Below are 56,004 nucleotides of genomic sequence, written 5' to 3'. Positions count from 1 at the left end.
GGCTTCCTTCTGTTCTTCCGTATAGACGAACTGAATGCGCACGGAATGAACATCGTACATAGCGTAGCCCCGTTCGACCCATTCCGGGCCTGAAGGCGCAATATAAGATTTGTCATGCCATAGATTCATTTGTCTCTCTCCCTTACAATCATAATTAGAATTCTCTCCACCCGGTTGTTTTTCCGGTCTTGTTGTGCCGTGCCATGATCAGGCGGGTAGTCGGTGCTGAGGGCTGTACCACCAATTCCCCTTGCTTGTAGGCAGCTTGGGCTGTTTCCAGCGCATGAGAAAGGTCATAAGCCTTCACGGGAAACTCCTGAACAATCTGTTCTTCAATCGTTACGGTGTATTTCCTCAGCATTGGGTGAGATGGTTTTTTCTTCATATTCTACTCCTTTATAAAGAAAGGGACCGGCAGACCATAGCGGTACGGTTTGCCGATCCCTTTGTAGTAATGCCCTCTGCCCATTTGGCAGAGCATTTGGCAGGCGCAGGAAAGCTAAGACTGTGAAGCCTCCAAATCCTCGGATTTGAGCACACGGCCCTGTTTCTCCCGCAGTTGGGCAATATGTGCCTTCCATTCCTTTCGGGCCTGTTCTGCGCGCTGCAGTTCCACGACCTGTTGCTCCGGTGTGAGAGCGGAAAACTCACATTCCCGTTTGTCCGCCTCTAAATCACGGATGACCTTCCGCACAATGGAGAGCGCCATTTCAGAGATGGTGGGAGGATGGTCCTCTATCACTTCTCTGCCACGGCGGAACAGATCTAAATAGGCATGATACTGTGCCTCAGTGATGAACTCCCAGCCGTAAGCATCCTGAATTTCCGCCTCGCTGTGGTACTGCATGGCGGCTTCAAAGTCAGCTTGCCTTGCGGCGGCCTCTCTATCAATTCGCCGCTGCAGTTTGGCGGATATGTGTTCCAGGTCTTTGAGGACCAGGGAGCAGGCCTCTGCCTCCCGCAAATAGCCGTGAGCCTCGCTGCTCATGTATTTTTGTGTTCGTTTCATGCCGCTTCCTCAGACGGCGCAGGCACCTCGAAAATGATCTGCACAGGAATCAGTTCTCCGGGGCGGATATGCTCTGCGAGCTGCCATTCCCCGTTCCGCAAGACCTGTGAAGTGACATCATTATAGATCTCCGGGAGAGTGTGGTAGTCCTTCATGCACTCCGTAGGAACATACAGGCAGAAAAGCGGCAGGCTGAATACATACAGGCTCTGCAAAACTACTTCACGAAGCTGCTTTGCCAGTGCCGCGATCTCCTCCATATCCTGCCGCTCAAAGGCGGCCTCGGAGATCTTTTTCAGATACGGAGTATCTTTGATTGCCTCGTTTATATATCTTATGGCATTGTCACCGTAGTGGCTCTTGATGCGGATACCGTTGAGCGAGATGTACTTGGTGTATTCGGTGGCGGTTTTACAGATGCTGTCCTTCAGATCCTTGAAGGGCTTTGCGTATTTCGTTTTCAGATCTTCCATTGAGACGGCCTCCAGGTTGCGCCGGAGCGTATCCAGATGGAATTCCAGGTCTTCACGCAGTTTCTTTTCTTTTTCGTCCATGTAGTCAAACCTCCAATCTATTATGATTTATGTGTCACAGCGTCAGCAGGGGCTATGTCCTGCGGATTGCTGGCGCAACTCTTTCAGCAGAGTGCGTGCCACATCGGACACCGCCTGCCAGTAAGCCTCACCGTAGGCGCAGCTGTGTTCCAGCTGGTTGGCGATCCGCTGCGGCAAATTGGGGGAACGCAGTAGTGCTTCTTTCTGTGTGTCAGAGAGTTCTTGAAAATCGTCACAGTTCTCAATATGCTCCCTGAAATCATCCCGCAGGCATTCTGCGCGGTACAATTCTGCCGTGCTGCGGCAAAATGCAGGGGAAAGAGGCAGCGCCCGCTGTTCCAGCGCAATCGAAAAATGGTTCTCACAGTATTCGCCGTCCAGATAGCACTCATAGCTGTTGTCAGACTCTTCTTCGACGAATTGGCTGCTTTCTTTCCAGCGTGGAATGCTTCCAGCCAGAAATTCTTCCCGAAGATCATTGTGAAATTGATGTAGGGCATCGGTGCGCTCCGTGAAGATCGCTTCATAGGAACCATACTCCCCATCGGTAGCCCAGTGGACGGCGACTACATAGAGCGTCCCTGTGGGATATACCTGGGCAGGATGCTCAAGGGGAACAATCATTTCAGGCCCCATAATGACCATATCCAGGCCCAGATCCTCGATGTGTTTCTGCTCACGGTAAAGCTGTGAAAAGGTCTGCTCCAGCGCAAGACGGTCCGCAGAGAGCACCGGCGCTTCAAACGCGCAGTAGATGTCCGGCGTGTCGTTGTCAGTCTCCCGGTCATCCTCGGTGCGGATTTCAAGGATATTTCCGAAGAGCCCTGCGTAATCGCTCGCTTCATTGGCAACAATGCGTCCGCCGACTTTGTAGCAGACACCCTCATGCCAAAATTCTTCTCCAGGTTGATGATAAATCATCATTGCTCCCTCCTTTTTGTGGGGTGGGGCTGGGTACAATGCCCTAGCCCCGCAGATCAAAAATCGTTCAGTTATCCGCGACGAAAATGGCGGCACCGCTCATACACATGCAAATGAGTGGCAGCAAAAGAGCGGTAGGCTTGCAGCTTACCAGACTGGCGATCCCGATACCCGCTGGGGCGGGTCGTGTTGTGATCAGTCGTCACTTTCCTGTTCGTCTTCGTCCTCTTCCCAGGGAGAGTCATCAACATCAGTATCTGCCTCCTTCATCTGCTCGGCGGGTTGCTTTGTCCGCTTAAAGGCCAGAACAAGAGCATCCTCACCAAAATCATCTTCCTTCTTCTTGCGTTTCTTTTTCCTGCGGCATTTTTCCATGGCAGCGTCATAGTCATAGCCGATGCCGGCCTGAAATTTGCCTGCAATTTCCCTCATTTTTTCCGCATGATACTCATAAAGGGCACGATGAAAACCAGTCAGGTCCCATTGCTCACAGGCCATCTCCAGCAGCCGTGCATAGTCCCGTAAGGCATTGACTGCTTTGCAGATATCGCCATAGCAGGTCTTGAACACATGGGAGCCGTCCAAATCATGAAAGCAAAGGGAGAGTTCCTGCCCCAGCAGGAAGTCTAACTCCATCGGCTGCCGGAGCACAGGCTCGTATAATCCTTTTGGCAATTCTAAAGCGTTGTGCTGCTGTTCATCCATTGGCGTGGTCCTCCGGCGGAGCAGATACCAGCCCAGCAAAAAGCATTTGCATGGCAGTACGGTATCCAGACTCAAAAGCCTGTTCAATCACAGCGCTGTTGCGCTCACCGGCGGCCGTTTGGTACACCTCGAAAGCTGCCAGAGCTGCAGGAGTTTTGGAGAGTTCCCCGCGTAGGGCGGTCTCAGCCGCAGATACTGTGTGGTTAAGTACCTGCTGCTTTTTGTCCTGCTCCTTAAAAACACTCGGTTCGTACTCGCCGTAATAGAGGTCATGCAGGAAATTGGGCTCAATAGTCATGCCATGCGGCAAAGACATTTTGGGTCGGGTAAGGCCATCGGCAATGCGTTCCAGAGCCTTGATGAGATGAGGCAGCTGGGCGTCAAAAAAGCGGCGGCCGCATATCGTTTCGTGAAAATTCAAAGATTGCACCTCCTGTCAATGAAAAGCCCGCCGGCGGCATATGAGCTGCGGCGGCTGTTGATTCAGGCCCCGATGGGGCATGGTTTCTTTCTGGATCAGTCGAAACAATCGTGCTGCATAGCCTTTTCACAGGCCAGAGCCAGGCCATCCAGCAGCTGCGGAACAGCCTCCATATATTGGGCCGTAATGCCCAAAGCATCAAGCGTTTCCTGCACATCGCCGGTATAACTGTACTCATGGTTCTCCAACTCCTGGAGGAACATATCACAGATAAAACCTTGCCCGGTTTTGTCGCCAGCAATGGCATCTTCCAGCTCTTTTCGGTGTCGGGTGAACATTTCATTCAGTTTTGCGACATCGCTTTTACGGCAGTAGCCGCCTCCAAAAATGCTGCATATCTGGCGGGTGTCCGAGGAGGACAGGCCCAGCTTGCGCATTCCTTCAGCAAACTGCTGTTTATTAAAAGCGAAGAACATGGGAAACGCATTTACTTCCGCCTGCTGGCGGTTGCGCATCTCCTGGTATTGGTTGGTACTCATGCGGCACTCCTTTCTTCTGGTGCGCCTGCTGTCAGAGGAATTACCCGCCATTCCTCCGGACGGCACTGGTTTTGGCAAACTTTTTCTAAAATTTCATGTTTTCCGCAGATAGCGTACTGTACCCAGAATCGACATGGGCGGCCGCCTGTTCCCTGCGCTGAAAAGTGTTCCAGTGCATACATCATAGGCGCCGCCTCAGTCCAGAAGTGCCAGCTGACGAAGATCATGCAGAAGGCTGCGGTTATTCTGTTCATACTGGGGCAGGAACGGCTGATCCAGATCAAAGTTGTAGTAGTGATAGAACAGGACCTTGAACACAGATGCCCGGCGTAGTTCCTCTGGTATGCGGCGCATCAGCTTGCCGATTTCCGGGATGGCCCGGTACTGCTGCTTCAAGAATTCCTTGTCTTCCCGGGGAAAGTTGTGGTACAGCCAGTCTTTGACAAGCACCTTCCCGCTGTTGAAGTGATACTGCTGGTTATCATCAAAACAGAGGCAGTATTCAAAATCCCGGCCGCGCTCACCGGGTCCCGCCGAAAACGGGTAAAGGCGGCAGGTCCGTGGACGGGCGGCATAGATATTACACTGGTTGCCCTGAAGAAAAACACAGGATGCTTCTGCTCCAACTGTTTTGAGTGTGTAAATGGGATACCCTTCATCGGTGAGCGGTGTGGGCTCGCAGTATTGGAGAAGCACATCATCCGTACTACTGACACCGCAATGCTGCTCTCGAAGGTGTTTTGCCATCCGGTAGGCATCCAAGCTTTCTACCATGACGCAGCCCTCGATGCGGCGGCAGCAATGGCCGCATTGGCTGCACTGGTATGTGACAAACTCCTTGGCGCTTACGGAAACAGCAAGGGTTTTGGATTGTTCCATACATTCCTCCATAAAAAAGGCCGCGGCAGACAAGTGCGCCTGCCACGGCCGGGACCTATGGGGCATTACCCCTTATTATTTTGACTTCTCTACGCGCACGCGGCCAGAACCGTCGGGAGCGGGCTGGCGGCCGCCAGCGGGAAAGGGTCCATCGAAAGGAAGTAGTTGGAGTTGAGCGTTTCGAAATGCACCAGATCCCCGGACTGCTCGTGGATCGCCACAACAGGCGAGGTCCGGTAGTCGGAGCCGTTGGCACGCAGGAAGGCGCAGTGGCCGAGAACCAGCGGGCACAAAAGCATTCCGTGCATTACAATGGATTTTTTCGATTTCGTCATAATAATCAGCCTCCATTCATTTTTGACATTGGCCTGCCGGGGACGGCAGGCATTTACTCATAGCACAACTCCAGAAACACCGCGCGAACCTCTTCCAGAAGCTCCTTGATGCGTTTCATGGGGAGCTTTTCACGGCTGGCGATCTCGCGGATGCCGTAGCCGCAGCCCTTCATGCGGACGATGTTCATTTGCTGCCTGGAAACACGGCCAGCCAGGTCATGAAGCAGCTGCTTCATTTCCAATTCCTGCATCAGATCATCCGGCGCCGGCAGCAGTTCCTCCAGGGGCACACCGTCCGGGTACAGGCCGATGTGAATGCTGAGGATTTCAGCGTTGCGCTTGTGGCGTTCTTGACTACGGAAATAGTCATAGAGGCGAAACCTCATTTGCCTTATGGCGATAGTGCTGAAAGAATACTCTTGGGCAGATGTATTATCGCAGTAATCCCGCACTGCCTTCAGGTAAGGGAAGATGACCACATCATAAAACTCGTCTTCCGGAAGATGGTTGTCGTTCAAGAATCTATAGACCAAGCCGTGATGTTCAGCAGCAAACTCCTGTTGCTCCTTTGTTAACGGTACTTCACATAACATATATATTTCCTCCAGTCTAAAGCAAAAAAGGGATACCCCCGGCGTAGGCCGAAGGTATCCCTTGATGACATGTCATGCGGCTGAGGCCGCAACAAAACTCATTACGCGGGCAACTTCTCGTAGTTGCCGTCAATTTCACCGACCACATAGCTCCCATCGGGGCTGCCAGGCGCTGTGGCGGACTCCGGGATCACATAGTCACAGTCGTTGGTACGCTGCTCCTCGTTGATCAGAGCCCGCTGGATGTTGATGGCCTTGATCTGCTCCTTAAAGCCATTGGCATAGGCGCGGATCTGAGCCAGTTCCTCGCCCTCAAAGTCGCGTAAAAGTCGGAAGGTGGCAACGCTGTAGTCGTTGCTGCCATTGTTCTCTTTCTTGAGCCCGATCTGGATCAGGCTGCCATAGGTGGCGCGCCGGCGGTAGACAAAGGCCCGGTTCAGGAACTCCTTGAACGGCTTGATGCTGGTAGGCGGCAGAGAAATCAGCAGAGGCATATACTCGCCGCTGCGCAGCAGGTAGATGTCCCGCATATTCTTGCAGGCCTTGCCGCGGCCGCCGTCTCTGGCCGAACCGTATGCGTTCATCGGGCAGGTGGCGCAGGCGCCGCCCGGCTCCCCGATGCCGGTCTTGCCGTCCACAGAAGAGCAGAGAGGCTTGGTGTCCTCGTCATACTCGCTGCCTTCCGGCCACAGGGTATAGGCAGAATGATTGTAGAGAATGACTCCTTCCAGGGTCCGGGCATAATCCGGATTGTCGGGGTCTTCCGTGGGGATCTCAAACTGCAGGGCGCCGCCGGCGGGAATTTTCACCCGCTGGAAACTCATCATCTGCAGGCCGTCCGCATCCTCTGCGATCTCATCGCTGCTGAAATCACCCTCCACCATCGCAGGGAGCAGGAAAGTGTTCCGCTCAGGAGTGTTCATCATAGAAGTGTTCTGTTCGTACATAGTTAGTTCCTCCTTAAAATTGGATGGTTGGCAGCCACTCAGGCGGCCAGCTGGTTGATACGGCTCCACTGCCTTGCCGGCATGGAGAGAATGTTGTAACCGATGCCCTCCAGCGCAGTCGCCCGGTCATAGTCCGGGACATCCTGGCTGTGGCGGGTCACCGCGTTGGATAAACCATAGAGCGTCAGGTCGTTGCCCTCGATCAGCCGCTGCAGCACACCGGAGCTTTCCTCATCAGTTATGTGGAAGTCCTTGCTGACCAGCTTGACAATGCCGGGGACATCGGTGGTATTCATGCGGGCATCTTTGGCCTCCCGCATCATGTTGACTACACGGGTAAAGCGCACCTCGTCTACCACGGCCCGCACCGTGTCCTGGATCTTCATGGCAAAGGCTTTGTCGTCTGCTTCCAGCGTCTTTTCCGAATACAGCTGATAGTTCTCCGAAGCCTCGTTGACGCGGCCCACATGAGTGCGGCGTGTCTGAGCATCATTTACGACCATTCCGTTACTGCACACCAGCCGGTAGACCAGCGGCTGGATGTTCACCGAACCGAGTCCCACCTCGCTGTTGCTGATGATGATGCCGGACTGAACGATGTCGCCTGGCACGACCTCGGCCTCCAGGCGGGTGTTGACTACCTTGATATACATGCGGCTTTCCGTGAGCTGGCAGCTCTCAAAGTGCATTCCCTCCATATCCTGAAGGACAGGAAGGACGATGCTCGCAATATCAAGGTTGTCAATGCGCCGGTAGCGGTTGCTCAAAAATGCCCGTGCCGTACCCTCAATGGTGCGGATCATACGGACAGAGGGCTCCCGCTGGAACCAGGCGTTCACATTCTGCGCCAGCAGCTGGGGATATTTCTCCAGCATCTTGTCATAGTAGGCTGCCGGGATCTTCAGGTGTGTGCCAATCTGCCGGTGGGCAATGGAATTGACCTCCAGCGGTTCAAGCGCCGGGACACCGGATTGGTCATAGGCGTTGAGGTACAGCTTCGAGTCAAAAGGCTCCAGACGAAGGCTGCGGGTGTCCAGCATATAGTCGGCTTTCAAATCAGCCTGGCGCTGGATCTCCTTTGCCATGTCTACAAGACTGATCCCTGATTTCATTGTTATTTCACTCCCCTCTCTGGGTGATGGCGGTCACCAGGAGACCTGGATGCCCTGCGCCGTGGTTTCAGCCGACAGGCCCGTGCTTTCAAACACTTCCACCAAGCAGGGCCAGTAGACCCTCGCGGGAAAGTTCGAAAGATGTTCCTGCGGTACCAGTTCATCGTCCTGCTGGATGCAGATGTCGCCGTTTTCCCGCAGTGTGAGCTTGCTGTGCCCACGGGAATTCAGGTCGGCGATCAGCGTTTCCATGATTTCGCGCCCGCAGTTTTCATACCAAACGCGCGGATCGATGGGGCGCCTGTTGGGCGGGATATTGGCCTCATCGTCCTGTTCTGTACCTGCTTTGGACAGAGGCACGATTTTGAGCAGGTCACATTTGATGGTTGCGTCCTGGCCAAATGTGATGTCTGCATGGTCGAATCCATCTACATTGTGAAGCCGGATGCGCCCAGTGCCATTGGTGCGGATCAGCTCTGCCGGCCGCTTCTCACACCACTCAAAGCAGGCGTCAGAATACGACGAGCGCAGATAGGTCAGAATCCGGTGGTTGGCATAGCGGAGCAGCAGGTCGTCTGAAACAGGTTCCTCCAGTTCCGGGACCTGGAATGTGCTCTGGGCAATGCCTTCAGCGAGTAGCCGGCGTTCTCTCTGTTGGCGCTGCCGGCGGCGTTTGGCTTGCTGCATATACGGGAGCAGGAGGATCAAAACGACCCAAAGCCCCCAAAGGGTGAATACCCCAATCAGCAACCACGCCTGCCACGGCCCGCGCACCAGAGCCATGATGGCGATGACAGCACCGATCAAGATGGTGATGCTGCCGCTCAAAAGTCCCTTGTCATTACTCATTTTCTTACCGTCCTTCCTTTAGATTTTGCCTGAAAACAAAAAAAGAGGGACCGCACCAAGCTTCAGATCATTCTGAAAACTTGATACGGTCCCTCTGCTGCGCCGGATTTTATTCCGGCAGGGGTTCGCGGTCGCCATTCATCACCTCGGGAGGTGACGGAACAGGCGCCGCTTCGTCAGGGTCATGCTGTTCACTTTCGGATTTTGCTTTGGAGGACTGCCCGGGGAGAAATCCAAAGTCCGTCAGCCATATCTTCAGCTTCTTGACTGTGGTTCCGTCCTTTTGGCGAACATCCACCAGTTTTTGCGATCCGGTGAGCCAGATCATGCTTCCCTTTTTGACCTTGAGCCGCATGAGCCGGGTAACATCGTCACCGCGGGCCCATACCTGGTAGTAGTCCGGCGGGGTGTTGCCGGAACGCTCCATCAGGTCGAAACAGACATATTGCTGTTTTGACTGGCCCTCTTTCGGGACAAGCTCGTGCATGACTCGGCCAAATACAACGATTTGTGCCATAACACTTCCTTTCTTCGCCGTTGGCGTTCATATCTATATATAAAAAGTGCCAGCAGATACCAGCCCCGAAAGGGCGCGGCAATACCACTGACACTTGATACAGCATACAACCTTGACTGCGTGTGCAATGCAGATTTTTAATCTGCGGTACAGAAGCTTAGTCTGTATCCCACATGGGGAACGCACAAAAATCAATTACAAAGTAAGTGTAACACTATATCTTGTATTTGTCAAGTAGCATAATACTATATATAGATATTCGAGCAAGGCGAATCACAATATATGGTTCATGTAGCGGTAGTAATCATCCAGCAGATAGAATCTGAGTGTACGGGCTGCCGGTGTCCCGTAGCCGAATGTCAGGCCATAGAGATTGCCTGTCCCATCTACGCCGAGTGGACCGAGCCAGCGGGCGGCGGTGTTGCCGTTGAGATACCAGAGCTGAATATCCCGGTAATCATCTTCACTGATAAGACCGGAAGAAGCCAGACGATAAGCGTCTTCCTCTTCGATCATGGAGTGGGAAAGAAAATGGCGGTAGAGCTCGTCCGACAGCCCAAGGGCTTGCTGGTAGGTCAGAGGATTGGGGTGGTCCAGCCACCAGCGGGTAATATCTTCAAAGGTACGCAGACGCGGTTTGGGATTGAGGGCCCGGAAACGCCGGATGAAATCTTTGATTTCTTCCGGGGCGGCCGGCGGTGGGAGCGGGATCTCACGCACTTCGTCATCCAAAAAGCCGAAAGCAAGTTGCTCGCCGGTTTCATCCTCCAGCAAGAGCGAGGTGCGGGACAGCGGTGAGACCAGGAAATGCTCCATCGCAAAGGTTTCGTCCAGAAAACGCTGGATCTTGTATTGCTCAATGGTGTGGGGCTTATACATTGGGGTGGACCTCCTTTTAAGTATTCCGCCTATTAAATAGGAGAAGGATTTTTATTTTCTGCACAATTAGGTAATTTTTATGTTGTAGTATATATGTTGAATGAAAGATGGGCATATCAGTCAAAGTTTACTTGTAATGTCCCTTCGGGTACAATAGAACTATGACTTTGGTGCCGTATCCCTTTTCTTTACTCATGGGGTGTTTGCTCCCTGCTTTCCAGCTCTTCATCACAGGATGCTGCGTCCTCCAGTACCTCGTATCCAAGAAAACTATTGGTGGAGAGGGCAGCGTCCAGATAGTCGTTCCCGACGGCAGGCCGGCTCCCTTTTTGAAAATAAAAGCGGTAGCGGGCGCCAATCTGGAACTTGGCAGTTTTGCTCAACAGCAAGGTGCGCTCCGCACCCTGTTCATCAATCAGCTGGATCTTGCGGTAACGACGCAGCATAGGGGTGCTGACACTGGCGCAGATCCCTTCCACCACTTCGTACTGGCCCCGGGCAGCGGTGCGCCACAGGCTGCTGCCCAGCACCAGAGAAGCGGCAAAAATGAATCCACCCAGCACCAAAAGAATGCGGTCTGCGGCGACAGTGAAGATCACAAGGCTGACTGCTATGCTGGCGATCCCAGCCAGGAATGTCAGCAGGATCTTGCGCCGCAGGACAAAGGGAAATTGACTCCATTGGTTTTTCATGTGCTGATCCTTTCAAAAATGATTTGCTGGCGCAGATACAAGTTGGCAACGGCCAGCGTTACCGCCTGGCTGCTCCGGCTGTTCTTCATCAGGCTGGCGATATTCTGGCAGGTGGTCTCGCTGTCGCCATACACCTTCTCCATCAGGACCCGCTCACTGGGGAGGGAGAAGACATCCTGCTCCACACATTTGATGATTTCAGCAGTGGAAAGCAGGGCCTGCCGGGAAAGCCGCATGACGCGGGATTCATAGTCGGTCCGGCGGTCTTTGCGAAACAGCTTCAGCGCCTGCCCGACTGAAACCCGACGGCTGAATACCAGCTTCATAAACGATACGCCGCGCACCAGGGCAGAGCCGCTGGTAGGAATGATGCCCAGGGAACTCAATAGATCATACAGCGCATCGTATTCGGTCTCTCCGCAGCCGGAGACCAGCAGGCCGCGGGTAAGCAGACGGTTCACGCAGGCATCCCAGGGCCGGCTGACAGCGCCGCCCATAGATGAGGCCAGCCTATCACACTGAAAAGAAATGTCCTCCCACTTGGAGATCCGCCAATTCAGGGCAGTCCAGACGACCAGCTCCTGCATATCCACCATGTAGGGCTGACCGCCAAGGCGGATGACCGGGCAGGACCGGCCGCAGCCATTGGTTTCCCGCTCCAGACGGCCGATTGCAGTATATAAGGTTTTCTGTTCCATTGATCAATGCCTCCTTTTATATATCCTTTACTGCGGGAAGGCCGTGGTTTTCAACAGATTCAAAGCAGGCTTGCCAGAAAGCGGGGGTCGCTGCGCAGTTTGGCGACCGAGCGAGAGATCCATGCACCCACATGAGAGGGCGGAACCTGGTAGAGTTCCGCAATATCCGTGACCCGCATTCCCTGAAGCTTGAGTGCCAGAGCCTCTATCCCAAGCCGGGCCACACCGTCATAGTCCTGCTTGCTGGCCTCCAGAAGCGACAGCGTTTCCATCAGGGACACCTGAGCGTCAAATACGTCGGACTGCGGCTCCAGGGCTTCGCCATCGGCGGCCAGTTCCCCATGCTCCCCAATAATGAGCCGGCTGAACATCTTGCCCCTGTTACAGATCGTCCGGCAATAGGACAGAAGCCCGTTTTTTACGACCGTTTTGGCGTAGGTGGCAAACTGCGCCCGCCCATCATCCTTAAAGGTGGCCGCGGCTTTGCAGAGCCAGACGCACCCCTCCTGGAACAGATCGCTGTACTCCAGGCCGCAGATAGTCGGATTCACATGGATATAATCGCAGATCACCCAATGCACCACCGGCAGGTTTTGAGCAACGAGTTCCTGCTGCTGTTTCGTCAGACTGGTCATTTGCTCACCTCCCGTCAGGCTGCCGCCTGTCCGGCGGCTGGAGGAGCTGAGGCCTGCCTGCAGAGGCGGACGACCTCATCGCACATCCATTCGGAAAACTGGCCGATATGGGTCTGCCGTTCATCCAGCCCCAGCTTCGCCTGGAGCCAGATGTAGACCTCCCATTTTTCCATGTGCCGGCTCTGCCGCAGCTGTTCCAATGCCCGGTGCGCCAAAATGCGCTTGTGCCGGAGATCTCCATTTGCCAAAGTTCCCATAGGCCGGTGCGTCCTGTCATGGGCGCTCACATAGGCATCGCAGGCGGGCCAGCGGTCGCAGAGGTAGAGAAATTTCCCCTGGGATCGGCGGTTCAAGCCGTAAACCACGCTGGCCGGACGGAGAGAGGCATTGGCATGGCAATAAGGACACTTGATCGTTTTTTGCTTCATCATAAAATCATCACCTCCAAAGACGCACCAAAGGCGGCGCGATGGCGTCTTTCTGTGTAAAAATCAGCTGTTCTGGCTGCAGCTAGGGTCCAGACAAAGCTGCCTGAGCGTACATGCGGAAGGGTCCGGCGCATGCCATTCGATGTACTTGGAAAAAGCGGCGTCAAAAGAGCGGTGCGACAGGACGGCGCTGCACTCGGCGGGCTCTACTTCCTCGCCGGTCAGTTCATGGATGGTTTCCGCAGGCAGAAGCATGACCTGCCCGCACTCATCCACTGTCAGCAGGAATCCGGAACAGGGCTTCTCCCAGCCATACATACAGGCATCGCAGCCACAGCTGACAAAGATGGCATTGCGCCAGTTCCCACGGACGGCCCGCAGAAAGGAATAAAATTTGCAGGATGTTTTCATCCTCTACCTCCAATAGTCGTTTTTTGAGAAAATAAAAAAGCGGGGACCAGCTGTGGATGTCCACAAGCTGATCCCCGCTGACGGCATTTAAGCGAACAAGCCCTTAGTTGGCCGCGCCAAACAGGCCCTCGATCTCCTGCGTGATCCGGGGGATGACCGTATCGTTGAAGATGAGGGTCAGGGCCGCCAGCAGCAGGGCGCCCAGCACAACGGCGATGATGATTTTGACCGCATCAGAGATGTAGAAATCGCCGCGCTGGTTGGAGAGCGCCATACGGGCCCGAAGCGCGAGGCCGTTCGCTTTGCTGCGGATGCAGCTGGTAAACTTCTTCATGGAAATACCTCCTGTAAATGTGATATTGGATTTTGGTATGGTTATGGCCGGTCAGGACCGGCGGATAGGCTTGAGCAGGCTGTTTTTGTTGGAGCGGGGCCTGTCCGGATATGCTTTCGGCTTCTGGCGCAAAAGCCATCGGAACCTGCGCCGCCGCCCATCTTCGCCGTCAGGCGGAATATACTTTTTCTTCGACATGGATTTCTCCTGTTCAGACGGTAGGTTCAGGGCCGGCCTGGGAGCAGGCCGGCCCTGGGGAAATGGATGGAAGGCAGCCGGCATAGCGGCTGCTATGGGAACCCACTGCGGTACAAAACATCACCTCCATCGTAGATTCGCCCCGGGTGGGAGCGGGTATATGAAAAGCCCACACCAGAGGCGTGGGCGGATACCTGTCAGCCGAAGAAAGCGCCCAGGGAACTCATGACCTCGGTGCAGAGGACCACCAGATAGATGATCATAATGCAAATGAGCATCATCATGGAGTAACGCTGGATCTTCTTGGGGCGCTTGGCCGCTTCCTTTTTCAGATTGTTCTGCTCGATCTGCCTCATGTCAAAACAGATCATCTTGAAGTACATCCGCTGGTCATCGCCGCGAAGCACGCCGATCAGGCCGCGGATCACATCGGACAGCATGGGGCTGCCAATGCGGGTTTCAAAACGGATCAGGGCATTCTCATAGTTGCCGGTTTTCATGTCGGCAATGGTCTGGTCCAGCTCCGCGCCGAAGTCCTTGCCCGCTACCCGGCGGTAAGAGGTCAGGATCTTCAGCACATCCCGGTCGTTCTCCAGGTTCTGCCCAATGGTCAGGGCAAACCGAGGGATTTCGCTTTCAATGAGCTTGCGGCGCTTCTTAACGAAATCAAAGACGCTGTAATAGGTCGAGAACCACAGCGCCACCGCAAGTCCGATCAGCACGGGAACCATCAGCGGCACCAGAAATACCATCAGGATAGAGCAGAGGCCGACGGCACCCGCCGTGACCCAGGCCCGGGCCGTGTAGACCTCCGGCGTCAGTTCCAGACCGGCAATATCCAGCGCCCGCTGCAGCTTATTCCGCTTGAGCTTATCCAGCTTCAGGTACGGGGCGATCAGTCCGGCGATTTTGGTGATGTAGACATCCAGCAGTTTCTCGGTCTTTACGCCCTGCTGCTTGCGGGCCAGCATCATCATGCGGGAGGTCTTCTTTGTGGGAATATCCACAAAGGCGCAGGTCAGGTTGTAGGTGGCAAAACCAAAGAAGATGATCGCCACAAGTGCCAAAAGGGTCATGCGCCGTCACCTCCGTATTCAATGGGCTTGCTCAGCTTCATGATCTGCGTCAGGGCAAAGAGAATGATAGCCGCGCAGATCGCCAGGGCGATTTTGCCGGGTGTGGTGAAGATGAGCGTATGGAACCAGTCTTCGTTGAGGAAGTAGAGCAGAGGCACATTGGCGACCACAAGGAACATCATCGTGATGGCCTCACGGCGCGGGCCCTGCATCATGGCCTCCAGTTCAGACTGCACCACTCGCACATCGCTGAACTTCTGGGCGATGGTGGGCAGCGTGTTTTTCATGGAGCGGTCAGACTGGCACTGAATGAGGATGTTGCACCACTCATGAAATACCCGGTTGGGGACCTTCATCTTCAGCGAGTTGATGGCGCTGGTCAGGTTGGCGTTGATCAGTTCCGCCTCGTACACAAATGCCTCGAAGTTGGCCTTCACCGGCTCATTGATGTAGGGCAGGTTTTCCTTGACCGCCCGGATCAGGTCCTCCGTGCGGAGATATGAGGTGGTGATGATGGAGATAGCGGTCTCCAGCTCCTCATTCAGATGCTTCTTGTAGCTGGCAGCTGTGCTGCGCAGATACCAGATGGGGGCCAGTGAAAAGCCAATGCCCAGGATCGGCACCATATACACATTGTTGATGAGCAGCGCCAGCACAGCGCCCACCGCAAAGAGGATCAGCGACAGCCGCTTGACCGCCTCATAGCGGTCGGAGCGGCCGGTGCCTTTTAAAATCTGCTTCAGCTCATAGTCCTGGTTGAAGAAGCCCTTGGCGGGCGTACCCATCAGGACATTGAGTTCGTCAGACAGAGTGGCTGCCTTGCGCTGGGAGCGGAACAGGGCGTCGATGAAATCCCCCGGCCGCACGCCGAACAGGGCCAGGAGGCCCGCGCTGATCAGCGCAAAGCAAATGATGTAGATCCACTGCAACCTTTAATCCACCTCCTTCGGGGCGTCCATGAACTCCGCCAGCTCCTTATTGGAGATGCCGTTGTCAAGGAGCCGTTTTTTCAAAGTATCCGAGATCAGGCCCACCTTCCTGTGATGGCCCACCACATGGATCTCACCCTTTTCATCGGTCACATTGTCCTCTACCTCAAACTTGTAGAGCGTGTGGGAAATGAGCTGCCCGTCCCGGTAGTCCTCACCCTCCAAAATCTCCATGATCTTACGGGAACGGTCCTCCAGCTGCTTGGTAAACACCACGATGGGATAGGCCTCCACCATGATCTCCATGAGTACGGCGTCATCCATGCTGTATTTGCGCTTGGCAAGGGTCATCATCCTGCGGTAAGTGCTGTTGCAGGAGTTGGAGTGGATGGTGGTACAGACGGTATGGCCGGTGCGGGAGCTTTCGGCCGCCGACAGGCTTTCCGCGGCGGACCGCATCTCGCCGACGCCGATGACATTGGGGTGTTTACGCAGCACCCGCTCCAAAAGGAAGTCCTGATTGATGTTCAGCGCCGGATTTTCGCTGGGCCGGGTCAGCAGGTGGATGACGGAGTTCAAGATATTTCCGTTTTCATCCCGCTTGACCAGATCAAACTCGCGGCTGCCTTCCTCAATGGTGATAAGGCGCTGGTTGTTGGGAACATTGGAGAGCAGCCATGCCATGATGGTGGTCTTGCCGGAGCCGGTGGAGCCCGCGATACACACGCTGACGCCATACCGGATGCAGGCCATCAGGAAGTGGAGCATCTCGGCGGTGGCGCTGCCGGAATCCAGCAGCTTCTGTTCGGAGACTGTCTGCTGGTTGACGATACGGATGGAGGCGTTGATGCCCACATCCGGGTCTACAATGGGCGTCTTATCCACAGAGATACGGATGTTTTTGTCCAGAAAGCCCACCACACTGGGCATGGTGTCGTCAATGACCATGCCGCAGGCATTGAGCATACGGCGCACCACATCAATGGCGTGCTGCGGGGAGGAAAACTTATCCGGGATCTTGATGCTGCGCCCGCCGGCCTCGATCACTTCGATGTCGTTGTAGGCGTTGATGTTGACTTCCTCAATGCCGGGCTTGTAGATCCACTTCTTGAGGAAGGAGTACCCGGCCATATCCTCATAGAGCTTTTCGCACAGTTCCTCGGTAGTCAGCCCTTCGATGGCGTATTTCCGCTTGACAATATACTGCACCATCAGCTCTTTGAGCAGTGTGGTGGCCCGCTCGGCGTTGCCCTCGCCGGCCTCGGCAATGGTGGAGGCGTGATTTTCAGCAAAATACCGCTGCACATCCTCCAGCACCTGGTCATAGGTCAGGTCCTGGTTGGCCACCGGCGCGAAGAATATGTCGTTGAGATTATTCATCGGCGTCATCCTCCTCGAACTCGTCCTCGTCGTCCGCGTCCTCTGCCGCCTGCTCGGCCAGCTCCATCTGCTCCAAAGCGTCCAGCACCTTGTTGAGCGAGGCGGTGTACTTGGGATTGCAGTATTTGATGGCCTGGAACATCCCTCCTTCGGTGGCGCAGCGGTCAATTTCCTTGCCGTAGGGCAGCAGCCCATCCCAACCGCCGATGATATAGCCCATCTCATCCAGAGCGTGGAAGGGGCGGGCCATGCCGGCAAAAGTTATGTGCCGGTCATAATGGAACCGGCCATCTACCAGTAGGGGCTGATGGGCTTTCAGATAGTTGACGCCCTTTAAGTCGGGTGTAAGCAGGCGGATGACCAGATCGCCGGACTCAATCGCCGCCGGGGTGAACACATTGGTCATACTGGAACTGCAGTCCAGAATGACGAAATCCACCAGCCTGGCGGCGGCGTTGACCAGCTGGAGTACCATGGCGTATTTGATTTCCGGATAACTCAGCGGATTCTCACCGGCGGAATAACCCATCAGGCCGATGAAAGGATAGCTTTTGAGCACCGTGACATGGCTTGCCACCAGAGAGGTGTCGATCTCTACGCTGCTCAGGACCTGCCCCACCGAGGCATTGGTCTGAATGATCTGCTCCGGCAGCCAGACCGGGAGCATGGGGACGCTGATTTCCGCATTGATGATGATGGCTTTCCGCTTGTCGCGGGTCAGGGCTTTTGCCAGGATACAGGAAAACATGCTTTTCCCGCTCCCCGGACTGCCCCAGACGGTAATGACTTTTCCCATAGGAAGCTCCTTTCCCAAGGGCGGAATGCCCTTGACTTTTTGCAAAACAAATGTATAATATAAGATAGATTATCATAAAATGAATTATGATAAAGGAGGCGTTAACATGAAGTTTATCGGCAGACGACGAGAACTGGAGTCTCTTGAAAGGGAATACCAAAAAGACAGCAGCTTTGTTGTGATTTACGGCAGGCGGCGTGTAGGAAAAACAACGCTGATTAAAGAATTTATCAAGGGTAAGCTGGCATTCTACTTTCTCGCAACGGAGGAAGTGGAATCACAAAGCATAAAACGGCTGTCTGGTGTTGTGTCCCGGGTAACACAGAATCCGTTGCTGCAGCGTGCAGCCTTTTCCGACTGGCTGGATTTGTTCCATATCATTGCGGAATTCCGGTCGGAGGAAAAGAAAGTCCTGATTATTGATGAATTTCCTTATCTGGTTAAGTCCAATCCGGCGTTCCCGTCTATTCTGCAAAACGCTTGGGACGAGGTTCTCAAGGACAGCAATGTGATGCTGATTCTTTGCGGCTCCTTGATTGGAATGATGCAAAAACACGCGCTGTCTTATGACAGCCCCCTGTATGGCCGCCGGACTGCACAGATCCGGTTGGCGCCTTTGTCGTTCCCGGATGTGTATGCCGCTCAGCATCTTTCTTTTGAGCGTGCGGTGGAGCAATATGCGATTACCGGCGGCGTACCCAAATATCTGGAGTTTTTCAACGATCAGGAAGGACTGCTGGAACAGGTGGAGTCTGCGGTTCTCTCGAAGAACGGTTTTCTGTATGAAGAACCAAACTTTCTGCTGAAAGATGAAGTGGTATCCGCTGTCAACTATTTTTCCATTATCCGCGTGATGGCGGATGGAAACCACAAGCTGGGGAAAATTGCGGGAGCTCTGGGGACAGAAACTTCCGCGCTGACGCCATATCTTTCCACGCTCAGCGACCTTGGCTTTGTCGTGAAGGAAACGCCGGTTACGGAGAAAAATCCGGAGAAGTCCCGTAAAGGCCTTTATTTCATCTCTGATAACTTTGTGCGTTTCTGGTTCCGGTATGTCTATCCATATAAAGGGGAACTGGAACTGGACAATACGCAGATTGTTCTGGATGAAATCCGAAAAGACTTCGTACAGAAGTTTGTGGCCTTCGCCTATGAAGATATCTGCAGATCCATTTTTGCAGACCTTTGCAGGGAAGGTGTCATTGACTTTGTTCCCTCGCGGATCGGAGCTTACTGGCTGAATGATTTGGACAGCGATACGGAAATTGATGTGATGGCGGTGGACCATCAAAACAAGCGATTCTTTGCAGGCGAGTGCAAGTACCACAATAAGCCGGTGGATGCGCCTGTATTTTTTGCTCTCCGCGATAAGGTGCAGGCTTCTGGTGAAATCCAAAAGGTATGGAAAGGCTATCAGCCTATTTTTGGGATATTTTCTAAAAGCGGTTTTACCCAGCGTCTTGTTGACTTGGGCAAAGAAAATCCACAGCTTTTCCTGATTAACGAGGATCATCTTTCTAACCAGCAGTGAGGAAACGGGCGGTGAATCTGTTCACCGCCCATTTTTATTCGCCGTCTTCCGGGATGCTGTCCGCAGGAGTTGTTTCCACACCGCCTTCCGTATTCTCGGTACCCGCTTCGCCTGTGGACTCGCCATCTGCGGCGCCTTCAGCAGCTTCTGCACCATCCTGACTTTCAGGATTTTCCTCAACCAGTGTTTCGGGGAAGTAGATCTCCTGAAGCGTCTTGTCCTGCTCGGCCAGCAGTTCCTCGGCCAGCTGGTCGTTATTGCGGGAGATCAGCGCCACATGGGCCACGCCGTCATTTTCCATCTCAGTGATGATACGGGCCTGCTCCGGGCTTGCCAGCACAGTGATGGTAGCGGACTGCTGGGGCTCTTCGTCCTCGGTAGGCTCCTTGGTGTTATCCACATTGATGCCGTCAGAGTCCGTAACAGAAAGCACCTTGACAAAGCGTAGCTCCGGGACTTCCTCGGCGGTCTCCAGGAAATGATAAATACGGATGATATCGCCCGGCTGCAGCTTATCCGACAGGCCGGAGGCCAGCGTTTTCACAGTCAGCGAGATGGCGACCTTGCCGGAGGGGATGTCGTTGAGCGCCACATCCGAGGAAACAGGGACGGTACTGACCTTGCTGGTAAGGATATAGTCGCCCTCTGCCAAATCAGCGGTAACATACAGTCCCTCCACATCATCCATGCTGTGGGCCACATTGGAAGGGAGGTTGTACCCGCCCACTTCTACGACTTCGGCGTTGTCGCTGGTGATTGTTTCGCCTTTCAGCACCGGCTGGGTAATGCGGACAATCTCCGTCTTGCCGTTGGTCTGCCGGGCAATGGTGGGCAGTGCCACAAATGCGATGACCGCCGCCAGAACCAGGGACAGAATGCCGAAGATAAATCGGTTGTTGAGTTTCATAAGCATCTCTCCTGTCATAAAAATAGTTCAGCCAGCGTCGCCACAGAGCAGCCGCAGGCCAGAAAAGGTAAAAACGGGATCGCGGTGGGCTGTTTGTCCCGCAAGAGCCGCCGGTACAGCAGCACCACCGGCATGGCGAAGCCGGCGGCCACCAGGAATACCAGTGCCATGCCGGAGGGACCATAGACCAGGCCCAGCACCCCGCAGAATTTGATGTCCCCGCCGCCCATGCCGCTGCCGCCGGTCGCCATAGCAGCGGCCAGCGGGATGCAGAAGCCAAGCAACGCGCCCATCAGCGCCTCGGTCACAACAGGCCAGATGAAAATGGGCGTCCGGCCATACTCCAGAATGAAGTAGACCTGGATCAGCGGGGCCAGCGCGGCCAGGGGGATAAAAAAGACGAGCGCCCGGTCGGGCACCCGCCTGTATAGGATGTCGTAGAGGGCAAAGCCCGTCACCACCAGAAAAACAGTGAGCAGGTATGCCATCCACACATTACTCTCGATTGGTGTACCAGTCATCATAGAGGCTCCCGTCAATGGAAACATAGTCATTCAGGTTGATACTCAGCATCCCGTCCGGCGTCCAGGTATCCCAGACCTGGGTGAAGACGGTGTAGTTCGTCGCATCCGGGAACCAGATGGGGGTAAAGTGCACTTCCCGGCTGTAAGTAGAGAACTCATTGGGCTGGAAGGTGAATTGGGTGCTCCGGCCGCTGGACACTCGCTGCAGCAGGCGGAGATAGGTTTCATACTGGAACTCCGGGAACACCGAAAAGGCCGTCTGCGGATGGGTGATGTGGCTGGTGGGCGCATCAGTGGAGAGCGTGGCTGTCACATCCTGTTTGACGCCGTACCCGCTCTTCATGGACTTTCCGGAGGCCGTTGGCACAATATCGTCCGGCATCAGGGACATAACGCCGCTGATGGAGGCAGAATAGCCGGTGTACTCATATTCCCAGTAGCCTTCATCCACCCAATGCCCGCCGTCTTCCCCGTGATCACACCACACCCATACTGGTACCCAGTAGCAGCTCCAGACGCCCCAGTTGGCCGTGAGTTTCTGCGTTTCATTGGGCAGGGACGGTACCGTATAACCGGGGTTGGTATCAGTCGCCACCGGGTCGGGCGGAATATGCTCATTCAGATCCACGATTTCCGCCACAAAGGTATCCTGGGCGGTATAGGCCCCGCTGACGGATACGGTAATGGTGACTGTCTGCGGTGTGGAAGGGGTGTGCCACTTGACCCAGACCACCTGGCTGTCACCTGCGGGAATCACCACATCGTTGACTCGGTAGGTGGTGCCAAGGATGTGGAAGGTCACCGAAGCGGGATTATCCGGCGTCAGGTCGGTATCTGTCCGCAAGGTGACAGAGGTAATGACATCGGTATCTACCCGGTACTCCACATCGGGGGCCTCAATATCCCCCTCGGGCGGGGCTTCATCAAACCAGACGATGCCGACGCCCAGTGTATTGATGATGTCGGAATTGTTTTGCGTCCCGGTGGTGTTGCCGGTCCAGGCGGAAATACCAAGGTCGCTGAACTCCAGAAACATGGACAGCGGCAGGTTCTTATGGGTCAGCGAGGTCATGGTCCGGCGCAGGTTGCCGCCGGACATCTGATCGTAAAGGCCGGCCTCGGTGGCCGTCATACAGTAATATTGGCCGTTGTGGGTAAAGTAGGCGATGGGCTCGATCAGCAGCTTATATTCTCCAGCGATCATCTGCTCATAGTCCACACCCGCAGCCTGGGCGACCATCATGCAGGCATATTCCGAGCAGAAGTACCGCTTGATGGCGTCAATGTTGCTCTGGCCCTTGCTGCTGACGATGGTGGGCATGGACTGCGCGGGCTTGATGCAGGAATAGGCCACCCCGGACTGGAGGGAGAGGCCGGTGCCGCTCAGGTACTGCAGCTTATTGACCTTGCCGAAGTGGAGGATGCTGCTTTTCTGCGTCCGGTTGGAAAAGTCCAGCGGTGAGGACACGGCAGCACCGCTTGCTGCATCTACAACCGTGATACGCACGCCATCGTTGCCGGGATTCCAGAAGTTTGAGGATGTGCCTTGCCCCATCCCGCCGCCGCCACCGTCAATGTTCCCGTTGCCTCCTGATGCAAATGCCGTGGAAGGGACGAGACAGAACACCAGGGCGAGGCTGCATAAGAGGGCGAGAAGTCGTTTCAAATACATCACGCTCCGTTCTTCTTGAAAATAAGAAGGCCGCCACAATCCCGTGACGGCCCTTCAGGTCCATATTCAGTTGTAGGTGGTCAGCCGCCCATGTTGCCGACCTGCTTGTTCAGATCGCCGTCGCTGTCGCCGGTGGACTGCTGCACATCGCCGGGGACTACCCAGCCAAATACCGGATCATAGACAGCGCCGCTGCCATTGCTGGAGCCGGGGGCCGGCTCATTGCTGGAAGTGGATTCCTCTGCGGGAGGAGCAGTGACTTCCGGTACTGCCGGATCGGGATTGACCTCATGCTCTTCGCCGGGGTCTTCGATTTCCGTCTTGCCTTCCGGTACGGGGGGAGGCGTTTCTTCCGGCTTTTCCGTATCGGTAAAGTCGATTTCAACCTCGCCCTCGGATTCCGAGGTCACCTTGGGATATTCCTCTTCGGCGCTGGAAGACTGGCCGGGTGCATAGGCGTCTGCGCCCCCGCTCCCGTCGCCAGACTGCACACCGCCATCCGACCAGTCGCTGCTGGTGCTGCTGGGCGGGGATTCATTCGGCCGGAATTCTTCCGTGCGGTCCCGGCTCACGAACCAGCAGATGCCCAGAATGGCAACGCAGAGGACGGCCAGGGCCGAAACAATAAAGCCTTTGGATTGAAAAAACTTCTTCATGTGTGTCCACACTCCTTTTTGCTGTTATATAAAGCCTATACTGCGGAGCTGACTGGATTTCAACAGCGCCGCTAAAATTTGGTGTTGTGGTAGCCGGTCAGCTCCACCCGCTGGGTGATGGTGGGATAACTGTGTCCGAACATGCGTACATAGAACTCCACATCACAATAGAAGATGTACTCCACCCGGTCGCCCACCACATTGAACTCCAGGCTGATGTCGGATACCTCATAGTCCTCTGTGGAGAGCGGGATCTTCTCAGCCAGGCCGCCGGCGACAGTGGCCTCCAGCATTTCCGTATAGTCATTGCTGGAATAGAGGGTGCGCAGGTATTCCTCGAAGTTGGTTTCTCGCTGGGAGCGGTAGGTGTCCGCATAGATGGTGGCGCTCAGGTTGTTCAGCTCCATTTTGGCGCCGTTGCGGATGTTGATGCAGGTGATCCGCACCGAGGCGTACAGGAGCAGGAAAGAGATGAGCATGACGACCCCGACTACAAAAAAGCAGGCAAAGAAAGTGATCTCGCCTCGCTCGTTGCAAAGCGGCCGGCGCAGCCGTGAAAGAAAACGCTTCATAGGCCACCTCACTTCCAGTAGTGCTCGCTGACGCCGGAGCCGCGGGCAACCACCGTGATGTTGACCAGATCCAGGTTCCAGAAGCCGCCCAGCTTGGCCTCGCCCTCAATGGTGATATAGAAGGGCGTCCCCAGCTGGATGGCCCGGGACATCCCGGACGGCGTAGGCGTCTTGTATGTGGCATCGATGGAGTATGTGATATTCTCCGCGCCCTCAATCTCCGAGCACAGGAAGTCAAAGAGCGAGTCGGTCTCGCTGTTGATGCCGCCGGACAGCTGGATCTGCTTGACCATCTGATCTGCCGCATGGTCTAACTCCTGTTTTGTGGAGATGATGCCGAACAGGTCAATGATAAAGGCCAGCAGGATGACGGCGATGAAGATGAACACCACCGTAGAGAAATAGTTGGCCTCGCCCCGTTCGCTCTTCAATGTCCTGCGGACTTTTTGCAGGAAAGTATGAATGTGAACCACCACCTTTACTTACAAATGAAAAACAGCCGTCCCGACCGGAACGGCTGCATTACAAAGTTTTGACTGTACCAAGTATAGCAGATTTGGATTTACGGCGAAAGGGCAGGACTGCGCCAATGTATGGGCAATCCTGTGCCAATTTACCGGAAAGCTGCCAAGAGTATTATCACTACCAAGAGACTTCATCAAGAACAAAAGACTGCTTTTGAGTATCTGCTTGATATTATAACAACACAAGCACATTCTCTGCCTTGCAATGTCATAATAAGACAAAGTATAATGAAATATCGGTAATTGAACTCCTGAAGATGACAAAACATTTGGTCCTATTTCAAGTTGTGCGCTGCACTTTTATTGGAGGGCTTAGGAAAATCTTAATAAAATTTGATGCAATTCATTGTGATTTTCCTAAAGGATATTGGTATGCTATAAAAGAGTTATATTTTGTGAGAGGAATGGATTAGATGGCTGAAAAAGTCTTAGTTGTAGACGATGAACGCGATATTGCAGATTTATTAGAAGTCTATCTGCGAAATGAAAACTATGATGTTTATAAATATTATTCGGCAAAAGAAGCCTTAGAGTGTATTGAAAATCAAGAAATAGATTTGGCTATTCTTGACATAATGCTGCCGGACATTAACGGCTTTTCTCTTTGTCAGAAAATACGGGAGAAATATACCTATCCCATTATTATGTTGACGGCAAAGGATGAGGAAACAGATAAAATTACAGGTCTGACTTTGGGAGCGGACGATTATGTAACAAAACCTTTTCGCCCGCTTGAATTGATTGCAAGAGTGAAAGCCCAGTTGCGAAGATATAAAAAATACACACCAGTACAGATTGAGAAACATTCTACACCCAAACTCACATACAAAAAGCTAATGCTTGACACGCAAACGTATGAGTGTGAATTGAATGGGACACCTATATCTTTGACCCCGACGGAATTTTCTATTTTGCGTATTTTGCTTGAAAGACAAGGAACTGTTGTCACTCTTGAAGATTTGTTTCATTTGGTATGGAAAGACGAATATTACAGCAAAAACAGCAGCACAATCACTGTCCATGTCCGGCATTTAAGAGAAAAATTGCAGGACACGACAGAGAAACCACAATACATTAAAACGATATGGGGTGTTGGATATAAGATATAGCCCGCCCGTGATTGGAGATTGAAATGAAGAAAAAAGAAAAGATAAATTATACTGTGCCAATTCTATTTTTATTATATCTGGCACTCTTGATATGGATTATCTTATTTAAGCTGCAATTTTCTATCCTCGACTTAGATCGAGTACGGGAAATCAATCTAATTCCATTTTATTATGAGCATGAGGTTACTTTTCACGCAACAGAAGTTTTACAGAATGTGTTGATCTTTATGCCCTTTGGAATATATCTGTGTTTATTACTTCCTAAAAGTCGGTTTGGCGTGAAATTGCTTTTGATTTCCGTGGTGAGTTTGCTACTGGAAATCTGTCAGTATGTCTTAGCGATTGGCCGGTCAGATATTACAGACCTTATTACAAATATTTGTGGCGGTCTATTCGGTATTATTCTATATAAAGCGGCAATCAGACTGTTTCGGAACAAAAAACGGGTAGATCAAGTAATTATTATTTCAGCCGCGATTGTAACAGTAATAGTTGGTGGAGGACTGCTGCTCTTGCTTGCAGCAAACTGATGGAGGTGAAAAGTATTGAAGAATAACTGCTATTCCATAGAAAAACGGCTTCGGTTGCGGCTGTTCCTTCTTCTGTCCTTATATACGGTAATCGGTTTTGTCATTATGTTGCTTTCTGATTATGTTTTAGCATTATTTCCGTCGCCCATTAGCACATGGATTTTAGAGCGGCTGGATGTAATCTTTGCCCTTTATCTTATCTTTGGCTTTGTAGGCATTTTTTATTTCTATTGGAAAAAGCCGTGGGAATACTTGAACGAGGTTATCGGCGCAACGGAGATTGTTTATGAGCAGAACGACCATGCGATTGAACTGTCTGAACCACTACGGGAAGTTGAAAGCCAGATGAACCAGATTAAAATGTCTGTCCTTTTGAGCCAGCAGGCCGCAAAGGAGGCGGAAACAAAGAAGAATGAGTTGGTGATGTATTTGGCCCACGATATTCGCACACCTTTAACAACTGTAATCGGATATTTGAGTCTGCTTAATGAAGCGCCCGATATGCCGGAGGAACAGAAAGAAAAATATATCGGGATTGCACTGGATAAATCAGAGCGATTGGAAACTTTAATCAATGAACTCTTTGAAATCACACGTTATCATACAAATACCGTTCAAGTGAAAAAGCTGCCGGTTGATCTGTATGCCTTACTATCCCAAGTCATTGATGACTTTTACCCCGCACTCTCTGAAAAAGGAAATACAACCCAAATATCTATGCAGGATGGTTTAACCGTCACGGGTGATCCAGAAAAACTTGCCAGAGTGTTCAACAATTTATTGAGAAATGCAGCATCTTACTGCTATCCAAACACTGAAATTGACATAATTGCGATTAAGAAAGGTAATCATGCTGTCGTGATCTTCAAAAATCATGGGCCAACTATTCCGGCAGACCAATTAAGCACAATCTTTGATAAATTCAGCCGTTTGGATGAAGCCAGAACATCCGATACAGGCGGCGCTGGCTTAGGTCTTTCGATTGCAAAGGAAATTGTAAACCTACATGGCGGAGAAATCACGGCACAGAGCCAAGCGGAAGAAATTACATTTACGGTAACGCTGCCTCTTTCAAACAAATCTTAGGAATTTCTTAGGAGTATTCCACATTAAAATTAGAGATTGCAAAGCCCCTGTTCGGTAGAATAGATACTGAACAGGGGCTTTGCTTTTGAGGAAGAAAAGGAGTGATGATTATGGAACTGAAAATTGAGCATTTAAGTAAGCGGTTCAAAGATAAAACCGCTGTCAATGATGTAAGCCTGACACTGACAAGTGGAGTTTGGGGCCTGCTCGGTGCAAACGGAGCAGGGAAAACAACTCTCATGCGGATGATTGCTGATATTATGGTGCCAACCAATGGGGCTATTTATTATGATGGCCAAGACATTCACGAAATGGGGAAAGCCTATCGAGAGTTGTTTGGCTTTTTGCCGCAGGATTTTGGATATTCTCGTGATTTCACGGTCAAAGACTATCTCGAATATATGGCAGCATTAAAGGATGTTCCGGCAAGAGAAACATCAAGGAAAATCAATCATCTGCTGGATATTCTTACGCTTTCGGATGTGAAGCGGAAAAAGATAGCAAAACTATCTGGCGGTATGAAACGGCGTGTAGGCATTGCCCAAGCCATGTTGAACGATCCGAAAATTTTAGTAATGGATGAACCGACCGCAGGACTTGACCCCGGAGAACGGGTACGCTTTCGTAATTTTATTTCCGAGTTTTCCCATGACCGTATTGTGTTGATCTCCACGCACATTGTTTCTGACGTAGAGTATATTGCAACACGAAATGCGATTATGAAAGATGGAAAAATTGTTGATGTAGGTACAACAGACGAACTGGTGAAGCAGATCGAGGGAAAGGTCTGGACTTGCACTATTCCGGCCAGAGATTTAGACAAGTATGAAATGCGCTTGCGAATAATCAACCAGCGCGGGGAAGATAACAACCAAGTATCTATACGGTATCTGTCTGATAAATCCGAAATTGAGGGTTCGATCACCATATCACCGCGCCTTGAGGATTTATACCTCTGGCTATTCCCTCAAGCCGATCTTTCAAAGGAGGGAAATTGATATGCGCTTATTTTGTTTAGAAGTAAAAAGGATTTTGAAATCACGCCGCACCTTGATATTGCTTGCAGTAGCATTATTTCTGGCTGTCATTATGGCTTATCTGCCCATCAGCTTTGAGTCTATCAACCGTCCCGGCGAAAACGGTACTGTAATAGAACTGAATGGCTTAGATGCTATTCAATTTAAGCGGGAATACAGGCAGCAAATTTATGGAGAAGTTACACCGGAGAAAGTCGCAGATGCCTTACGCACATATCAGAAATATGTGCAGGAATATGGTACAGTAGATGATATTCCGTTAGATGTTTATACGGAAAATATCACGGCTATCCGGCCACTTCTTGACCGCTTACCAGAAGCCTTTGCCGATCCCGATACAGGCATAGGTGCTGATCTAATGGAGATTGACCCAGATGTAGTAGAGCAAAGCCTTTATGAACAGTTTGCGTCCCACCTAAACGATATAATGAACCTTGAACAAGAAGATTATCCATCAGCAAAAGAATTTGCAACAGAAAAATATTCCGAAGTTGATAAACCATTCCAGCTTTATCCGGGTTTGAGCCGGGACGCCTTTGACTATATTGAGCTGTATATTTTCATTCTTTCCATTTTGTGCGTTGCGATTGCGGCACCTACATTTGCTAATGAGTATCAAACTGGAAGCGACAGCATTATGCGCTGCACAAAAAATGGACGTGTGAAATTTGCTGTTACCAGAATACTTGCTGCTGGCTGTATTTTTGTGGTAGTGTTCATTTTGGGTATGGTGATCCATTTGTCCATTATCAACCTTGCTTTTGGGACAGAGTGTTTGAAAACATCTTTCCAAATGCTATTTTCCATCATAAATCTTCCCAATATCAATTTGGGGCAATTACAAGTGATTTTGGTATTGGCCGGGCTTTTATCTATATTGGCAAGTATTAGTTGCACACTATTTTTATCTGCAAAGTGCAGGGACTCGTTAAGTTCGTTATTGATTTCACTTGCCGTTATGCTCTTACCGACCATCATTTATACCGCATTGGGCAGTTCCGTATGGCTTTCCACGATTTTACCATCTTCTGGTATTGGCCTGCAAAATAACTTCCTCTATCAGCTTTACGGTTTTAATTTCTTGTATGTTGGAGATATGAGCTTTTGGACACCCTACATTATTCTTATTTCAGCAGCGATTGAAATTCCTGTATTCGTCTTTTTGGCGATACGGTCTTATTGTAAGCATCGAGTGGCGTAAGGGCTTTTATCAAGTATTTGATAAATTCAAACGATATTTGTGATACCGCTAAAACTGTTCATCAAACCGATTCATTATAACGGATGCTACACTTTTGCGCCCAAATTGCTCCTTGCCGTTTGGGCGCTTTTTATTGTGAATCGTGTATTCCAATTCTGTAATTTGATTTTAGCATTTATCTCGGGAGGGACATTGAGGAGTCTAAAGGCTAATCCACCCCTTTAAAATCGAATACTTGTCGCCCACTGGCGGAGCTAATGAGTAGAGATCTTGAAGCAGGTTTCCAAAATTTCTTTGCTTCGTATGCCAAGGGTCAAAAAAAGCACGGAGAAACGGCAATCACCATTTCTCCGTGCTATTTTTCGTCTGGTTGGAATTTTACGATGTCATCCAGTTCGCAGTTAAAAAACTTGCAGAGCGTATCCAGGGTATTGGTGGAGACGGATTCGTTCGCCTGCATCCGGCGGATGGTCGAACTGCTGATACCGGCCTTGGCCTGCAAGGTATATGTGGTTGCACCGTGCCGCTTCATGGTTTGCCACAAGGGCTCGTATGAGATCATTCCTGGTCGTTTCCTCCACTTCCTTCTTTACATATCTCTATTATTGCCTATAATGGAGGAGTAGCGTTATAGGCAATATTGCCTATACAAGAATGGCATAAAGTGAAGAGCATGGGAGGAAACAGGATGGAAGTCGTAACGAAAACCTGCTGTATAACGGGCCACAGAGATATTCCAGCGGAGAAGAAGAAATTTGTGGAAGAAGAATTGCGGAAGGAGGTAGCAGCGGCGATTGAGGATGGCTACACTCGATTTATTTCCGGATTTGCCGAAGGTGCCGATCTTATGTTTGCGGCAGTCGTTGCCGAAGCAAAAAAAGAAAATGACGGATTGTTTTTAGAAGCGGCGATTCCCTATGCCGGCCGGCTGAAGACGAAGAACAAAGACTTTCATAGACTGCTGGCTGCCTGCGCTGGTGTGAAAGTGATCTCCGACCACTATGTTCCCTCGTGCTACATGAACCGCAATCGCTATATGGTTGCCCAGTCGCAGCGTGTGATTGCGGTGTATGATGGACGGGACAAAGGGGGGACGCTGTTCACGCTGCGCGATGCCCATGTTCAAGGGCGAGAGATCAGACTCATAGAGATTTGATTTCAAGGGCAAAACATAAAGGCCGCGTGGGGCTTTTGCATCCCATGCGGCCTTTAATTCAAATCCTGAGTACCGTTACAGTAGTGATTCTATCAGTTGATAGATGTCGGTGAATGGATTAACGGCAATCCCAAACGGTTTATTGCAGTCATTTTGAATATGGTATTGTTCTACACGCTTGGCGTTCTGAATCGCATCAGTTGTATGTTCAGATAACTGCGCATACACATCGCCGGCTTTTTCATAATCCGGGAGGTAGGCGGTCAAGGCTGTCATCACTGCAGGGTAATCTTTGAAAAATTTTGTTGTGTACTGGAAATGCAGCAGATACCAAAACTCAAAGCAAGGATTCGAGATCGCAATGTGAATTCCCTTTGCATCTGCCAGTTTCCTTGCTCTGGAGAGTAAGTTGTCTTTGGCGGCGATAGGATCAGGATTATTATAGTTTACATCACCGTCAGCAACGACCCACACCGCATCCCCATTTGATGCAGAAATCTGATTTTTACTTTGATATTCCACGGCTTTCCGAATCAGGCCAAGGTAATCGGTTTCACCTCCTTTGGTGCGGCTGCCGACTACACGAATGTCAATATTGGTCTGGCGGCTGCGATAATGTTCAAAATATTTCGGTTCAGTTTGAGAACCCTCCGTCACAATCAGAATGACAGGTTTTAGTTTTCTGCGCCGCTGCCCACGCTTTTCAATTTGTCCGCGTGCCATTTTACAGCCCTCCCTTGATAAAGGGAATCGCACCAAAACGGCCGATCAAATAACCCTTTTCTACTTTAGTGTCTTTGCGAACAGAAAAATCGTAAAGGGAGAACAGATCGGTGGCTGCTGTCTGCTCGTCTTTTTCTGTGAACCAAATTTGATCTCTTCTCAACAAATCCAAATCAAGAAGATTGGTGCTGTGAGATGTGAAGATCAACTGAGCACCCTTTGGATTGAATTCTGTGCTGTCAAACAAGGATACCAGATGCCTGGTCAATAGAGGATGCAGATGTGCGTCCATCTCATCAGCCACAAGAAGCGTTCCCTGGTCTAAAGCCTTTTTCACAACGCCGATCAGTTTGAAATAACTGTTGGTGCCGTCAGATTCCTCTGCCATATTTAACGCATAGGATAATGCATTTCCATTGGTATCCTGTACCGTGTGAATGGCCTCAATATTTGCAAAGCTGTCACCGTGCTGCGAAGGAGCAGGCTCTGCATCGCGCATTTGCAAAGCCTGTATTCCCAAATCTGCAACACGCAGCATAGATGCGATCACACGCCGGTAATCATCATCTTTCAGCTGCTCTGCCTCAAGCCCATAAGCGTCCGCCACGGAATTCTTCGTGATAATCTGACAAGAAGCGAACCACTCCAAAACCGGAATCACTTTAGAGTAACTCCAGTTTGATGCAACTGACAAGTAGAGTTTGTTCGCAGAAGTGCGCTCCTTGAGCGTGTTTTGTTCATCTATATCCACCGTAAAACGAAAATCTTTGGTATTTTTCCTCTCAAAAATAAGCGCCTGTCTGCCGTTGGGATAGTAATATAGGTATTCTTCTGTAACAGCCTTATCTGTCACAGAAAAACCATACGCATATCGGATACCTTCAGTGGTAAAGATGACCTCAAAGCTGCTGGGGCGCGTTGGCGTTTCCGGATCAAACTTGAAAGGCGAACGGCCAATGGTCTTATGAAGCTGCTGGTTATGTGAGGTCAGCACATAGTTTACCATGAACCAGAACGCGTTTAGGACATTGGACTTCCCCGAAGCATTGGCTCCGTAAATGACAGCAGACTTCAAATAGCTTTTATTTCCATCCATGATAAGATGCTCTGGATGCTCATTATCCTTGCTGGCCAGCAGGGATAATACAACCTTATCTTTGATGGATAGAAAATTCTCCACACTAAATTGAATCAGCATAAGCGACCTCCTAAACCTTTTCATTTATATATTATAGCCCGTATTTTGTGAAAAATCAACGCAAACGCAAAATAAATTCTTTGAAATGGGAATTTGGAAGGAAGCCTATGTGATAAAGATATACAGCGGTAGATCTGATAATGACAAAAAAGAAACCTGGAGAGCAGTTCGTTACTACTCTCCAGGCACTTTTGCTTTTACAGGTTCTGCCGGATGATCCGCGTGATGATGCCCACGGCCACGCCCCGCTCCATATCCAGACGGGTGACGGCAAAGGAAACGTCATCCTTCTTTCCGGGCATCCGGTAGTCGTAGCAGGAGTGGGCTACCGCATTGACGCCATTGGCGAGCCGGACATAGACCACGCCTTTATGAACATCTGTGACCTTTCCGGCGTACTTGCCCTGGATGCGGCACTTCTGCAGGTTGTCCCGGTCAGTGTTTTCCGAAGTGCTCTTGATGTCGGCCCGGATGCCCAGGTCCTCCAGACTGTTGCGCCGTACACTGAGGATACGGACCAGCACTTCATCGCCCACAGCAAACCGCTCATGGGCGTCGCCGATCCAGTCCCAGGCAAGGTCGCGGGCCAGAATGGAGCATTCCACGCCGAACACCTCCACACGGACGACCTTTTCCGCCACAGCGATGACCCTGGCCTGGACAATGCGGCCCTCGTAGACGCGGTACATCCCATCGGGGTCAAGGTCGAAATAGAAGGTCTGGCGCTTGCGCATCATGGCCTCCCGGCGGCTGGCTACCACGCTGCGGGTCTTGGAGTCGATGCCCCGCACCACAAAGTCAATGTCGGCGCCCAGCATATTCCCCAGGATCTTGTTTTGGCGCAGCATCAGGTCAGTGTATTCCTGGCCGGAGGGGCTGCGGCCCAGATTGATCATCATTTCTTTCAGGGGGATGATGATGCGGAATCCCTTGTAGTCCACCACAGCCACCGTCTTTCGGTTGTCCAGCTGCTCAATGCCGCCCAGCTTGCCGGTGAGGATGCGGCGGGTGCGGTAGGCGTTGTGGATCTCATGCCAGATGATGTCCTCACGGTCTTCCTGCGTCTCCACATCTTCCCGGCTGCGGATGGTCAGGATCGAGGGCTCACTGCGGCGGGGAGCGGCGGTGCGCCTGGGAGTAGAAGTGGGAGCAGGGGCGGCCTCTGCCAGCGGTTCGGCCAGCGAGGCAGGAACTTCTGCCGCAGCCGCCTCACCGTCATCAGACGGCGCATCTTCCCCAGTAGGAGCCATCGGCGCAGGAGGCTCTGCTTCTGCGGGAACTCCTTCCGCCGGCTCCGTACTCTCAGCCGGTGCGGTCTTTTTCCTGCGGGTGGCCCGCTTGGGCTTGGGCGGTTCCGGTTCCTCAGCCGCTCCAGAAACAGGCTCACTGGGGACATCGGCTGCACCATCATCAGCGGGAACAGCAGAGGCACCTTCGCCATCATCACTGTCAGAGCCCTCTGTCAGAGCGGCGTCATCATCGCCGGGAAGGGCGTCTGCCACCGTAGCATCGGTGTCCATCTCACCAAACATCTCGCTTTCGGTGAGTTCCGGGAGGCTGCCGTCATCCTCAATGGTGGGTGCTTCTTCATCCGGCTGGTCCATAGAGGCCAGCAGCTCATTCAAATCGCCGCCATCAGCGGGTGCCGCCATATCAGCCTGCGCTTCATCAGGGGGCGGAGCGTTCTCCACGGTAACCGTGGTCTCAGGTGCGGTATTTTCCTGCTCAAGCAATTCTTTTTTCTTGGTTGCCATAAGTAAAAACCTCCTTATGTTGTGAATTTAAGAAAGGATCGAGTCCTTGTCTGTGGTGATGATCCCGTCCGGGGCCTCGGAAGCAGGCGGTGACGGGGGCGATTTCGGGGCAGCCGGCGTACCGGAAGATTTCGGTTTTCTCTTTGCCGCCGGCTTCTTGGGGGCGCTTTCCTTCGGCTTGGGGGCCGGGGGCGGCGCGGCGGCAGGTTTCGGCTGCGCTTGTTCCTCCAACTCGCGCCATTCAGGAATGTGCGCGGAGGCTTTGCAGTCGCGGAGCTTGGAGGATTCCGGATGCTTGGAGTAGTCCATCTTCTCTACCTTCAGGGCCTTTTGGCCGCGGATAATAACCAGCGCCTGTGTAATCGGGAGACGAAGCACTTCATCCGGGGTGAGGACAGGCCGCTTGCCGACGCCGGAGGTCTCCCGGTATTCCGGCGTATAATTGGAGATGCGCCAGGTGCCCAGCTGCTTGGATTTACTGGACACTGACACAGAGGCCAGACCGGTGCGCTCGGAGATGAATTCCGCCGTCAGGCTGTCTGTGCAGCCCAAAAACAGCTGCGCATCACAGTTTCCCAAAATTTCCTGCCAGAGATTGAGCGGGTATCTGTTTTGGAGACCCGCAAGGTTTTGGAAGACGCAGCTCATGGATATGTTTCTGGATCGAATCACACTGAGACGGCGGGAGAGGTCCGGAATGGTCCCGCAGGCAGTGAGCTCTTCCCCCAGGATATGGACGGGAACCGGCAGCTTGCCGCCCTCACAGTTCTTGTCTGCATACCGCACCAGCTTAATAAAGCAAAAGGACAGGAACAGGCTTGCCAGAAAATCAAAGGTGCTGTCCTGGTCGCTGGTAACGAGGAAGTAGGCGCACCGCTCCTGGCCGGGCAGTTCCAGGTCAATCTCATCCCGGGCGGTGATCTTCTTGATAAGCTCCGACTGGAACACCTGCAGCCGGGAGCCAAGGCCGATGATGACGCCGCTGCGCACTGTGTCGCTGGCTTGCTTGAACAGGCTGTAGGGCGCTTTGGCCGGATGGGTGGGCGGCAGAACATCAAACAGGTTGTCCAGGTCGGATTCCCCGTTCAGCGTCAGCAACCGGTACACCTCGCCGATATTCCGGTTTTCTTTTGCATAGCTCTGGTCCACATAGAGGACAAGGGCTTTCAGCAGGTTCATCTCACAGGAGTCCCAGAAGTGGTCGCCCTTGCCGGTGCTGTTGGTGTTCTTGATAATGACATCCACAAAAAGCTGAGCCATCAGTTCCTGCCCTTCCACTTCGGAAAGGCAGTTCCAGCTGTCTGAATTTTCCGGCAACACCAGGTTGAAAACCTTGACACAATAGCCCTGTTCCCGCAGGTATTCGCTGGATTTTTCATAGAGTTCACTTTTCGGATCTGAAATGATCAGCGATTCCCCACGGATCACCGCCTGAAGGATGCGGTTCATACAAAATGAGCGGGTCTTCATGCTGCCTGACGAGCCGTACACGGCGAGGTTGCCGTTGATGCGGGGATTTTCAGGAATACAGACGGCTTTCCCGTCCAGCATCCCCAGCACAATGCCCTTATGCTTGCGCAGATCCGGCACCAGATCCAGCACACCCTTCATTTCCTTGCGGCCCATCCAGCCGGAGGTGCCATAGGTGCCCTTGGCCGAATAGACAAAGTTCCGGTCTGTGTCATACTCGCCGGTATCACTGTAGCCCATCCGCATGACCATGAGCAGCAGAACCGCCAGCAGGCCAATGCAGATCAGCACTCCGTACACCCCATAGGGGGGATGGAGCACAGAGGTCAGGCAGGTAATAAAATCGGGCGACGCTGCCGCCGGAGATGTGCAGTCTCCGGGGATGCCGCCGCCCTGTTTCCATGCCGCGTAGTTGCCCAATATCTGCCCCAGAAAGCCGCCTGCGTAGAGAATCGCAAGGATGGCAAACGGCGCAGCGATCAGGCCTGCAATGAGTTTCTTCTTATCTATGGGAACAACCTCCCCTCGAATTTTGTGAAATCAATGGTTTGAAAGCGGACCCGGCCGCCGCAGTAACGGCGCAGCACATCTGCCTGGAAGTCGAAGCAGATCAGCGTGCCGGGGCGCTCCATCAGGTCGAGGGAGGTGCTGAAGCGTGTGATCCGGGGCAAGTCGCAGGAGTAGCCGAACAGCACCGGCGTTCCGTCCTGCTCCGCGGCATCCTGCTCAATGGCCTTTCCGGTGTTCCCGGCAATCAAGCCCTGGGACAGAATGCGGTTAAGTTCTGCGGTTTTCAAGGGATCACACAGTAAAGCAAGGATCACCTCCCCCTGGTGGTTATTTGTGAGAAAATAAAAATGGTCGTAGCTGCCGTCCAGCATGAAATAGTCGTGCTTGGCCCCGCCGGTACTGGTGAGCATCTGGTAGGCAAGTTCCATGCTCTCGCCCAGCACCAGCCCATGCACATCTTCGGCGCGGTACTGACTGGCCAGACGCTGTTGGCACAGGACACTCCACATCAGCGCCTTTACCCGCATCTCAGACTTGCAGCGCCATTTCATCAGGGCTGCGCTGCTGTTGTAGGTGACAAAAATGCCGGTGGGCGCCAGAAGCACCCCTGCGAACCGGGAGCTTCGCACCTGCGTGGTGTCGATCCCCATTTCCTTGACCTCACGGGAACTGTAAAAGGCGGGATACTCGATGGCTTCGCCACAATAGCCCTGCGGCGAAAAGACCTTCGGCTTTTCATCCTGAAAGAGCCCGATCCCCGCATTGTCCATCGTGACATAGGTTTCCGCGAGGCGGTGGAGCCGGAGCCGCCGGTTCACCTCGCTCTTGAGGCGGTTGGTGTCGGTGTCGCCGGTCAGGTAGGAAGAGAAACGCTCTGGCCAGCCGTCCAGCAGGGCGGCCTTGGCCTTTGCCCCCAGCCGATAGCCCCGGAGCCTGTCGCGGTAGTAGGTCCGCAGCAGCCCGCTCTTTTTAAGCGAGGTCACGACCGCCTCCAAATAGTAGGGGCTGGCCGGGAGACGGTTCAGCTGGCTGGTTGGGAACTCTCCAGAGATGGCGGTCAGCGATAAAAGCCGGAACGGGAGCGTATCCGGCTGTGGAAAAGTGCGGCTGCTTTTCCCAAGGGATCACCTCCTTTGTCGGTGCTGGATTTTTACCGTAATGACTGAGAACTTCGGTAAAATAAAGCTTCTCCCAAGTGGCCGCAAGCCTGAAAATCCGGGGCTTTCGGCGGCTTCGCGGGATGTCGGGCCGCAAGGGGCCCAAAATGCTCAAAAATCCGAGATGGATTTCAGGCTTGATTTATGCTCTGCAAGCCAACCGGGAAAGCGGTGCTTCTCCATGACGAAAATCATCGTGCAGTCCTGCTCGCCCAGCTCGGCGGTGTTATAGGCATCACACAGCAGGCCGGTATCATCAGCCATTACAAAAGAGGACAGCAGATCTAAAATCTGCTTTTCCTCCAAGTTGTCATAGTCGCGCACCCGCCTGGTGGGGAGCGCCTGGTCATACACCTGGGCGAAGCAGACAACACATTCCCGGTAATGGGGCAAAGTGTTCTCTTTGGCGTACTGCTCCAGGGCAAAATAGAGGGGGTCCAGCAGAAACTCGGCGCTCTGCCGCTGCCTGCGCTTTGGCAGAAGGCTGGGCAGCGTCACCGCAAGAACCTCGTTTTCATAGGTGATGGTGATACCGTGCATCACACTGGCGGATTTAAGATAATCGCCCTTGCGGATCGTCGTGCTGGAATAAATTAGATGCCGCAGCCGGCAGGCGATACGCTCTGCCCGCAGCGCGGCATCGGTGGAAAGAGTCTCATAGTTATCGGGGTAACGCTGGATGTCGGTGGTGTCCATCGCATACAGCGCGTTGCTCAGCCGGGATATATCATCAAGAATGCTCCCGATCCGGCGGGATATAAGTTTTCGGTCCAATCATGTGCCTCCTGCTTTCTTGAAATAGTGTGTCTGGCCGTTTTCCTCTACGGTGCAGAACCCGGAAATGCCGGGACAGTCGATTTTGGCGATCTGCGCCGGTGTATCGACCAGAATAATGCGGCGGCTGCCGCCCTTGTTGCCCCGAAGGGCATGGCAGACAAGCGCCTCCTGCCCGTCCTCAACGCAGGCCACCTCGTAGAGTTCGCCATCGGCAAAGAAAACGAGCTTGACAGGAAAATCAGCGGGAGCATGGTAATCGGCCCGCTGAATGAAGTCCAGCAGGACCCATACTGCCCGGACAAGCGCCCGGTCAATTTTTGCTGACTGGCCGGCCGGGAAATAGCCGCCGCTCTCTGTTTGAAAAATGCGGCCCTGCCTCTCCAGATGGGAGAGCAGGGCCTTTGCCGTATCTTCTTTGCCAGGGTGAAAACAAAGAAGCTGCTGTTCACTGAGGCCAGGGTACATTGTTACCGTCCGCAGCAAGTCCGCAGCCTCATTTCCATAGATTTCAGCCCTGGTCTTCATGGGGGCTCACCTCCTTTATCAAATGGCGTCATCAAGGCGTCATCGGAACGCCTTATCGAATATTGGAACGCCGGAAAGACGCCATCCGGGCGTCAAACCGGCGTTTTTCTTCATGGAAGGCGTCATATAGACGCACACCCAGCGCAGCACATCAAAACATGGGATTCACCTCGCATATATCATTTGAACCTATGCAGATTCCTGCTCACGGCGCTTGCGCTCCAAAATTTCACGCAGTTCTCGGCGGTCGGTGGTAATCAGGTCTTTTTCCAGCGGGCTGGCCTTAAATTCCACCATGATGTTATTGTTATTGGTGGAAATCAAGCCGTTGCCGCGTTCAAAGTGGGTGACTTCCATCGTTTCCGCGTCGGACAGGTGTAGAGTCTCCTGAACCCGTTCCGCCTCGTCATCCTCCAGATTGAGGATGATCTTGGTCTTGCTGTTGTTGATAATGCCTTTCCCAAAACGGCCCTCGTCCAGATTGAAAAAGTCGTTCAAGTCCTGGCTGGCGCAGACCGCTGAACCGCCATAGCCGCGGATGGTCTTGAAAATTTCCAACACGAAATCACCAGCCAGCCGGGTGCCCGTGGCGCCGGCGCCGGAAAGAAGCTGCCAGCACTCGTCGATAAAAATGGCTTTTTCCTCGGTGCGGTCGGCTTTGGCGCGGTCCCACACGAAGTCGAGCACGACAAACATCCCCACAGTCAGCAAGTCGCCGGTGAGGGAGGAAATGTCCAGTACGGTGTATTTGTTATCCAACCGCACATTGGTCTGCTTGTTAAAGGTGCTGGCGGAACCGTTCACCAGGCGGTTAAGGATATGGGCCATTCGGGTGGTTTCCGGGGCGGCCTTCAAAATCTCATACAGGTCGCCCAGCACCGGCATCTCCCGGTAGTGGCCCGGATTGGCCGGGTCTTCCAGAGAGGCGTTGTCATGGGTAATGCCTTTGGCGTTGTAGGTGCGGATCAGCGCCTCATCCAGAAGCTGCCGCTCCTCATGGCTCATATCGGGAATGAGTAAGCTGAAGAAAATGTGCAGCTGCTGGATCTTCGCCGCCAGTTCCGAGAGTTGGATACCGGGGCCGTCCAGCATTTCATTGACCGACCGATCCACCTTGCGGATCTCCATGACATTGATACAATGCGGGCTTGCTGGGGAAATCTGGATAAATTCTCCGCCCACATTGGCACAGGCCCGGTGGAACTCGTGCCCTTTTAGCGGCGCAATGATAAAAACGGGGATGTTCTTGCGCCTCATCCTGAGCCCCATCAATTGCAAGGTAAAGGTTTTGCCGGCACCGCTGGTGCCCAGGATCGCCATATTGGCGTTCTTATAGATCGAGGAATTGAAAATATCCACGATAATCAGGGAGCTGTTATATTTGTTGACTCCCAAAAGGATGCCGTTGTCATCGCACATCTCAAACGAGGTGAAAGGATAACAGCTGGCCGCGCCGCCCGTCAGCAGGTTGCGCTTTCCGCGCTCATAAAGCCCTTTCTCCATAGAGACCAGCGGGAGGGCAGAAAGAAACGCCTGCTCTTCACGGAAGTGGCAGGCGCTGACATTCATATCCTGCGAAAGCAGGAGCTTTTTCATTTCGCTGACTTTCCACTCCAAATCCTCCACAGAGGGGGCTGTCACAGTAATCAGCAGATTCAGGTAATAAAAATCTTCGTTGTTGGCAAGGCCCTCCTTTAAGAAATATCCGCTCCGGATGGCGCCGTCAATGTCATCAAAATCGGTGTTTGTGTCACTGGCGTCTTTGATTTTAGAGCGGTTGATACGGAGCTGCTGGCCCACCCGCTGGATGATGCGCTCTTTGGGTTGGCGGGCAAGGAACATATCCATGTCGATGCCGTCGCCGGCGTTGACGATCAGGCTCAGCCAGCCAGCGGGCACCTGCGTTTTGTACCCGTCCGAAGGAATCAGCAGATAGGCATAGTACAGTCCATCCATGCAGATATAGCGTCCATGGGAAAAATCAATGCTTCGGGGGGCGGCAAACTCCGCCGCCGGGATATGGTCTATTTCATTCTCCCGGCCTTGCTCCATATACTGCGCCACTACCTCCTGCGCCCGTACCGACAGCGGCTTGACGGCGCTCTCATTCCGGCACAGCAGGTTATAGAGGACATCAACGGTAAATTCGTCCTCGTTTTCGGGGACGATGACCTCGTTCCCACACTGGCGCAGGTAGTTGGAGGCCGTATGGACGGCGCTCTGGAGGGACTGGATCGCTTCATCTTCCTGCTCCGACCGCCGGGTATTGGCCCAGGGCTCATACTCGAAAATCAAAAAGAACCGCCGTGTAACAGCCTCACGGGAGCCGACCTGCTGCACAAAATTCAGGTAATCCTCCTGCATCAAGCGGCATTGCTCGTTTTCCTCATAGGCCATCTCCCGGCGCACCGTGTCCAGGTGGCGGTTGATGTCCGCACGGCGGGTCAGGACCTTGATTTGCAGCTTGACGGGCGAGATTTTCAAGTACGAAACGAAGGAGTAGATAATATTTCTCTGCTCCCGGGCGCTCCGCAGCATAAAGTTGATAGGGACAACCTCGACCACCTTGACAAACCGATGGTCTTTGGTATAGATAATGCCGTTCTCCACCTTCTCAATGGGCAGATAATCCGCCACCGGATTGAGGCAGGTGGGCTTCTGCTCCTTGATGTGGGCGGGGCGTTTAGGCAGGCGCCCCTTTTCAGGGCGCTTCTTTGCTTTCTTTTTTGCCTTATTAGCCTTGGCAGGACGCTCCTTTTTGGCATTTTTCTTGGGCCGCAGCTTTTCACGGATCTCATAGCTGCGCACTTCATCAAACTCGGCCGGAAAATCTGCCTCACCAGACCGCCGACGCTTCGGGGCCTTTGGCTTTTTCTCCTTGGGAGGCCGCTGCTTGAGATGCTTGCCGGCCGATTTGGAGGGCGCCGCCTTATCCTCCGGCTGCTCACCGTCACCGCCGACAACGCGGCGGTTCCGCAGGTACTTCAAAAAGGTGACCAGGAACTGCGAAAGGCTCTCCCCGGATATGCCGATCAAAGCGACCAGCCCTACCGGAAGAGCGGTCAGGCACAAAATGATGATGCGGGTGGTCAGCCCAAACGGAAGGAACAGAAAAACCGGCGCCCCGATGGCAAACACCAGGATGCCGGCCTCGATCACATTCCGCGCACGGAACATACCGCCGAAAAAAGTGCCTGTTTCTATAAAATTCGGCGGTATGATATAAGTATCATGGTCGTTTTTGTTGCTCATGTATTACCTCGTTTCCGCAGCCGAGGGGCAGGTCAGCCTATGATCCAGAAAGGACCGCCTGCTCCAGCACGGCGGCTTGCTTCGTTTAGGATGATGGATAGATCCCAGAGCTGTTCGCTGCGCTTGTAGCTGGCCGGGTCCGCCACCATGATCTGACCGTCTTTCACGCCACGGAGAACGATAAAATGCCCGGATGAAGTAAAATGGCCCTCTGCCATAATCGCCACCACCAGCTTTCCTTCAGCCAGGGCGTCCAATATCCGCTGGGGTTCGGAAGTCGTACAGCCGGATACCGGCAGGCCCCATGCTTCAGCGGCGGCGGGGATCAATGCGTGATAGGAGCCGCTGCTCTTGCACCAGTAGCCGTTTTCGTAGGACCACTGGGCCATCGCAACCGGGTCCACAGTTTCGTCCGTGAGGGAGGACACCACAATGGACATGGCGGTAGGCCCACACCCGTAGCCGCCGATATTGTCGGTGCCGTAGGGCTGGCTGGCATAACGCTCGTCCAGCTGGTTGAAATAGACCACCGGCGTCACGCCGTCTGTAAAGGTCACATCGCCCAGGGAGGGGATGCTGTTTCCAGTCCATTCTGTCAGGTTCTGCAGCAGGCCGTCCCCCAGGAACATGCTCAGGTTAGAGGCATAATCGGAGGCAAGCTCTTTCTGCTCATCCGTAAGCGCGAAAACATGGTCGGCAAGATAGGACTCGCCGTTGTAGCGGATGGTGTAGACCATCCAGATCTCGGTGGTTGTGGTTTCCTTCCCGGTCTCCGGGTCTTCGGATGTGACCTCGCGGCTCTCCCGCACGCTGGTATAAGAGTAGAGATGCTCTTTGTTCTCCCGCAGGACAGCGGCCAGATCATCCAGCGAAATGCTCTCAAAATCCTCATCCCGGGCAGCGCAATACTGCGAGACGATGAGGTTGGCGTTGTAGACAGGGCCGGAGGAATAGGGATTTTTAACTTCCATCTGGTCAGCGCCGGAAGAAGCAAAGTCCGCTTCAATGCGGGCCATCACATCGTCCAGCGCTTCGCCCAAGATGGAGTTGATGGTAAAAGTGATGTCGTTGGCGTTCTCCACGATTGCAGTTTCGCTGTTGAGGACAGGCTGCTCTGTGTCCGACGGTGAAAAAGCGTTGATCAAACCGCCGAAAATCAGCCCGGGAAGCATCAAAACAAACAGGACCGGCAACAGAAGCAAAATGACAATGACGGCAACGATCTTGCCGATATGCTTGCGTCCGGCCCAGACTGCCCCGGCCACAGCCCCATAGGGACCGCCGGCAGCAGCGCCCTTGGCCGCACCGGAAATCGCCTTGCCGGCTTTGATGGCGCCCTTGACCGTGTGCGCTGCGGAGGCCGCAGTGTCTACCGTTTCAGCAAAGCTGTCCTTGCGTTCTTCAGCCATCAGATCTTATCCTTTCGTTTGGGGGTGGGCGGCAGCTTCTTTACGATGGACTCATTGTAGGCAATCGAACCGTCCGGCGCCATGTAGGGCGTCTTGTCCACAGCGTCCACTGCATACTGCTTATACCAAGCGGTACCGTCTACTGCATGAACGGTCGTGTACTGGCCCTCCGGCGCAACATACTGGTCCGCATGGTACATACCGAAGGCAATGCCCTCCGGGTGTTCCGGAGTGACCTCCGTGCCGGTGATGCGACCGCCGCCGATCTCGACATTCTGATAGGTGGGGATATTCTCTGCTCCAGCCCCCAGTGCCGTGTGGCCCATATAGGAGTGTAGGGCTTCAACGGCCTTTTCGCCGGTGATCGAGCCCATTTGAGTGATGTTCCCGGTAGCCACGGAACCGATGACATTATTGGCGAAACTGCCGCCCTTGCTTACCGAGGAAGAATAAATGTGGCCGCCGACACCGCCAGCAGCACCACCCACAAGACCGCCGAGACCTGAAGGTTTGGCGTCCGAGGGCGTTGTGGCCGTCTTGATGGCGTTGTTCGTGACATTCCGCTTGATTACGCCTGCCAGACCGCCGCTGGCAAAGCCTGCGCCAAATCCGGCGGCACCGCTTTTTCCACCGCCGCCATTGGCATTGACATGGGTGGAACTGCTGCTGCGGCCGCCGCCAAAGTGGTGGCTGGAAAAGTTCTTAAAGCCGCCGATACCCTTGGCCGCAATCATGGCCTCAGCCAGCATACTGCCGCCGGTGTGGCCTACATTGACGCCCAGGCTTGCCATGAACGAGTCGATTTTCTGCGATACCTTCAAGAAGCCTATCGCACACATGAACCAGATCAGGACATTGCCGGAAACCGTCTCCTTACCTACAGCGTCCACTTGAGCCTGCACCTCTTCCTCGGAGATGGCAAAAGCAGGCTGACAAAACAGGCAGGAGAGGGCAGCAACCATCAGCGCAAGGAACAAAATTTTCTTGAATTTTTTCAAAACGCCCCTCCTTACAAAGAGAGCGGATTGGCAATAAAAGAGCCAACCATGCTCGTGAACAGGCGCAGGCACCAGGCGTTCATAATCAGCAGAAAAATCTGCCCGCCCAGCATCCGGCACCAGGATTTCCAAATATTCGATGTAGTCTGGCTTGCGCCCATCGAAAAAGCGACCGGCGCCGTATAGACCAGCACACCCAGCAGAACATACCGTTCCGCCGCTTCCAGCAGTAATTTCAGATAATTCCAGGCCAAGATGATGACGAGGATCAGGGTGATCAGCGCAACAGCGCCATTGGCACAGACGCCGATGATCACCAGCATGACCGAGTTAAAATCGGCAAAGCTGAGGGGCGGCAGCTCCGAATCCATGATCCAGCGGTACGGCGTGCCGCCGATGGTCAGGACGATGTTGACGATTTCATCGGAAAAGAGCGCCAGCAGGATGAAAATGACCGACCGGATGCTCAACTTGACCGGATCTTCCGCCTCGATTCCTGCGCCCAGGCCAAAGTTTTTGAACAGCTGCCAGACCCAGTTCAGCAGGATAATGCCGACAGCCAGCGCCACAAAGACGCTATACATCGTTTCGGCAGCGGGAAAGTACCGCAGAAAAACAGCCATGTCACAGCCCAGAGCGCCCAAAACCGAAGTGGTCACCAGGTCAAGGCCGGCCATTACCTGCTCCGCGATCCATTCAACGATGCCATCCAGGATACCCATAGCTTACGCCTCCTTCCAGTGGGTATATTGCGGCGGCCATCAGCCTGTCCACTGACCACCAGAGAACAGAGGCGTCACATAAGCCATGATGAATCCGAGACCATTGAGGACGGCCCAGGTAATGCAGATGCGCTTCAGCCACGCCCGGCTCTCATCGACTGTCCGGCCGGAGCGCGAAAAGTTCATAAGCAGAAGCGCCACCGAGGCGGTCACGATGGCCGCAATGGTGGAGATGGCGAGAATCTGCGTGTAGACATCCTGCATAATTTCCTTGGCCTTCGTCCAAACATCGGTTGCAGCAAATGCCGGCTGACAGAACATCATCGCCATCATCACACAGAGGAACGCCGTATAGGCGATCCGGCCGATGGAAACTCGACGAGGCGGGCTGCTGTCATCTTCCCGCCGCTGCTGTTGAGGTGTTCTCAGTTTTTTCAATTTTGCGGACCTCCAATCCAAATGTGATGTTCATTGCTCAAAAAGCAAAGAAGGAGCCCGCATCCGTTGTGCAGATGTGGACTCCTTCTCAGGCCAAAGACCGTTTGGGCAGCAAAAAAGCACCTCGAAAAAGGTGCTGTTCACTGCCTGTATTCAGTTTTGGGTGCAAGTTTGAGCATATTCAGTCTAACACATAGGGATTTACGGCTCAAGGGCAGGAACGCGCCAATTTCAGTCCCGAATTGTGCCAATTACTTGCCCGCCTTTTTTTCGGTGGCTTTTGGCTCCGGGAAGAACTGCTCCAGCACATCCAGACTGTCCTTAGAGGTGTAGCCCCACAGCACCGAACTGAGGGCGTCAATGGCCTCCCGCCGCTTGCGGTAGTAGGTGCGGAAGGAGATGTCCCGAATGTGCGGACGCAGGTTCTCGATGATTTCCTCCACATTCTTCAGCTGCTGGGGAGAGAGGAAAGAGTAGTACAGCAGCCAGTAATACGCCTCGCCGTTCTTATGGCGGGTGCGGAGCAATTCGACTGCCGAATCCAGGAGCTTCAGCATCTTGTGGCTGCGCTCAATGCACTTGGCATGGTGCTCAATGTCACTCCCGTTCAGGTCTGCGCCGGCCAGATAGACGGAATCCAGAAATTCCTCGATGGAAGTGCCGTATTCGATCTCGAACTTGGCCCGCACATGCTGGACGGAAATCTCCAAGCTCCAAACCACATCGCGGTATTTTTTCAGCAGTTTCCAGGTATCATGGTATAGAGGGTTCTCAGCGACATCTTTTTCAACAAATTTCTTCATGGTAAGACCTCCTTGTTCAATTCTCCGCTGAGGGAGAGAGTGTAAGTTCAAAAGTGGCGACCTGCTTGTTCCCACACAGAACAGCAAGGCCAAAACGCATCAGGGACTGCTCTCGCGCGCGGGGGAGTAAATCTTCCCGGCAGTCGCCCGATAAGGGATATAACTTGTAGCGAGAGAGCGGGCAGCCAAAGCACAAAATCCCTTGTGCCATCAGGATTTGCGCCATTTTCTGAAGGATAATTTCAATGTGCGATTTTGAAACGCTGGCGAGTTCATCTGAAACGATGACCTCATGCTCCAAGGCGGGGGCGTCGTGGCCTGCGCTGTCCTCCTTCGGGAGTTCCAGGCGTATGTTAAGCGTCATAGCGACCTCCTCTTTATCCACCATCACATCCGAAATCTCGAACATGGTGGACAGATATTTTTGCAGATAGATTACGCTGCCATGCCGGCCAGGGAAGGACATGAGGGAGATGTAGTCCAGCGCGGCCAGCTTTTTCAGGACACGGCCGACTGTCGCCCGGGACAGCCCCCAGCGGGCAGCCAGCTCGGTGTAGGTGACAAGGGGATTTCCGGTGCCGTTGCGGAAATAGACCACCGGCCCCAGGTCTGACCCCTGCACCTGATTGTCGTTGTAGATGGCGGATACCCACAGGTCCAGCACAATGTCCATCTCGGAGCAGCGGTCTGAACTGATGAGGTCGGTGGCAACGGAAACCGGCAGGAAGAAAAAGCCGGTGTCCTTCTGGCAGGGGGCATTGTACTCCAGGACCGTATTATGCCGCGCCCAGTCGCAGATCTTATAGCGGACTACATTCCCGCGGCCCAGTGTCTGAAAGGAAATAAGGTTCTGCTTCTGCAGCCGTTCCAGTACGGCCAGCGCCTGGCACTGGAACCGGGTACGGAACCATTGGGACAGCTCCTTGAGGGTGCAGACCCATTCGCCAGGGTAGACGGTATAGCTGATGCCGTCGATGCGGCGATATGAGGTGCGGAAGTTTGCGTAGCTGCAAAGTACCGTAAAATAAAAAAGGCCGGAGCCTCCGCTTACGCGAATGCTCCGGTCCTCCATCAGAAAGCGGACGAACTGCCGGTATATCCGGCAGCGTGGGTAATCCACAATCTGTTTAATTTGTAATTGATAGGTTGGCATGGCTTTCTCCTTTTTATATATAAGGTATGAAATTGGAAAGGCCAACGAAAAAATCGTTGACTTGAACATCTTGGGGGCTTATGTTATTATTGTATTGTAAAAAGAATCGGCTGGGGGCTTTGTCGATTGGGTTCAGCTGATTGCTCTGAATGGCTTTCGTTGTTCTAAGGCACACAGCATTTGGGATGTTCTCCATTGCTCTACAATGTATCAGTCGATTTTTTGGAAATATTTTACAAAAAATTTTGTTTGGGATTTTTTGTAAAAATGCTCAAAAAAAGGACGGGAAACCGGCCTACAACTTTCTACAACTTTTTTACAACTTTTGCCCCGAACCAGACGGCACAGGAGGACACACTATGGAATCCAAAAAGTTAGAAAAACCTCGTGAAAACGGCACTTTTTCGACCGTACAAGGCGTGATGAAACCGGATGAAGAGGGTAGAAGGGTGTTCCCCACCATGAAGCCGCTGGATAAGTAAGGCGGGCAAACAGGCAGTTCCCGCGCCGTATGCGGCTTTTGGCCGGGAATTGCGTGCCGACACAAGATTTTCCGCTCCGCCCAAGGAAAATTTGGGCGGGGCATTTTTTTGCCGGTGAAACCGGGGGCTCCTTTGCCGCCGAGAAGGGATCTGTTTTGTGCCATGCAGTTTAATTCCATCGACTTTCTGATCTATTTTCCCATCGTCACGCTTTTGTATTTTCTGCTGCCGCAGAAGATCAAGTGGGTGTGGCTGCTGGCCTGCAGCGTGTATTTTTACATGTGCTGGAAGGCCAAATATATCATTCTGATCGGGTTTTCCATCCTGGTCACCTACGCGGGCTCGCTGCTCATCCAGCGCTGGCGGCAAAAACGGCCGGCCCTTGCCCGGCTCACGCTGGCGGGGGTGCTGCTGTCCAACTTTACGGTGCTGTTCGCCTTCAAGTATTACGGCTTTTTCTCCACTGTGCTGGAAACGGCCAGCGCCGGGCATCTGCTGCTGCCCGCGTTCCGCTTCGCGCTGCCGGTGGGCATCAGCTTTTATACCTTTCAGGCGCTGGGCTATTCCATCGACGTGTACCGGGGCGATCTGAAGGCCGAGCGCAACCCCTTCCGCTATGCGCTGTTCGTCTGCTTTTTCCCCCAGCTGGTGGCGGGCCCCATCGAACGGGCCACCAACCTGCTGCCCCAGTTCTACGAGCGGCACAGCTTTGATTACGACCGGATGAAGCAGGGCCTGCTGCTCATGGGCTGGGGCCTGTTTCAGAAGATCGTGATTGCGGACCGGATGGCGGTGATCGTGGATCATGTGTACGGCGAATACCAGACCGCCCCGGGCAGCGCGCTGGCGGTGGCCACGGTGGCGTTCTCGTTCCAGATCTACTGCGACTTCGCCTCCTATTCCAACATTGCCATCGGCGCGGCCCAGGTGCTGGGCTACCGGCTGATGCAGAACTTCAACGCGCCCTATCTGGCCTGCTCCATCAAGGAGTTCTGGCGCAGGTGGCACATTTCGCTGTCCACCTGGTTCAAGGATTATCTGTACATCCCGCTGGGCGGCTCCCGCCGTGGCACCGCCCGCACCTGCCTGAACGTGATGATCGTGTTTCTGGTCAGCGGCCTGTGGCACGGCGCTGCCGCCACCTTTGTGGTGTGGGGCGCGCTGCACGGGCTGTTTCAGGTGGTGCAGACCCTCTGGTACAAGGCCAATGCCCGGCGGCTGCAAACCGCGGGCAGCCTGCTGCCGCCCGCCGCTGCCCGCCTGGGTACCTTTGTGCTGGTGAACATCGCCTGGGTGTTTTTCCGAGCCGAGAGTATTTCCCAGGCGGGGGCCATCCTGTTTCGTATCAGCACCCGCTGGGCCGAAAGCCCCTTCACGCTGGCGGCGCTGGGTCTCTCGCTGCCGGACTGCGTGGTGGGAATTCTGGCGGTGGGGCTGCTCATCGCGGTGGACGTGATCTCCCAGAAGCGGGATCTGCGCCAGTGGCTGGTGAACCTTCCGCTGGCGGCCCAGTGGCTGATCTACCTGGGGGGCATCGCGGTGGTGGCGGTGTTCGGGGTCTACGGCCCGGAATACGAGACCGCGCCCTTCATCTATTTCCAGTTCTGAGAAAGGGGAGCCGAGCATGGTAGCAAGCAAAACAAAACAACATCTGCTGCGGGGGCTCAGCTTCCTTGTGCTGGCGGTGCTGCTGCTGAGCGGCCTGTCCTGGCTGCTGCGGGATCGGCAGACCACCCTTTCCTGCCTGTATTCCGAGGAGGACAATTCTCTGGATCTGCTCCTCGTGGGCAGCAGCCATGTGAACAGCGGTTACATCCCCAGCCTGCTCTGGCAGGAAAACGGGATCTCGGCCTGCAATGTGTATTCCTGGTCCCAGCCCATGTGGGTTTCCTACCATTACATAAAGGAAGCCCTCAAGACCCAGCAGCCGAAGATGATCGTGCTGGAGCTGTTCGGCATGACCTACGGCCATTCCAGCATCATGCCGGAAGAGATCGACCGCACCAGCTATCAGAACAGCTTCAACATCGACCCGGGGCTCAACTGGCTGCAGATGATCCGCACGGCGGAAACCTGTGGGCTGGATCTGCGCCCCTACGAGGATTTTCTCAATCTGCCCCGGTATCATACCCGCTGGAAGCAGCCCAGCCTGTCGATGCTCACCTATAACCCCCACAAGGACCCGGATCCGCTGAAGGGCTATGGGTTCCTGCTCACCGCCGTGCCCCAGCAAAAGCCGGAGATTGCCCCGCAGCCCGCGCTCACACCCTATGAGTACTGCGTGGAATATCTGGAAAAGATCGTGGCCCTGTGCGAGAAGGAGGACATCCGGCTGGTGTTCACCATCACGCCCTATGTGTACAGCGAGGCGGAGCAGGGAATCTTCCAGTGGATCAGCGAGTATGCGCAGAGCCATGAAATCCCGCTGCTGAACTACAACGGGCCGAACGGCGAGCGCATCGGCATCGACTATGCCACCGATCTTTCCGACTGGGGGCACCTGAACTATTCCGGCGCACAGAAGGTCACCATGGACCTGTGCCGCTTTTTGCAGGACTACGCACAGGAATTCCCCGCAAGGGAGGAGCACAGAAATGCTGCCCTGCTGAACGAGCAGCTGGGCTATTACCAGCGCATTGCGCAGGTGCAGCCGCTGCTGAGCGAGACGGATTATTCCGCCTGGCTGGCCCGGGCCGCCGCCGATCCGGAGCTGGTGGTCTTTTTGCAGGCAGACGGCACGGACGGCGAGGCCCTGCGGCTGACCAACAGGGCGCTGGCCGAGGCCGGACATAAGCCCATTGCCGCCGGTGGCCGGATGCAGATCGACGAAAACGGCGCGCAGGCCTGCGGCGAGCAGCTGGACTTTGCCCTCTTCGATAAAAAGGGCCGGGTGGAATTCAACCCGGCGGAAAATGCGATTCTGCTGAACGGCAAGGCCGCGCCGCTGGGAGGGGAAGCCGTCACCGCGGTGGTGTACGATACCGTGCTGGGCCGCCCGCTGGAAAGTGCCAGCCTGAGCGAATCGCTGGAATTCACCCACCGGGAATTCACCTCGGATCTGCTGCCCCAGTACCGCTGAGGCCGCGCCACCCAAACAGAAAAGGAGAACAGATTCCATGAAGATTTTAGCTGTGGATTACGGCGACGCCCGCACCGGCCTTGCCATCAGCGACGCCAGCGAGCTGCTGGCTACCCCTCTGCCCCAGATTGAGGAAAAGAGCATGAACAAGGCGGCGGCCGCCATTCTGGAAGCCGCCCGCGCCCAGAAGGCGGAGATGATCGTGGTGGGCCTGCCCCGCAACATGGACGGCACCGAGGGTTCCCGTGCCCAGAAAACCCGCAAGATGGCGGCCATTCTGGAGCGGGACGGCCAGCTGCCGGTGCGCTTCTGCGACGAGCGCCGCACCACCGTTACCGCCGCGGCCCAGCTCAGCGAGGTGGGAACCTTCGGCAAAAAGCGCAAGGAGATTCTGGATTCGGTGAGCGCCGCCGTGATTCTGGAAAGCTTTCTGGCCTGGCGCAAGCATCACCCCGAAGAGGCCTGATCGCACTTCGTGAGAAAATCGTAAGATTTCCGCAAGCAAAAAGAAAGGCACATCCGCGCCCTGTTCTGGTAGGATAATACCGGAGCAGGGCGCTTTTTTGCGGGCGCTTGCGCCATGCAGGGGTTTGCCGTATCATAGAAGGCGAAACAAGCCAGGGAAAAGGGGAGACATGGATATGAGTGCGAAAATCCTGCTGGTGGACGACGAGGCCGCCATTGCGGATTTGGTGGAGGTTTACCTTACAAACGAGGGCTACACCGTTTATAAATGCGAGAACGCCGCACAGGCGCTGGAATGCGTGGAGCAGAAGCCGGTGGATCTGGCCATTCTGGACGTGATGCTGCCGGATCTGAGCGGCTTCGAGCTGTGCCGACGCATCCGGCAAAAGCATCTGTGGCCCATCCTGATGCTCACCGCCAGGGTGGAGGATCTGGACAAGATTCAGGGCCTGATGCTGGGGGCGGACGACTACATCACCAAACCCTTCAACCCACTGGAGCTGCTGGCCCGGGTCAAGACCCAGCTGCGCCGCTACACCCAGTACAATCAGTCTGCCCAGCCGGAAAAAGGCGGCGAATATGAGTTCAACGGCCTGTACATCAGCGAGGTTACCCACAAGTGCACCCTGTACGGGGAGGAGCTGGCCCTCACACCGCTGGAATTCTCGATTTTGTGGTATCTGTGCAGCCACCGGGGGCAGGTGGTGCCCAGTGAGCAGCTGTTTCAGGAGGTGTGGGGCGAGAAGTACATCGACGGCAACAACACCGTGATGACCCATATCGCCCGCCTGCGGGAAAAGATGCACGAAAAGAGCCGCCATCCGAAATTTATCAAAACTGTCTGGGGAGTGGGATATACCATTGAATGAGCTGCGCAAAAACTGGGTCCATCGCCGGGCCGCACTGGGGCTGACGCTGCAGCTGGCCGTCATGCTGGCGGTGTTCTGGGGCGGAAACTGGCTGCTGTTCAATCTGGCCAGCCTTGTGTATTTCCAGCTGGAACTGGGCCGTTACTGGTGGGTGTTTCTGTTTAAGGAGCTGTTCCTGCATCTTTTGCCGGTGCTGCGGCCGGTGTGGAGCGTGGGGGGAACACTGCTGCTCACCGGCTGGGTTTTCTGCAAGCCGCTGCGCTATCTGGACGAGGTGACCGAGGCCGCCGGCCGTCTGGCCCGCCCGGGGGAGGACCCCATCCGGCTGCGCCCTCAGCTGAAAACCGTGCAGGATCAGCTGAATCAGGCCCGGGAGCAGGGGCTTCGGGCGGCGGCGGCCCTGCGGCAGGAGGAACAGCGCAAAAACGACCTGATCGTCTATCTGGCTCACGATTTGAAAACCCCGCTCACCAGTGTGATCGGCTACCTGAACCTGCTGGTGGATGAACCGCAGATCAGCCCGGCCACCCGGGCCCGCTACACCGGCATCGCGCTGGAAAAGGCGCTGCGGCTGGAGGAGCTGGTGAACGAGTTCTTCGAGATCACCCGCTTCAGCCTGAGTCATCTGGAGCTGGAGCTTTCCCGGGTGGATCTTTCGCTGATGCTGCGCCAGATGGTCAGCGAGTTTTCACCGGAGCTGGCGGAAAAGCGGCTGGATTGCAGAATGGAGCTGCCGCAGGAGCTGCCCGTCCGGTGCGATGCGGCCAAGCTGGCCCGGGTGTTCGACAACCTTCTGCGCAACGCGGTGAGCTACGGCGATCCGGGCACCACCCTGTTTGTCCGGGGTGGGCTGGACGGCGACATGGTGGAGCTGCACTTTGTGAACCACGGCCGCACCATCCCGCCGGAAAAGCTGGCCCGCATCTTCGAAAAGTTCTTCCGGGCGGATGAATCCCGGGCCAGTGCCAGCGGAAACGCCGGGCTGGGCCTTGCCATTGCAAAACAGATCGTGGAGCAGCATGGGGGCAGCATCGCCGCCGCCAGCGCCGACGATCGGGTGGAATTCACCCTGCGCCTGCCCCGGAATGGGCCGCAGAAAACGGGAGGGTACTGAGATGAGGCTTCAACAGCGGAGAAAACGGTTCTTTGCAGCGTTGACCATGCTGTATGCGGTGCTGCTGGTGGTGTTCTGCATCACTCGATTCCGTCTGCTCTTTTGGCTGCTGGGCAACCCCCTTTTGCCGGAAACCGGGGTGAACCTGATCCCCTTTGCCTCGTTGATGCAGGGAATCCGGCAATATGGCGGCCTTTCCTGGGATATGCTGGGCAACCTGCTGATGTATGTTCCCGTAGGAGTGATGTTCTGTTACTGGCACAATGCCCGCTGGTGGCAAAACGCTTTGCTGGGCGCGGGTGTGTCGGTGGCGGTAGAGCTGCTGCAGCTGCTGTTGCATACCGGCTCCTGTGATGTGGATGATTTTCTTGTGAACGCGCTGGGCAGCTTTGCGGGAGCGGCGGCCTTTGCGTTGGTTCTCCAGCTTTGCAAACACGAAAGGAATCAGGCCCGGGAAGTGGTGGAGATCATCGCCACCCTGTTTGTACCCTTTCTGGTGATTTATGTGGCAGATTTCTTTTCCGGCGGCGAAAATTTCCTGTTTGGGTATCTGGCGCTGGTGGCGGTGTATTTCTGGGGCTGTGGCCGGTGGCTGCTGAGGGATTTGACTCCACGGCAAAAACGGTGGTATGGGCTGGCTGCGGTGGCAGTTGGGCTGTGGTTTTTCCTTTTCTTTTTGATCGGCCCGGTGAGCAGGGCGGTACGCATGGCTTTGAAAGGGCTGTAACCGGCGAAAGAAACAGAAAAGAGCTCTGTGCGCAGCACAGGGCTCTTTTTGGTGCTGTAAAAATGTTCAGCCTTGACAAAGCGGGACAAAAACGCCTATAATACAAAAGTTAGCTTGCTAATTATTAGAATACTAATGAAATGCCGCGACAGGGGAGGAACCTTGCGATGGAACACAGCTTTCACTATCTGCTTTTGGCCAATCAGTCCATGGTGCACCGGCAGCTGCTGGCGCAGCTGAAGGATACCGGGTTGACGCTGGGCCAGCCCAAGGTGCTGGATTATCTGCAGGATCACGACGGGGCCCATCAGGCCGAGATCGCCCGTGCCTGCCACATCGAGCCCGCGTCTCTCACTTCGGTGTTGAACCGGATGGAGGAAAAGGCTCTGGTGGAGCGCCGCACCCAGCAGGGAGACCGGCGCAGCTTTGCGGTTTATCTCACCGAACAGGGCCGGCAGATGGCCCGGCGGGTGCAGCAGGCGTTTGCACAGCTGGAGGAGCAGGCCTTTGCGGGGGTGAGCGAAGCGGAGCGGGAGCAGTTCCTTGCGGTGTTCCGCCGCGTTTACGGCAATCTGAAAGAGGGGGAACGTTAATTTTTTATGGAAAAAGCAAAACGGTATCTGGTGTTTTTGTTCGGGCTGTTCATCAGCTCCTTTGGTGTGAGCCTGATCACCAAGGCGAATCTGGGCACCTCGCCCATCTCGGCCATTCCCTATGTGCTGAGCCTGAACTTTCCCTTCACGCTGGGTCAGTTCACCATTGCGTTCAGCCTGTTTCTGATTCTGTTGCAGCTGTTTATCCTGCGGCGGAATTTCAAGGCGGAGCATCTGTTGCAGATTCCCATTTCGGTGGCCTTCGGCTATTTCATCGATCTGACCATGGTCATGCTGGGGTTTGTGGCCCCCGGCAGCTATCCGGTCAAGCTGGTGGCCCTGCTGATCGGCTGTGTGATCCTGGGCTTCGGTGTGTATCTGGAGGTGGTGGCCGATGTGGCCATGCTGCCCGGTGAATCTTTTGTGCGGGCGGTCACCCAGACCTGGAAAACCGACTTCGGCACCACCAAGGTCTGCTTTGACGTGTCCATGACGGTGATTGCCGCGGTGATTTCTCTGGTGCTTGCCCACACGCTGTACGGCGTGCGGGAAGGCACGGTGATCGCGGCGCTGCTGGTGGGCTTTATTGCCCGGCTGTTCGGCCGTCTGCTGCCCTTTGTACCGGCGCTGCTGTTCGGCAAAAAGGAGGAGAGCGAAGCCGCCGTGGCACTGGAAAACGGTCAGGGCGGTTGGGTGATCGCCATTGGCCGGCAGTACGGCAGCGGCGGCCGGGACATTGGCAGGAAGCTGGCCCAGCGGTTGGGCTATGAATTCTACGATGACGCCATCGTACAGATGGCCGCCGGCACCACCGGCTACACGCCCCAGTTCGTGCGCCAGCGGGAAGAAAACATGACCAACAGCTTTCTGTACGATCTGGTGAATCAGATGTATGCCTACGCTCCCGAGGAGGAATCCCCCAAGGACAGCGTGTTCCTGGCCGAGAAAAAGGCCATTGAGGAGATTGCCGCCAAGGGCAGCTGTGTCATTGTGGGCCGCTGCGCGGACTATCTGCTGCGGGAGGACCCCCGCTGCCTGCGGGTCTGGCTGCATGCGGACAGGGCCCGGCGGGTAAAGCGGATCATGGAGCTGGAGCAGCTGGATGAGGCGGCAGCAAAGACCCGCATCGCCCAGGAGAACCGGCGGCGGGCCACCAACTACCAGTACTACACCCGGCGGGTGTGGGGCCTGGGCAAAAACTACCACCTCACGCTGGACACCGGTCTGGGTGAGGAGTATGTGCAGGCCTGCATCGAGGCTGCCCTGAAGGCACTGGAGGCCGGGCAGAAGGCAACCGTTTAAAGTAACAGCAAAACAAAAAACAGCACCGGCAACTTGTTTGCCGGTGCTGTCAGCCTGTCGAAAAAGGTCACCGAAAGGTGGCCTTTTTCTCGTATTGAGGAAAAGAAAGCGGTATAATAGTGTGGGGGGATAAAAATGCTGG

64 protein-coding genes (1 of these 64 only partly in view) are annotated in these 56,004 nt (G+C 54.1%); 16 read left to right on the top strand and 48 right to left on the bottom strand.

Annotated elements, in window-relative coordinates:
• The 27 genes from EDD77_RS13210 to EDD77_RS13085 form a co-directional block, all read right to left on the bottom strand.
• Window positions 1-129: the 5' portion of a hypothetical protein gene (locus EDD77_RS13210; RefSeq protein WP_132587414.1), read on the bottom strand. 621 nt of this gene lie to the left of the window's left edge; only the first 129 of its 750 coding nucleotides appear in the window; the start codon lies at window positions 127-129; its stop codon lies off the left edge, out of view.
• 25 nt (window positions 130-154) lie between these two features.
• Window positions 155-385, bottom strand: a complete 231-nt coding sequence (locus tag EDD77_RS13205) for a hypothetical protein (protein ID WP_058963731.1) — start codon at window positions 383-385, stop codon at window positions 155-157.
• Window positions 386-499: 114 nt separating this feature from the next.
• The gene (locus EDD77_RS13200; RefSeq protein ID WP_058963730.1) at window positions 500-1,009 is read right to left on the bottom strand and encodes a hypothetical protein; all 510 of its coding nucleotides are present in this window, start codon (window positions 1,007-1,009) and stop codon (window positions 500-502) included.
• Window positions 1,006-1,563 carry a hypothetical protein gene (locus EDD77_RS13195; protein WP_058963729.1) on the bottom strand — a complete coding sequence of 186 codons (558 nt, stop codon included), beginning with the start codon at window positions 1,561-1,563 and terminating at the stop codon, window positions 1,006-1,008. The genes EDD77_RS13200 and EDD77_RS13195 overlap by 4 nt, the downstream gene beginning before the upstream one ends.
• Window positions 1,564-1,605: 42 nt before the next feature.
• Entirely contained in the window at window positions 1,606-2,487 is an 882-nt protein-coding gene (locus tag EDD77_RS13190; protein ID WP_058963728.1) for a hypothetical protein, read from the bottom strand.
• Window positions 2,488-2,679: 192 nt separating this feature from the next.
• The gene (locus EDD77_RS13185; RefSeq protein WP_006573873.1) at window positions 2,680-3,189 is read right to left on the bottom strand and encodes a hypothetical protein; all 510 of its coding nucleotides are present in this window, start codon (window positions 3,187-3,189) and stop codon (window positions 2,680-2,682) included.
• The gene (locus EDD77_RS13180) at window positions 3,182-3,610 is read right to left on the bottom strand and encodes a DUF6809 family protein (protein WP_058963727.1); all 429 of its coding nucleotides are present in this window, start codon (window positions 3,608-3,610) and stop codon (window positions 3,182-3,184) included. The genes EDD77_RS13185 and EDD77_RS13180 overlap by 8 nt, the downstream gene beginning before the upstream one ends.
• Window positions 3,611-3,705: 95 nt before the next feature.
• A complete protein-coding gene (locus EDD77_RS13175) occupies window positions 3,706-4,149 on the bottom strand; it encodes a DUF7659 family protein (protein WP_058963726.1) in 444 nt (147 codons plus the stop codon).
• Window positions 4,146-4,334, bottom strand: a complete 189-nt coding sequence (locus EDD77_RS18120) for a hypothetical protein (protein ID WP_172733324.1) — start codon at window positions 4,332-4,334, stop codon at window positions 4,146-4,148. The genes EDD77_RS13175 and EDD77_RS18120 overlap by 4 nt, the downstream gene beginning before the upstream one ends.
• Window positions 4,335-4,344: 10 nt before the next feature.
• Window positions 4,345-5,028 (bottom strand): YkgJ family cysteine cluster protein, encoded by a 684-nt coding sequence (locus EDD77_RS13170; RefSeq protein WP_058963725.1) that lies wholly within the window; start codon window positions 5,026-5,028, stop codon window positions 4,345-4,347.
• Window positions 5,029-5,117: 89 nt separating this feature from the next.
• On the bottom strand, window positions 5,118-5,363 hold the full coding sequence (locus EDD77_RS13165) for a hypothetical protein (protein WP_006573868.1): 246 nt from the start codon (window positions 5,361-5,363) through the stop codon (window positions 5,118-5,120).
• Between the two features lie 53 nt (window positions 5,364-5,416).
• A complete protein-coding gene (locus tag EDD77_RS13160) occupies window positions 5,417-5,956 on the bottom strand; it encodes a sigma-70 RNA polymerase sigma factor region 4 domain-containing protein (RefSeq protein ID WP_058963724.1) in 540 nt (179 codons plus the stop codon).
• Between the two features lie 101 nt (window positions 5,957-6,057).
• Complete coding sequence (locus EDD77_RS13155; protein ID WP_058963723.1) at window positions 6,058-6,903, bottom strand: hypothetical protein; 846 nt, start codon at window positions 6,901-6,903, stop codon at window positions 6,058-6,060.
• 38 nt (window positions 6,904-6,941) lie between these two features.
• Window positions 6,942-8,015 (bottom strand): DUF932 domain-containing protein, encoded by a 1,074-nt coding sequence (locus EDD77_RS13150; protein WP_058963722.1) that lies wholly within the window; start codon window positions 8,013-8,015, stop codon window positions 6,942-6,944.
• A 33-nt stretch (window positions 8,016-8,048) separates the two neighbouring features.
• Entirely contained in the window at window positions 8,049-8,864 is an 816-nt protein-coding gene (locus tag EDD77_RS13145; RefSeq protein ID WP_058963721.1) for a hypothetical protein, read from the bottom strand.
• A gap of 109 nt (window positions 8,865-8,973) precedes the next feature.
• Entirely contained in the window at window positions 8,974-9,381 is a 408-nt protein-coding gene (locus tag EDD77_RS13140) for a single-stranded DNA-binding protein (RefSeq protein ID WP_058963720.1), read from the bottom strand.
• A gap of 273 nt (window positions 9,382-9,654) precedes the next feature.
• The gene (locus EDD77_RS13135; protein WP_058963719.1) at window positions 9,655-10,260 is read right to left on the bottom strand and encodes a hypothetical protein; all 606 of its coding nucleotides are present in this window, start codon (window positions 10,258-10,260) and stop codon (window positions 9,655-9,657) included.
• A gap of 188 nt (window positions 10,261-10,448) precedes the next feature.
• Window positions 10,449-10,952 (bottom strand): hypothetical protein, encoded by a 504-nt coding sequence (locus tag EDD77_RS13130; RefSeq protein WP_058963718.1) that lies wholly within the window; start codon window positions 10,950-10,952, stop codon window positions 10,449-10,451.
• Window positions 10,949-11,650: a hypothetical protein gene (locus EDD77_RS13125; RefSeq protein ID WP_058963717.1), complete on the bottom strand. Its 702-nt coding sequence runs from the start codon at window positions 11,648-11,650 to the stop codon at window positions 10,949-10,951. Before EDD77_RS13125 ends, EDD77_RS13130 begins: the two co-directional genes overlap by 4 nt.
• A gap of 59 nt (window positions 11,651-11,709) precedes the next feature.
• Window positions 11,710-12,285, bottom strand: coding sequence for a sigma-70 family RNA polymerase sigma factor (locus tag EDD77_RS13120; protein ID WP_058963716.1), 576 nt, complete (start codon window positions 12,283-12,285; stop codon window positions 11,710-11,712).
• A gap of 14 nt (window positions 12,286-12,299) precedes the next feature.
• Entirely contained in the window at window positions 12,300-12,716 is a 417-nt protein-coding gene (locus EDD77_RS13115; RefSeq protein WP_058963715.1) for a zinc-finger-containing protein, read from the bottom strand.
• 60 nt (window positions 12,717-12,776) lie between these two features.
• A complete protein-coding gene (locus EDD77_RS13110; protein ID WP_242868327.1) occupies window positions 12,777-13,124 on the bottom strand; it encodes a hypothetical protein in 348 nt (115 codons plus the stop codon).
• Between the two features lie 103 nt (window positions 13,125-13,227).
• The gene (locus EDD77_RS13105) at window positions 13,228-13,458 is read right to left on the bottom strand and encodes a DUF6133 family protein (protein WP_058963714.1); all 231 of its coding nucleotides are present in this window, start codon (window positions 13,456-13,458) and stop codon (window positions 13,228-13,230) included.
• Between the two features lie 395 nt (window positions 13,459-13,853).
• The gene (locus tag EDD77_RS13100) at window positions 13,854-14,732 is read right to left on the bottom strand and encodes a hypothetical protein (protein ID WP_058963713.1); all 879 of its coding nucleotides are present in this window, start codon (window positions 14,730-14,732) and stop codon (window positions 13,854-13,856) included.
• Window positions 14,729-15,661, bottom strand: a complete 933-nt coding sequence (locus tag EDD77_RS13095) for a type II secretion system F family protein (protein WP_058963712.1) — start codon at window positions 15,659-15,661, stop codon at window positions 14,729-14,731. The genes EDD77_RS13100 and EDD77_RS13095 overlap by 4 nt, the downstream gene beginning before the upstream one ends.
• Before the next feature lie 3 nt (window positions 15,662-15,664).
• The gene (locus EDD77_RS13090) at window positions 15,665-17,041 is read right to left on the bottom strand and encodes a CpaF/VirB11 family protein (RefSeq protein WP_058963711.1); all 1,377 of its coding nucleotides are present in this window, start codon (window positions 17,039-17,041) and stop codon (window positions 15,665-15,667) included.
• Window positions 17,034-17,789: a hypothetical protein gene (locus EDD77_RS13085; protein ID WP_341439599.1), complete on the bottom strand. Its 756-nt coding sequence runs from the start codon at window positions 17,787-17,789 to the stop codon at window positions 17,034-17,036. Before EDD77_RS13085 ends, EDD77_RS13090 begins: the two co-directional genes overlap by 8 nt.
• A 154-nt stretch (window positions 17,790-17,943) precedes the next feature.
• Between EDD77_RS13085 and EDD77_RS13080 the strand changes: the two genes are divergently transcribed.
• The gene (locus EDD77_RS13080; protein ID WP_058963710.1) at window positions 17,944-19,368 is read left to right on the top strand and encodes an ATP-binding protein; all 1,425 of its coding nucleotides are present in this window, start codon (window positions 17,944-17,946) and stop codon (window positions 19,366-19,368) included.
• A gap of 34 nt (window positions 19,369-19,402) precedes the next feature.
• Here EDD77_RS13080 and cpaB read toward each other — a convergent pair whose 3' ends face one another.
• From cpaB to EDD77_RS13050, 6 genes are all read right to left on the bottom strand, one after another.
• On the bottom strand, window positions 19,403-20,275 hold the full coding sequence (gene cpaB / locus EDD77_RS13075) for a Flp pilus assembly protein CpaB (protein ID WP_058963709.1): 873 nt from the start codon (window positions 20,273-20,275) through the stop codon (window positions 19,403-19,405).
• A gap of 14 nt (window positions 20,276-20,289) precedes the next feature.
• Complete coding sequence (locus EDD77_RS13070; protein ID WP_242868326.1) at window positions 20,290-20,796, bottom strand: prepilin peptidase; 507 nt, start codon at window positions 20,794-20,796, stop codon at window positions 20,290-20,292.
• On the bottom strand, window positions 20,771-22,471 hold the full coding sequence (locus EDD77_RS13065) for a hypothetical protein (RefSeq protein ID WP_058963707.1): 1,701 nt from the start codon (window positions 22,469-22,471) through the stop codon (window positions 20,771-20,773). Before EDD77_RS13065 ends, EDD77_RS13070 begins: the two co-directional genes overlap by 26 nt.
• Window positions 22,472-22,551: 80 nt before the next feature.
• The gene (locus EDD77_RS13060; protein WP_058963706.1) at window positions 22,552-23,127 is read right to left on the bottom strand and encodes a DUF6550 family protein; all 576 of its coding nucleotides are present in this window, start codon (window positions 23,125-23,127) and stop codon (window positions 22,552-22,554) included.
• 71 nt (window positions 23,128-23,198) lie between these two features.
• Entirely contained in the window at window positions 23,199-23,699 is a 501-nt protein-coding gene (locus EDD77_RS13055) for a hypothetical protein (protein WP_058963705.1), read from the bottom strand.
• An 8-nt stretch (window positions 23,700-23,707) separates the two neighbouring features.
• Window positions 23,708-24,130: a DUF4320 family protein gene (locus tag EDD77_RS13050; protein ID WP_227603392.1), complete on the bottom strand. Its 423-nt coding sequence runs from the start codon at window positions 24,128-24,130 to the stop codon at window positions 23,708-23,710.
• A gap of 506 nt (window positions 24,131-24,636) precedes the next feature.
• On the opposite strand from EDD77_RS13050, the gene vanR (EDD77_RS13045) reads away from it, so the two are divergent.
• From vanR (EDD77_RS13045) to EDD77_RS13025, 5 genes are all read left to right on the top strand, one after another.
• Entirely contained in the window at window positions 24,637-25,332 is a 696-nt protein-coding gene (gene vanR / locus EDD77_RS13045) for a VanR-ABDEGLN family response regulator transcription factor (RefSeq protein ID WP_058963704.1), read from the top strand.
• A gap of 23 nt (window positions 25,333-25,355) precedes the next feature.
• Entirely contained in the window at window positions 25,356-25,862 is a 507-nt protein-coding gene (locus EDD77_RS13040) for a VanZ family protein (protein ID WP_058963703.1), read from the top strand.
• 15 nt (window positions 25,863-25,877) lie between these two features.
• Window positions 25,878-26,948: a sensor histidine kinase gene (locus EDD77_RS13035; protein WP_058963702.1), complete on the top strand. Its 1,071-nt coding sequence runs from the start codon at window positions 25,878-25,880 to the stop codon at window positions 26,946-26,948.
• Between the two features lie 110 nt (window positions 26,949-27,058).
• Window positions 27,059-27,946 (top strand): ABC transporter ATP-binding protein, encoded by an 888-nt coding sequence (locus EDD77_RS13030; RefSeq protein ID WP_058963701.1) that lies wholly within the window; start codon window positions 27,059-27,061, stop codon window positions 27,944-27,946.
• Between the two features lies 1 nt (window position 27,947).
• Window positions 27,948-29,186: an ABC transporter permease subunit gene (locus tag EDD77_RS13025; RefSeq protein WP_058963700.1), complete on the top strand. Its 1,239-nt coding sequence runs from the start codon at window positions 27,948-27,950 to the stop codon at window positions 29,184-29,186.
• Window positions 29,187-29,541: 355 nt separating this feature from the next.
• On the opposite strand, the gene EDD77_RS13020 is transcribed toward EDD77_RS13025, so the two are convergent.
• Window positions 29,542-29,748, bottom strand: coding sequence for a helix-turn-helix domain-containing protein (locus EDD77_RS13020; RefSeq protein WP_058963699.1), 207 nt, complete (start codon window positions 29,746-29,748; stop codon window positions 29,542-29,544).
• 126 nt (window positions 29,749-29,874) lie between these two features.
• Here EDD77_RS13020 and EDD77_RS13015 point away from each other — a divergent pair, with 126 nt between their 5' ends.
• Window positions 29,875-30,342, top strand: coding sequence for an SLOG family protein (locus EDD77_RS13015; RefSeq protein ID WP_058963698.1), 468 nt, complete (start codon window positions 29,875-29,877; stop codon window positions 30,340-30,342).
• 75 nt (window positions 30,343-30,417) lie between these two features.
• Here EDD77_RS13015 and EDD77_RS13010 read toward each other — a convergent pair whose 3' ends face one another.
• From EDD77_RS13010 to EDD77_RS12945, 14 genes are all read right to left on the bottom strand, one after another.
• Entirely contained in the window at window positions 30,418-31,065 is a 648-nt protein-coding gene (locus EDD77_RS13010; protein ID WP_058963697.1) for an RloB family protein, read from the bottom strand.
• A 1-nt stretch (window position 31,066) separates the two neighbouring features.
• A complete protein-coding gene (locus EDD77_RS13005) occupies window positions 31,067-32,263 on the bottom strand; it encodes an AAA family ATPase (RefSeq protein ID WP_058963696.1) in 1,197 nt (398 codons plus the stop codon).
• 197 nt (window positions 32,264-32,460) lie between these two features.
• A complete protein-coding gene (locus EDD77_RS13000; RefSeq protein ID WP_058963695.1) occupies window positions 32,461-34,017 on the bottom strand; it encodes a S1 RNA-binding domain-containing protein in 1,557 nt (518 codons plus the stop codon).
• Between the two features lie 27 nt (window positions 34,018-34,044).
• Window positions 34,045-35,979, bottom strand: coding sequence for a VirD4-like conjugal transfer protein, CD1115 family (locus EDD77_RS12995; protein ID WP_394326276.1), 1,935 nt, complete (start codon window positions 35,977-35,979; stop codon window positions 34,045-34,047).
• Between the two features lie 14 nt (window positions 35,980-35,993).
• Entirely contained in the window at window positions 35,994-36,980 is a 987-nt protein-coding gene (locus EDD77_RS12990) for a hypothetical protein (protein WP_394326274.1), read from the bottom strand.
• Window positions 36,981-37,265: 285 nt separating this feature from the next.
• Window positions 37,266-37,928 (bottom strand): DUF6100 family protein, encoded by a 663-nt coding sequence (locus EDD77_RS12985; protein WP_006573834.1) that lies wholly within the window; start codon window positions 37,926-37,928, stop codon window positions 37,266-37,268.
• Window positions 37,929-38,456 carry a DUF5697 family protein gene (locus EDD77_RS12980; RefSeq protein ID WP_058963692.1) on the bottom strand — a complete coding sequence of 176 codons (528 nt, stop codon included), beginning with the start codon at window positions 38,454-38,456 and terminating at the stop codon, window positions 37,929-37,931.
• 189 nt (window positions 38,457-38,645) lie between these two features.
• Window positions 38,646-41,708 carry a PrgI family protein gene (locus EDD77_RS12975; protein ID WP_058963691.1) on the bottom strand — a complete coding sequence of 1,021 codons (3,063 nt, stop codon included), beginning with the start codon at window positions 41,706-41,708 and terminating at the stop codon, window positions 38,646-38,648.
• A 32-nt stretch (window positions 41,709-41,740) separates the two neighbouring features.
• The gene (locus EDD77_RS12970) at window positions 41,741-43,117 is read right to left on the bottom strand and encodes a C39 family peptidase (RefSeq protein WP_058963690.1); all 1,377 of its coding nucleotides are present in this window, start codon (window positions 43,115-43,117) and stop codon (window positions 41,741-41,743) included.
• Window positions 43,117-44,115: a hypothetical protein gene (locus EDD77_RS12965; protein ID WP_058963689.1), complete on the bottom strand. Its 999-nt coding sequence runs from the start codon at window positions 44,113-44,115 to the stop codon at window positions 43,117-43,119. Before EDD77_RS12965 ends, EDD77_RS12970 begins: the two co-directional genes overlap by 1 nt.
• A gap of 11 nt (window positions 44,116-44,126) precedes the next feature.
• Window positions 44,127-44,837 carry a hypothetical protein gene (locus EDD77_RS12960; RefSeq protein ID WP_006573828.1) on the bottom strand — a complete coding sequence of 237 codons (711 nt, stop codon included), beginning with the start codon at window positions 44,835-44,837 and terminating at the stop codon, window positions 44,127-44,129.
• A 39-nt stretch (window positions 44,838-44,876) separates the two neighbouring features.
• Window positions 44,877-45,275 carry a fimbrial protein gene (locus tag EDD77_RS12955; RefSeq protein WP_171027914.1) on the bottom strand — a complete coding sequence of 133 codons (399 nt, stop codon included), beginning with the start codon at window positions 45,273-45,275 and terminating at the stop codon, window positions 44,877-44,879.
• Between the two features lie 251 nt (window positions 45,276-45,526).
• Entirely contained in the window at window positions 45,527-46,078 is a 552-nt protein-coding gene (locus tag EDD77_RS12950; RefSeq protein WP_058963687.1) for a hypothetical protein, read from the bottom strand.
• A 16-nt stretch (window positions 46,079-46,094) separates the two neighbouring features.
• Window positions 46,095-47,231 carry a MarR family transcriptional regulator gene (locus EDD77_RS12945; protein WP_058963686.1) on the bottom strand — a complete coding sequence of 379 codons (1,137 nt, stop codon included), beginning with the start codon at window positions 47,229-47,231 and terminating at the stop codon, window positions 46,095-46,097.
• Window positions 47,232-47,590: 359 nt separating this feature from the next.
• Between EDD77_RS12945 and EDD77_RS18700 the strand changes: the two genes are divergently transcribed.
• The 9 genes from EDD77_RS18700 (at window position 47,591) to EDD77_RS12905 (ending at window position 55,862) form a co-directional block, all read left to right on the top strand.
• Entirely contained in the window at window positions 47,591-47,713 is a 123-nt protein-coding gene (locus EDD77_RS18700) for a hypothetical protein (protein WP_278317850.1), read from the top strand.
• A 162-nt stretch (window positions 47,714-47,875) separates the two neighbouring features.
• Complete coding sequence (locus EDD77_RS12940; protein WP_058963685.1) at window positions 47,876-49,321, top strand: MBOAT family O-acyltransferase; 1,446 nt, start codon at window positions 47,876-47,878, stop codon at window positions 49,319-49,321.
• Window positions 49,322-49,337: 16 nt separating this feature from the next.
• A complete protein-coding gene (locus EDD77_RS12935) occupies window positions 49,338-50,792 on the top strand; it encodes a hypothetical protein (RefSeq protein ID WP_058963684.1) in 1,455 nt (484 codons plus the stop codon).
• 37 nt (window positions 50,793-50,829) lie between these two features.
• Window positions 50,830-51,258: a Holliday junction resolvase RuvX gene (gene ruvX, locus EDD77_RS12930; RefSeq protein ID WP_058963683.1), complete on the top strand. Its 429-nt coding sequence runs from the start codon at window positions 50,830-50,832 to the stop codon at window positions 51,256-51,258.
• 175 nt (window positions 51,259-51,433) lie between these two features.
• Window positions 51,434-52,126, top strand: a complete 693-nt coding sequence (gene vanR, locus EDD77_RS12925; RefSeq protein WP_058963682.1) for a VanR-ABDEGLN family response regulator transcription factor — start codon at window positions 51,434-51,436, stop codon at window positions 52,124-52,126.
• On the top strand, window positions 52,119-53,240 hold the full coding sequence (locus EDD77_RS12920; RefSeq protein ID WP_058963681.1) for a sensor histidine kinase: 1,122 nt from the start codon (window positions 52,119-52,121) through the stop codon (window positions 53,238-53,240). The genes vanR (EDD77_RS12925) and EDD77_RS12920 overlap by 8 nt, the downstream gene beginning before the upstream one ends.
• Window position 53,241: 1 nt before the next feature.
• Complete coding sequence (locus tag EDD77_RS12915; protein ID WP_058963680.1) at window positions 53,242-53,967, top strand: VanZ family protein; 726 nt, start codon at window positions 53,242-53,244, stop codon at window positions 53,965-53,967.
• Between the two features lie 167 nt (window positions 53,968-54,134).
• Window positions 54,135-54,560 (top strand): MarR family winged helix-turn-helix transcriptional regulator, encoded by a 426-nt coding sequence (locus EDD77_RS12910; RefSeq protein ID WP_058963679.1) that lies wholly within the window; start codon window positions 54,135-54,137, stop codon window positions 54,558-54,560.
• A 6-nt stretch (window positions 54,561-54,566) separates the two neighbouring features.
• On the top strand, window positions 54,567-55,862 hold the full coding sequence (locus EDD77_RS12905; protein WP_058963678.1) for a cytidylate kinase family protein: 1,296 nt from the start codon (window positions 54,567-54,569) through the stop codon (window positions 55,860-55,862).
• Window positions 55,863-56,004: the final 142 nt, after the last annotated feature.

It is taken from the genome of Allofournierella massiliensis (assembly GCF_004345265.1).
Lineage (GTDB): Bacteria > Bacillota > Clostridia > Oscillospirales > Ruminococcaceae > Allofournierella > Allofournierella massiliensis.
The sequence above is the reverse complement of the archived record's forward strand: the minus strand, read 5'-3'. Positions and strand labels throughout refer to the sequence as shown.

Bases quoted from the DNA above. Each gene is read 5' to 3' on its own strand.
- EDD77_RS12980 (WP_058963692.1), bottom strand. From the start codon at position 38,456: ATGAAGACCAGGGCTGAAATCTATGGAAATGAGGCTGCGGACTTGCTG.
- ruvX (WP_058963683.1), top strand. From the start codon at position 50,830: ATGAAGATTTTAGCTGTGGATTACGGCGACGCCCGCACCGGCCTTGCC.
- EDD77_RS12975 (WP_058963691.1), bottom strand. From the start codon at position 41,708: ATGAGCAACAAAAACGACCATGATACTTATATCATACCGCCGAATTTT.
- EDD77_RS13055 (WP_058963705.1), bottom strand. From the start codon at position 23,699: ATGAAGCGTTTTCTTTCACGGCTGCGCCGGCCGCTTTGCAACGAGCGA.
- EDD77_RS13105 (WP_058963714.1), bottom strand. From the start codon at position 13,458: ATGAAGAAGTTTACCAGCTGCATCCGCAGCAAAGCGAACGGCCTCGCG.
- vanR (WP_058963682.1), top strand. From the start codon at position 51,434: ATGAGTGCGAAAATCCTGCTGGTGGACGACGAGGCCGCCATTGCGGAT.
- cpaB (WP_058963709.1), bottom strand. From the start codon at position 20,275: ATGAAACTCAACAACCGATTTATCTTCGGCATTCTGTCCCTGGTTCTG.
- EDD77_RS13085 (WP_341439599.1), bottom strand. From the start codon at position 17,789: ATGTTTTCCTGTATCCTGGCAAAAGCCCTGACCCGCGACAAGCGGAAA.
- EDD77_RS13120 (WP_058963716.1), bottom strand. From the start codon at position 12,285: ATGACCAGTCTGACGAAACAGCAGCAGGAACTCGTTGCTCAAAACCTG.
- EDD77_RS13060 (WP_058963706.1), bottom strand. From the start codon at position 23,127: ATGAAGAAGTTTTTTCAATCCAAAGGCTTTATTGTTTCGGCCCTGGCC.
- EDD77_RS13040 (WP_058963703.1), top strand. From the start codon at position 25,356: ATGAAGAAAAAAGAAAAGATAAATTATACTGTGCCAATTCTATTTTTA.
- EDD77_RS13170 (WP_058963725.1), bottom strand. From the start codon at position 5,028: ATGGAACAATCCAAAACCCTTGCTGTTTCCGTAAGCGCCAAGGAGTTT.
- EDD77_RS13155 (WP_058963723.1), bottom strand. From the start codon at position 6,903: ATGTACGAACAGAACACTTCTATGATGAACACTCCTGAGCGGAACACT.
- EDD77_RS12945 (WP_058963686.1), bottom strand. From the start codon at position 47,231: ATGCCAACCTATCAATTACAAATTAAACAGATTGTGGATTACCCACGC.
- EDD77_RS13165 (WP_006573868.1), bottom strand. From the start codon at position 5,363: ATGACGAAATCGAAAAAATCCATTGTAATGCACGGAATGCTTTTGTGC.
- EDD77_RS13090 (WP_058963711.1), bottom strand. From the start codon at position 17,041: ATGAATAATCTCAACGACATATTCTTCGCGCCGGTGGCCAACCAGGAC.
- EDD77_RS12960 (WP_006573828.1), bottom strand. From the start codon at position 44,837: ATGGGTATCCTGGATGGCATCGTTGAATGGATCGCGGAGCAGGTAATG.
- EDD77_RS13145 (WP_058963721.1), bottom strand. From the start codon at position 8,864: ATGAGTAATGACAAGGGACTTTTGAGCGGCAGCATCACCATCTTGATC.
- EDD77_RS13065 (WP_058963707.1), bottom strand. From the start codon at position 22,471: ATGTATTTGAAACGACTTCTCGCCCTCTTATGCAGCCTCGCCCTGGTG.
- EDD77_RS13005 (WP_058963696.1), bottom strand. From the start codon at position 32,263: ATGCTGATTCAATTTAGTGTGGAGAATTTTCTATCCATCAAAGATAAG.
- EDD77_RS12905 (WP_058963678.1), top strand. From the start codon at position 54,567: ATGGAAAAAGCAAAACGGTATCTGGTGTTTTTGTTCGGGCTGTTCATC.
- EDD77_RS13000 (WP_058963695.1), bottom strand. From the start codon at position 34,017: ATGGCAACCAAGAAAAAAGAATTGCTTGAGCAGGAAAATACCGCACCT.
- EDD77_RS13205 (WP_058963731.1), bottom strand. From the start codon at position 385: ATGAAGAAAAAACCATCTCACCCAATGCTGAGGAAATACACCGTAACG.
- EDD77_RS13015 (WP_058963698.1), top strand. From the start codon at position 29,875: ATGGAAGTCGTAACGAAAACCTGCTGTATAACGGGCCACAGAGATATT.
- EDD77_RS13185 (WP_006573873.1), bottom strand. From the start codon at position 3,189: ATGGATGAACAGCAGCACAACGCTTTAGAATTGCCAAAAGGATTATAC.
- vanR (WP_058963704.1), top strand. From the start codon at position 24,637: ATGGCTGAAAAAGTCTTAGTTGTAGACGATGAACGCGATATTGCAGAT.
- EDD77_RS13020 (WP_058963699.1), bottom strand. From the start codon at position 29,748: ATGATCTCATACGAGCCCTTGTGGCAAACCATGAAGCGGCACGGTGCA.
- EDD77_RS13140 (WP_058963720.1), bottom strand. From the start codon at position 9,381: ATGGCACAAATCGTTGTATTTGGCCGAGTCATGCACGAGCTTGTCCCG.
- EDD77_RS13100 (WP_058963713.1), bottom strand. From the start codon at position 14,732: ATGACCCTTTTGGCACTTGTGGCGATCATCTTCTTTGGTTTTGCCACC.
- EDD77_RS12910 (WP_058963679.1), top strand. From the start codon at position 54,135: ATGGAACACAGCTTTCACTATCTGCTTTTGGCCAATCAGTCCATGGTG.
- EDD77_RS13080 (WP_058963710.1), top strand. From the start codon at position 17,944: ATGAAGTTTATCGGCAGACGACGAGAACTGGAGTCTCTTGAAAGGGAA.
- EDD77_RS12940 (WP_058963685.1), top strand. From the start codon at position 47,876: ATGCAGTTTAATTCCATCGACTTTCTGATCTATTTTCCCATCGTCACG.
- EDD77_RS13195 (WP_058963729.1), bottom strand. From the start codon at position 1,563: ATGGACGAAAAAGAAAAGAAACTGCGTGAAGACCTGGAATTCCATCTG.
- EDD77_RS12970 (WP_058963690.1), bottom strand. From the start codon at position 43,117: ATGGCTGAAGAACGCAAGGACAGCTTTGCTGAAACGGTAGACACTGCG.
- EDD77_RS13200 (WP_058963730.1), bottom strand. From the start codon at position 1,009: ATGAAACGAACACAAAAATACATGAGCAGCGAGGCTCACGGCTATTTG.
- EDD77_RS12950 (WP_058963687.1), bottom strand. From the start codon at position 46,078: ATGAAGAAATTTGTTGAAAAAGATGTCGCTGAGAACCCTCTATACCAT.
- EDD77_RS13115 (WP_058963715.1), bottom strand. From the start codon at position 12,716: ATGATGAAGCAAAAAACGATCAAGTGTCCTTATTGCCATGCCAATGCC.
- EDD77_RS12915 (WP_058963680.1), top strand. From the start codon at position 53,242: ATGAGGCTTCAACAGCGGAGAAAACGGTTCTTTGCAGCGTTGACCATG.
- EDD77_RS13070 (WP_242868326.1), bottom strand. From the start codon at position 20,796: ATGACTGGTACACCAATCGAGAGTAATGTGTGGATGGCATACCTGCTC.
- EDD77_RS18120 (WP_172733324.1), bottom strand. From the start codon at position 4,334: ATGATGTATGCACTGGAACACTTTTCAGCGCAGGGAACAGGCGGCCGC.
- EDD77_RS13190 (WP_058963728.1), bottom strand. From the start codon at position 2,487: ATGATGATTTATCATCAACCTGGAGAAGAATTTTGGCATGAGGGTGTC.
- EDD77_RS12935 (WP_058963684.1), top strand. From the start codon at position 49,338: ATGGTAGCAAGCAAAACAAAACAACATCTGCTGCGGGGGCTCAGCTTC.
- EDD77_RS13175 (WP_058963726.1), bottom strand. From the start codon at position 4,149: ATGAGTACCAACCAATACCAGGAGATGCGCAACCGCCAGCAGGCGGAA.
- EDD77_RS13110 (WP_242868327.1), bottom strand. From the start codon at position 13,124: ATGAAAACATCCTGCAAATTTTATTCCTTTCTGCGGGCCGTCCGTGGG.
- EDD77_RS13135 (WP_058963719.1), bottom strand. From the start codon at position 10,260: ATGTATAAGCCCCACACCATTGAGCAATACAAGATCCAGCGTTTTCTG.
- EDD77_RS13030 (WP_058963701.1), top strand. From the start codon at position 27,059: ATGGAACTGAAAATTGAGCATTTAAGTAAGCGGTTCAAAGATAAAACC.
- EDD77_RS13010 (WP_058963697.1), bottom strand. From the start codon at position 31,065: ATGGCACGCGGACAAATTGAAAAGCGTGGGCAGCGGCGCAGAAAACTA.
- EDD77_RS13150 (WP_058963722.1), bottom strand. From the start codon at position 8,015: ATGAAATCAGGGATCAGTCTTGTAGACATGGCAAAGGAGATCCAGCGC.
- EDD77_RS13130 (WP_058963718.1), bottom strand. From the start codon at position 10,952: ATGAAAAACCAATGGAGTCAATTTCCCTTTGTCCTGCGGCGCAAGATC.
- EDD77_RS18700 (WP_278317850.1), top strand. From the start codon at position 47,591: ATGGAATCCAAAAAGTTAGAAAAACCTCGTGAAAACGGCACTTTTTCG.
- EDD77_RS13025 (WP_058963700.1), top strand. From the start codon at position 27,948: ATGCGCTTATTTTGTTTAGAAGTAAAAAGGATTTTGAAATCACGCCGC.
- EDD77_RS13160 (WP_058963724.1), bottom strand. From the start codon at position 5,956: ATGTTATGTGAAGTACCGTTAACAAAGGAGCAACAGGAGTTTGCTGCT.
- EDD77_RS13125 (WP_058963717.1), bottom strand. From the start codon at position 11,650: ATGGAACAGAAAACCTTATATACTGCAATCGGCCGTCTGGAGCGGGAA.